Annotated in this window: 57 protein-coding genes and 1 pseudogene (2 of these 58 only partly in view); 30 read left to right on the forward strand and 28 right to left on the reverse strand. The window is 68.1% G+C overall.

Annotated features, from left to right (window positions below; translation table 11 throughout):
- From RZ1_RS09510 to RZ1_RS09520, 3 genes are all read left to right on the forward strand, one after another.
- A protein-coding gene (locus RZ1_RS09510) for a metallothionein (RefSeq protein WP_072811270.1) crosses the window boundary here: on the forward strand, nt 1-37 show its 3' portion. The gene continues 206 nt to the left of window position 1, outside the view; the window shows 37 of its 243 coding nt (coding positions 207-243); its start codon lies off the left edge, out of view; its stop codon occupies nt 35-37.
- A 7-nt stretch (nt 38-44) separates the two neighbouring features.
- Entirely contained in the window at nt 45-410 is a 366-nt protein-coding gene (locus RZ1_RS09515; RefSeq protein WP_072811393.1) for a hypothetical protein, read from the forward strand.
- A gap of 90 nt (nt 411-500) precedes the next feature.
- Complete coding sequence (locus RZ1_RS09520) at nt 501-2639, forward strand: catalase (RefSeq protein WP_072811271.1); 2139 nt, start codon at nt 501-503, stop codon at nt 2637-2639.
- 20 nt (nt 2640-2659) lie between these two features.
- Here the strand turns inward: RZ1_RS09520 and RZ1_RS09525 are convergent, their stop codons facing one another.
- From RZ1_RS09525 to RZ1_RS09550, 6 genes are all read right to left on the reverse strand, one after another.
- Complete coding sequence (locus RZ1_RS09525; RefSeq protein ID WP_072811394.1) at nt 2660-3670, reverse strand: Ppx/GppA phosphatase family protein; 1011 nt, start codon at nt 3668-3670, stop codon at nt 2660-2662.
- A gap of 53 nt (nt 3671-3723) precedes the next feature.
- Nucleotides 3724-5202: an aminotransferase class I/II-fold pyridoxal phosphate-dependent enzyme gene (locus RZ1_RS09530; protein WP_072811273.1), complete on the reverse strand. Its 1479-nt coding sequence runs from the start codon at nt 5200-5202 to the stop codon at nt 3724-3726.
- Nucleotides 5203-5402: 200 nt separating this feature from the next.
- Complete coding sequence (locus RZ1_RS09535) at nt 5403-5720, reverse strand: PRC-barrel domain-containing protein (protein ID WP_072811274.1); 318 nt, start codon at nt 5718-5720, stop codon at nt 5403-5405.
- On the reverse strand, nt 5707-6111 hold the full coding sequence (locus RZ1_RS09540) for a hypothetical protein (protein ID WP_072811276.1): 405 nt from the start codon (nt 6109-6111) through the stop codon (nt 5707-5709). Before RZ1_RS09540 ends, RZ1_RS09535 begins: the two co-directional genes overlap by 14 nt.
- Nucleotides 6108-7337, reverse strand: a complete 1230-nt coding sequence (locus RZ1_RS09545) for an NRAMP family divalent metal transporter (protein WP_072811278.1) — start codon at nt 7335-7337, stop codon at nt 6108-6110. Before RZ1_RS09545 ends, RZ1_RS09540 begins: the two co-directional genes overlap by 4 nt.
- The gene (locus RZ1_RS09550; protein WP_139281802.1) at nt 7334-7735 is read right to left on the reverse strand and encodes a hypothetical protein; all 402 of its coding nucleotides are present in this window, start codon (nt 7733-7735) and stop codon (nt 7334-7336) included. Before RZ1_RS09550 ends, RZ1_RS09545 begins: the two co-directional genes overlap by 4 nt.
- Before the next feature lie 188 nt (nt 7736-7923).
- Here RZ1_RS09550 and RZ1_RS09555 point away from each other — a divergent pair, with 188 nt between their 5' ends.
- On the forward strand, nt 7924-8649 hold the full coding sequence (locus RZ1_RS09555) for a PAS and ANTAR domain-containing protein (protein ID WP_083583600.1): 726 nt from the start codon (nt 7924-7926) through the stop codon (nt 8647-8649).
- 38 nt (nt 8650-8687) lie between these two features.
- On the opposite strand, the gene RZ1_RS09560 is transcribed toward RZ1_RS09555, so the two are convergent.
- The 3 genes from RZ1_RS09560 to RZ1_RS09570 form a co-directional block, all read right to left on the reverse strand.
- A complete protein-coding gene (locus tag RZ1_RS09560) occupies nt 8688-9263 on the reverse strand; it encodes a hemerythrin domain-containing protein (RefSeq protein WP_072811282.1) in 576 nt (191 codons plus the stop codon).
- Nucleotides 9264-9373: 110 nt separating this feature from the next.
- Complete coding sequence (locus RZ1_RS09565) at nt 9374-9802, reverse strand: hypothetical protein (protein WP_072811284.1); 429 nt, start codon at nt 9800-9802, stop codon at nt 9374-9376.
- A 118-nt stretch (nt 9803-9920) separates the two neighbouring features.
- Nucleotides 9921-10799: an alpha/beta fold hydrolase gene (locus RZ1_RS09570; RefSeq protein ID WP_072811286.1), complete on the reverse strand. Its 879-nt coding sequence runs from the start codon at nt 10797-10799 to the stop codon at nt 9921-9923.
- 114 nt (nt 10800-10913) lie between these two features.
- Here RZ1_RS09570 and RZ1_RS09575 point away from each other — a divergent pair, with 114 nt between their 5' ends.
- Both RZ1_RS09575 and RZ1_RS09580 read left to right on the forward strand, forming a co-directional pair.
- The gene (locus tag RZ1_RS09575) at nt 10914-11360 is read left to right on the forward strand and encodes a MarR family winged helix-turn-helix transcriptional regulator (protein ID WP_072811287.1); all 447 of its coding nucleotides are present in this window, start codon (nt 10914-10916) and stop codon (nt 11358-11360) included.
- Nucleotides 11361-11385: 25 nt separating this feature from the next.
- Nucleotides 11386-11751: a DUF2834 domain-containing protein gene (locus tag RZ1_RS09580; RefSeq protein WP_083583602.1), complete on the forward strand. Its 366-nt coding sequence runs from the start codon at nt 11386-11388 to the stop codon at nt 11749-11751.
- Between the two features lie 8 nt (nt 11752-11759).
- On the opposite strand, the gene RZ1_RS09585 is transcribed toward RZ1_RS09580, so the two are convergent.
- On the reverse strand, nt 11760-12176 hold the full coding sequence (locus RZ1_RS09585) for an STAS domain-containing protein (protein WP_083583603.1): 417 nt from the start codon (nt 12174-12176) through the stop codon (nt 11760-11762).
- A gap of 153 nt (nt 12177-12329) precedes the next feature.
- Entirely contained in the window at nt 12330-13052 is a 723-nt protein-coding gene (locus RZ1_RS09590) for a GAF and ANTAR domain-containing protein (protein ID WP_072811398.1), read from the reverse strand.
- Between the two features lie 126 nt (nt 13053-13178).
- Between RZ1_RS09590 and RZ1_RS09595 the strand changes: the two genes are divergently transcribed.
- A complete protein-coding gene (locus RZ1_RS09595) occupies nt 13179-13607 on the forward strand; it encodes an ATP-binding protein (RefSeq protein ID WP_072811289.1) in 429 nt (142 codons plus the stop codon).
- Nucleotides 13604-14389, forward strand: coding sequence for a SigB/SigF/SigG family RNA polymerase sigma factor (locus RZ1_RS09600; protein ID WP_072811291.1), 786 nt, complete (start codon nt 13604-13606; stop codon nt 14387-14389). The genes RZ1_RS09595 and RZ1_RS09600 overlap by 4 nt, the downstream gene beginning before the upstream one ends.
- 22 nt (nt 14390-14411) lie before the next feature.
- On the opposite strand, the gene RZ1_RS09605 is transcribed toward RZ1_RS09600, so the two are convergent.
- The 4 genes from RZ1_RS09605 to aceA all read right to left on the reverse strand — a co-directional run bounded on the left by RZ1_RS09605 (nt 14412) and on the right by aceA (nt 20312).
- Nucleotides 14412-15452: an NAD(P)-dependent alcohol dehydrogenase gene (locus RZ1_RS09605; RefSeq protein WP_072811292.1), complete on the reverse strand. Its 1041-nt coding sequence runs from the start codon at nt 15450-15452 to the stop codon at nt 14412-14414.
- A gap of 79 nt (nt 15453-15531) precedes the next feature.
- Entirely contained in the window at nt 15532-17820 is a 2289-nt protein-coding gene (gene metE / locus RZ1_RS09610; RefSeq protein ID WP_072811399.1) for a 5-methyltetrahydropteroyltriglutamate--homocysteine S-methyltransferase, read from the reverse strand.
- A 111-nt stretch (nt 17821-17931) separates the two neighbouring features.
- Nucleotides 17932-18828 carry a 3-hydroxybutyryl-CoA dehydrogenase gene (locus RZ1_RS09615; protein WP_072811294.1) on the reverse strand — a complete coding sequence of 299 codons (897 nt, stop codon included), beginning with the start codon at nt 18826-18828 and terminating at the stop codon, nt 17932-17934.
- A gap of 194 nt (nt 18829-19022) precedes the next feature.
- Nucleotides 19023-20312 (reverse strand): isocitrate lyase, encoded by a 1290-nt coding sequence (gene aceA / locus RZ1_RS09620; RefSeq protein ID WP_072811296.1) that lies wholly within the window; start codon nt 20310-20312, stop codon nt 19023-19025.
- Between the two features lie 559 nt (nt 20313-20871).
- Between aceA and RZ1_RS09625 the strand changes: the two genes are divergently transcribed.
- The 10 genes from RZ1_RS09625 to RZ1_RS31650 all read left to right on the forward strand — a co-directional run bounded on the left by RZ1_RS09625 (nt 20872) and on the right by RZ1_RS31650 (nt 30227).
- The gene (locus tag RZ1_RS09625; RefSeq protein ID WP_238071609.1) at nt 20872-22029 is read left to right on the forward strand and encodes a globin domain-containing protein; all 1158 of its coding nucleotides are present in this window, start codon (nt 20872-20874) and stop codon (nt 22027-22029) included.
- A gap of 53 nt (nt 22030-22082) precedes the next feature.
- Nucleotides 22083-23495 (forward strand): acetate metabolism transcriptional regulator RamB, encoded by a 1413-nt coding sequence (ramB, locus tag RZ1_RS09630; protein ID WP_072811298.1) that lies wholly within the window; start codon nt 22083-22085, stop codon nt 23493-23495.
- Nucleotides 23496-23821: 326 nt separating this feature from the next.
- Nucleotides 23822-25090, forward strand: coding sequence for an urea ABC transporter substrate-binding protein (urtA, locus tag RZ1_RS09635; protein ID WP_072811299.1), 1269 nt, complete (start codon nt 23822-23824; stop codon nt 25088-25090).
- Nucleotides 25091-25126: 36 nt separating this feature from the next.
- Nucleotides 25127-26011 (forward strand): urea ABC transporter permease subunit UrtB, encoded by an 885-nt coding sequence (urtB, locus tag RZ1_RS09640; protein ID WP_072811301.1) that lies wholly within the window; start codon nt 25127-25129, stop codon nt 26009-26011.
- Nucleotides 26011-27135: an urea ABC transporter permease subunit UrtC gene (gene urtC / locus RZ1_RS09645; protein ID WP_072811303.1), complete on the forward strand. Its 1125-nt coding sequence runs from the start codon at nt 26011-26013 to the stop codon at nt 27133-27135. Before urtB ends, urtC begins: the two co-directional genes overlap by 1 nt.
- Nucleotides 27132-27914: an urea ABC transporter ATP-binding protein UrtD gene (gene urtD, locus RZ1_RS09650; protein ID WP_072811305.1), complete on the forward strand. Its 783-nt coding sequence runs from the start codon at nt 27132-27134 to the stop codon at nt 27912-27914. Before urtC ends, urtD begins: the two co-directional genes overlap by 4 nt.
- Nucleotides 27914-28606 (forward strand): urea ABC transporter ATP-binding subunit UrtE, encoded by a 693-nt coding sequence (gene urtE / locus RZ1_RS09655; RefSeq protein WP_072811307.1) that lies wholly within the window; start codon nt 27914-27916, stop codon nt 28604-28606. The genes urtD and urtE overlap by 1 nt, the downstream gene beginning before the upstream one ends.
- Nucleotides 28606-29292, forward strand: coding sequence for a GntR family transcriptional regulator (locus RZ1_RS09660; RefSeq protein WP_072811309.1), 687 nt, complete (start codon nt 28606-28608; stop codon nt 29290-29292). Before urtE ends, RZ1_RS09660 begins: the two co-directional genes overlap by 1 nt.
- 5 nt (nt 29293-29297) lie before the next feature.
- Complete coding sequence (locus tag RZ1_RS09665) at nt 29298-29837, forward strand: carboxymuconolactone decarboxylase family protein (protein ID WP_072811311.1); 540 nt, start codon at nt 29298-29300, stop codon at nt 29835-29837.
- Between the two features lie 240 nt (nt 29838-30077).
- Nucleotides 30078-30227: a hypothetical protein gene (locus tag RZ1_RS31650; protein ID WP_371306066.1), complete on the forward strand. Its 150-nt coding sequence runs from the start codon at nt 30078-30080 to the stop codon at nt 30225-30227.
- A 59-nt stretch (nt 30228-30286) separates the two neighbouring features.
- On the opposite strand, the gene RZ1_RS09670 is transcribed toward RZ1_RS31650, so the two are convergent.
- On the reverse strand, nt 30287-31180 hold the full coding sequence (locus RZ1_RS09670) for a PDDEXK family nuclease (protein WP_072811313.1): 894 nt from the start codon (nt 31178-31180) through the stop codon (nt 30287-30289).
- Nucleotides 31181-31361: 181 nt separating this feature from the next.
- Nucleotides 31362-31718: a cupin domain-containing protein gene (locus RZ1_RS09675; RefSeq protein ID WP_072811315.1), complete on the reverse strand. Its 357-nt coding sequence runs from the start codon at nt 31716-31718 to the stop codon at nt 31362-31364.
- 189 nt (nt 31719-31907) lie between these two features.
- On the opposite strand from RZ1_RS09675, the gene RZ1_RS09680 reads away from it, so the two are divergent.
- On the forward strand, nt 31908-32540 hold the full coding sequence (locus RZ1_RS09680) for a helix-turn-helix transcriptional regulator (RefSeq protein WP_072811316.1): 633 nt from the start codon (nt 31908-31910) through the stop codon (nt 32538-32540).
- A gap of 140 nt (nt 32541-32680) precedes the next feature.
- Here the strand turns inward: RZ1_RS09680 and lpdA are convergent, their stop codons facing one another.
- The 3 genes and pseudogenes from lpdA to RZ1_RS31225 all read right to left on the reverse strand — a co-directional run.
- Nucleotides 32681-34084, reverse strand: coding sequence for a dihydrolipoyl dehydrogenase (lpdA, locus tag RZ1_RS09685; RefSeq protein WP_072811401.1), 1404 nt, complete (start codon nt 34082-34084; stop codon nt 32681-32683).
- Nucleotides 34085-34658: 574 nt separating this feature from the next.
- Nucleotides 34659-35510 (reverse strand): SDR family oxidoreductase, encoded by an 852-nt coding sequence (locus RZ1_RS09690; RefSeq protein ID WP_072811402.1) that lies wholly within the window; start codon nt 35508-35510, stop codon nt 34659-34661.
- A 216-nt stretch (nt 35511-35726) separates the two neighbouring features.
- Nucleotides 35727-35879, reverse strand: a pseudogene (locus RZ1_RS31225) (acyl-CoA synthetase); the annotation flags it as partial.
- 359 nt (nt 35880-36238) lie between these two features.
- Here RZ1_RS31225 and RZ1_RS09700 point away from each other — a divergent pair.
- Nucleotides 36239-39538: an ATP-binding protein gene (locus RZ1_RS09700; protein WP_072811318.1), complete on the forward strand. Its 3300-nt coding sequence runs from the start codon at nt 36239-36241 to the stop codon at nt 39536-39538.
- Here the strand turns inward: RZ1_RS09700 and RZ1_RS09705 are convergent.
- Nucleotides 39456-40148, reverse strand: a complete 693-nt coding sequence (locus tag RZ1_RS09705) for a hypothetical protein (protein ID WP_072811320.1) — start codon at nt 40146-40148, stop codon at nt 39456-39458. The genes RZ1_RS09700 and RZ1_RS09705 overlap by 83 nt on opposite strands.
- A gap of 115 nt (nt 40149-40263) precedes the next feature.
- On the opposite strand from RZ1_RS09705, the gene RZ1_RS09710 reads away from it, so the two are divergent.
- The 4 genes from RZ1_RS09710 (at nt 40264) to RZ1_RS09725 (ending at nt 43549) form a co-directional block, all read left to right on the forward strand.
- Nucleotides 40264-40932, forward strand: coding sequence for a hemerythrin domain-containing protein (locus RZ1_RS09710; protein ID WP_072811403.1), 669 nt, complete (start codon nt 40264-40266; stop codon nt 40930-40932).
- Between the two features lie 76 nt (nt 40933-41008).
- Nucleotides 41009-41299, forward strand: a complete 291-nt coding sequence (locus tag RZ1_RS09715; protein WP_072811322.1) for a hypothetical protein — start codon at nt 41009-41011, stop codon at nt 41297-41299.
- A 55-nt stretch (nt 41300-41354) separates the two neighbouring features.
- Entirely contained in the window at nt 41355-41882 is a 528-nt protein-coding gene (locus RZ1_RS09720) for a hypothetical protein (RefSeq protein WP_072811324.1), read from the forward strand.
- Nucleotides 41883-42103: 221 nt separating this feature from the next.
- Nucleotides 42104-43549, forward strand: a complete 1446-nt coding sequence (locus tag RZ1_RS09725; protein WP_072811325.1) for a PepSY-associated TM helix domain-containing protein — start codon at nt 42104-42106, stop codon at nt 43547-43549.
- 22 nt (nt 43550-43571) lie between these two features.
- Here the strand turns inward: RZ1_RS09725 and RZ1_RS09730 are convergent, their stop codons facing one another.
- Complete coding sequence (locus tag RZ1_RS09730) at nt 43572-44855, reverse strand: wax ester/triacylglycerol synthase domain-containing protein (protein WP_072811327.1); 1284 nt, start codon at nt 44853-44855, stop codon at nt 43572-43574.
- Between the two features lie 36 nt (nt 44856-44891).
- Between RZ1_RS09730 and RZ1_RS09735 the strand changes: the two genes are divergently transcribed.
- Complete coding sequence (locus RZ1_RS09735; protein ID WP_072811329.1) at nt 44892-46934, forward strand: prolyl oligopeptidase family serine peptidase; 2043 nt, start codon at nt 44892-44894, stop codon at nt 46932-46934.
- Nucleotides 46935-47081: 147 nt separating this feature from the next.
- Here RZ1_RS09735 and RZ1_RS09740 read toward each other — a convergent pair whose 3' ends face one another.
- Complete coding sequence (locus tag RZ1_RS09740) at nt 47082-47939, reverse strand: alpha/beta hydrolase family protein (protein ID WP_072811331.1); 858 nt, start codon at nt 47937-47939, stop codon at nt 47082-47084.
- Nucleotides 47940-47943: 4 nt separating this feature from the next.
- Complete coding sequence (locus tag RZ1_RS09745; protein ID WP_083583614.1) at nt 47944-49038, reverse strand: patatin-like phospholipase family protein; 1095 nt, start codon at nt 49036-49038, stop codon at nt 47944-47946.
- A gap of 197 nt (nt 49039-49235) precedes the next feature.
- On the opposite strand from RZ1_RS09745, the gene RZ1_RS09750 reads away from it, so the two are divergent.
- Nucleotides 49236-49565 carry a PASTA domain-containing protein gene (locus RZ1_RS09750; RefSeq protein WP_072811332.1) on the forward strand — a complete coding sequence of 110 codons (330 nt, stop codon included), beginning with the start codon at nt 49236-49238 and terminating at the stop codon, nt 49563-49565.
- A gap of 20 nt (nt 49566-49585) precedes the next feature.
- On the opposite strand, the gene RZ1_RS09755 is transcribed toward RZ1_RS09750, so the two are convergent.
- Together RZ1_RS09755 and RZ1_RS09760 are read right to left on the reverse strand one after the other, a co-directional pair.
- Nucleotides 49586-50302: an alpha/beta hydrolase gene (locus RZ1_RS09755; protein ID WP_083583616.1), complete on the reverse strand. Its 717-nt coding sequence runs from the start codon at nt 50300-50302 to the stop codon at nt 49586-49588.
- Nucleotides 50200-51063, reverse strand: a complete 864-nt coding sequence (locus RZ1_RS09760; protein WP_072811334.1) for a nitroreductase family protein — start codon at nt 51061-51063, stop codon at nt 50200-50202. Before RZ1_RS09760 ends, RZ1_RS09755 begins: the two co-directional genes overlap by 103 nt.
- Nucleotides 51064-51180: 117 nt before the next feature.
- Between RZ1_RS09760 and RZ1_RS09765 the strand changes: the two genes are divergently transcribed.
- The 3 genes from RZ1_RS09765 (at nt 51181) to RZ1_RS09775 (ending at nt 52953) form a co-directional block, all read left to right on the forward strand.
- On the forward strand, nt 51181-51564 hold the full coding sequence (locus RZ1_RS09765) for a phage holin family protein (RefSeq protein ID WP_072811336.1): 384 nt from the start codon (nt 51181-51183) through the stop codon (nt 51562-51564).
- A gap of 81 nt (nt 51565-51645) precedes the next feature.
- On the forward strand, nt 51646-51849 hold the full coding sequence (locus RZ1_RS09770; protein WP_072811338.1) for a PspC domain-containing protein: 204 nt from the start codon (nt 51646-51648) through the stop codon (nt 51847-51849).
- 102 nt (nt 51850-51951) lie between these two features.
- Nucleotides 51952-52953: a bile acid:sodium symporter family protein gene (locus RZ1_RS09775; RefSeq protein ID WP_072811339.1), complete on the forward strand. Its 1002-nt coding sequence runs from the start codon at nt 51952-51954 to the stop codon at nt 52951-52953.
- 13 nt (nt 52954-52966) lie between these two features.
- Here the strand turns inward: RZ1_RS09775 and RZ1_RS09780 are convergent, their stop codons facing one another.
- Nucleotides 52967-53680 carry a MerR family transcriptional regulator gene (locus tag RZ1_RS09780; protein WP_072811341.1) on the reverse strand — a complete coding sequence of 238 codons (714 nt, stop codon included), beginning with the start codon at nt 53678-53680 and terminating at the stop codon, nt 52967-52969.
- Between the two features lie 117 nt (nt 53681-53797).
- On the opposite strand from RZ1_RS09780, the gene RZ1_RS09785 reads away from it, so the two are divergent.
- Nucleotides 53798-55015, forward strand: coding sequence for an erythromycin esterase family protein (locus RZ1_RS09785; RefSeq protein WP_072811405.1), 1218 nt, complete (start codon nt 53798-53800; stop codon nt 55013-55015).
- A 4-nt stretch (nt 55016-55019) separates the two neighbouring features.
- Here the strand turns inward: RZ1_RS09785 and RZ1_RS09790 are convergent, their stop codons facing one another.
- Nucleotides 55020-55922 carry the 3' portion of an alpha/beta hydrolase gene (locus tag RZ1_RS09790; protein WP_072811343.1) on the reverse strand. It continues 132 nt past the right edge of the window, so the window shows 903 of its 1035 coding nt (coding positions 133-1035); the start codon falls outside the window, past its right edge; its stop codon occupies nt 55020-55022.

The following is a 55922-nucleotide window of genomic DNA, read 5'->3' on the forward strand; positions in this document are numbered from 1 at the left end:
TCGGCCCGAAGTCGTCGACCGCGCCGAGCACCGCTGAGGACCCCATGACCCAGGACGTCGAGAAGCGCTGGCGCGACCCAGCGACCTTCCGGTCGGCGATGTGGTACGCGGCGATCGTCGTCGCCATTGCACTGCTGGTGATGGCGGTCGCGGTGGTGTGGGGGCTTGCCGTCTCCGACGACCGCTGCGTCGAGGAGTCGTTCGCGGTGTGCACCGCGCCGGCGAAGCAGATCCTCGCGTTCGGGCCGCCCCTGGTCCTGTTGATCGGCGGGCTCGGGGCCCTGCTCCGCGCCTACCGCACGTGGCGGCGTCACGGCACGTGGCCGATCTGGCAGGGCGTCGGATGGGCTCTGCTCGTGGGGATGATCGTGTTCCTGATGTTCTCGTTCGGGGTCCTCGTCGGCAGTTGACCTGCGTCCGGGTTTGCCGGTCGAGTCTGGGGGTAGCCACGGTGTGAGCACTGCTGGCAACACCGTCGCACCCCCGGAACGGAGCGCAGCATGACGAAGAGCGATCCCGGCGGCTCCGCCCGCGAGCCCGAGAATCGTGACCCGAAGGACAAGCAGCTCGACGGATTCCGCGTCGACCGCAACTCCGGATATCTCACCACGCAACAGGGGGTACGGGTCGACCACGACGACGACTCTCTCACCGCCGGGACCCGGGGGCCGACCCTTCTGGAGGACTTCCACGCTCGGGAGAAAATCACCCACTTCGACCACGAACGCATTCCGGAAAGGGTCGTGCATGCGCGCGGCGCCGGTGCCTACGGCTTCTTCGAGCCGTACGACGATTCGCTCGCCCAGGTGACTGCCGCCCGGTTTCTCACCACCCCGGGATTGCGTACCCCGGTGTTCGTGCGGTTCTCGACCGTCGCGGGGTCCCGAGGCTCCGCGGACACGGTCCGCGACGTCCGAGGTTTCGCGACGAAGTTCTACACCGATCAGGGCAACTACGATCTGGTCGGAAACAACTTTCCGGTCTTTTTCATCCAGGACGGCATCAAGTTCCCGGACTTCGTGCACGCGGTGAAACCCGAGCCGGACAACGAAATTCCGCAGGCTCAATCCGCCCACGACACCTTCTGGGATTTCGTGTCGCTGCAGCCGGAGACACTGCACACGGTGATGTGGCTGATGTCGGACCGGGCACTGCCGCGCAGCTATCGGATGATGCAGGGCTTCGGCGTCCACACGTTCCGGTTCGTCGATGCGCACGGCATCGGAACATTCGTCAAGTTCCACTGGACTCCGAAGCTGGGAACGCACTCACTGGTCTGGGACGAATGCCAGAAGATCGCCGGTAGGGACCCGGACTTCAACCGCCGCGACCTGTGGGACGCCATCGAGGCCGGGCAGTATCCCGAATGGGAACTCGGTGTGCAGCTGGTGGCAGAGTCCGACGAATTCGCTTTCGACTTCGATCTTCTCGACGCCACGAAGATCATCCCCGAAGAGCAGGTGCCCGTGCAGCCGGTCGGGCGGATGGTGCTCGACCGGAACCCGGACAACTTCTTCGCCGAGACCGAGCAGGTCGCGTTCCACACCGCGAACCTGGTGCCGGGCATCGACTTCACGAACGATCCGCTGCTGCAGGCCCGCAACTTCTCCTATCTGGATACCCAGTTGATCCGGCTGGGCGGACCGAATTTCTCGCAGCTGCCGGTCAACCGGCCTGTCACCGAGGTGCACACCCATCAGCACGACGGCTACAGCCAGCCCACGATCCAGCGCGGAAAGGCGTCGTACCACAAGAATTCGCTCGGCAGCGGATGTCCGGCCCTGGCCGACGAGGAAGTCTTCACGCACTACGCGAAGCATGTGGACGGACACGTCGTGCGGGCCCGTAGCGACAGTTTCACCGACCACTACAGCCAGCCGCGCCTGTTCTGGCGCAGCATGTCCGACGTCGAAGCCGAGCACATCGTCGCGGCCTTCGGCTTCGAACTCGGGAAGGTCACCAACGTCGACATTCGCGAACGTGTCGTCGCCCAACTCGATCTCGTCGATCACCGCCTGGCGTCGCGGGTCGCGGCGCAACTCGGCCTCGACATCCCACCCGAGTCACCGGTCGTCGACATCGCGCCGCCCTCCCCGGCACTGTCGCAGCTGAACACCGCAATGGACAGCATTCTCAGCAGGCGGGTCGCGGTACTCGCCGCGGACGGTGTCGACGTCACCGGCGTCGAACGGCTCGTCGAGGCGCTCTCCGAACGCGGCGCGATCGTCGAGGTGCTCGCGCCCAAGGGCGGTGGCGTACTCACCGGCGGTTCCGGCGGCGAGATCGCCGTCGACCGCGCGATCACCACGATGGCCTCCGTGCTCTACGACGCGGTGGTCGTCCCGTGCGGCCCCGACTCGATCGCAACCCTCCGGGACGACGGCTACGCGCTGCACTTCCTGGCCGAGGCGTACAAGCACGCCAAGCCGATCGCCGCGTTCGGCGCGGGTCTGGACCTGCTGCCCGCCGCCGGTCTGCACTGTCCGGTCGCCGAGGGACCCGACATCCTCGCCCATGCCGGCGTGGTGACCTCGACCGCCGCCGAGGCATCGCTGTCGGACGAGTTCTTCGATGTCTTCGCCGACATCATGGCGCGGCATCGGGCCTGGGAGCGCGACGTCGACGCCGTGGTGGCGTGACACGCGATCCCCGCTGCGTGTCAGATCTGCTTCGGCAGCGTGGTCACCGTCGCGCCGTCCTCCGAGCGCGCCGGCAACGTCTGCAGGGGCAGCGCATCACGGTCGTCGGCGAGGGATGACAAGTGCCGCAACACAATTCCCTCCCGCAGCGCCCACGGACTGATTTCTAGGCTGTCCAAGTCCAGTGCCGTCATCGCACAATCTGCCACGATCGCACCGGCGAGCACCTGCCGGGCGCGGGATTCGGAGACACCCGACAGCCGGCTCCGATGCTGGGCGGGCATTCCCGCGAGCTTCTCGATGACACGATGCAGATCGTCGCGCCGCAGGGTGCGGGCCACGAACGGTCCCTTGCGCTGAGCCGGGGAACCGGTGAGCCTCGCCAACTGCTTGAACGTTTTCGACGCTCCGACGGTGACGTGCGGATCGCCCTCCCACTTCAGGCGGTCCGACGCGTCGCCGAGGGTGTCCCGCACATCCCGGCGCATCCGCTTGAGTTCCTTCGACGTGGGTGGGTCGCTTTCGAGATAGCGGCGCGTCAGCCGATTGGCACCGAGCGGGAGAGACAGCGCGATATCCGGATCGGTGTTTCGTCCGAGCGCCAGCTCCATGGAACCGCCGCCGATGTCGAGAACCAGCAACCGGCCGGCGGACCAGCCGTACCACGCGTGCACCGCCAGATAGGTCAACCGTGCCTCCTGGTCGCCCGAGAGATATTCGGGGCGGATACCGGATGCCTGCACGATCCGGTCGAGCACGAGATCCCGGTTCTCGGCGTCGCGGATCGCCGCGGTCACGAACGGGAAGAGCCGATCCACCCCGTAGCGATACGCCGCGTCGACTGCGGTCGCGACCGCGTTGGCCGCGCGGTCTGCGCCCGCAACGCTCAGGGATCCGTCGGGCTGAACCTCGTCGGCCAGCCGTGTCGGCACCCGGATCGCGTGCACGGGCAGTGGTGGCGCACCGACGGCTGCCTCGACGATCTGCAGCTGCGCCGAGTTGGAACCGATGTCGAGAAGACCGAGCCTCACCCCCACGGGATACCCGTTCGGGGTGGTGACCACACTCGATTCGCGCGATCGTTCTACTGCGCGACCACGCGAAACGTGTCGAGTTTCGGATCGGTGGCGTCGGGCACCGCCATTCCGGCGGCGAGCCCGCTGCGCAGGTACTCGACGACGGCATCGTCGAGCACCTCGCCGGGCACGGCCACCGGGATACCCGGCGGATAGGGCGTCAACTGCTCGGCCGCGAGTCGTCCGGGCGCCTGTGCGGCGGGTACGTCCTCCACCTTCTCGGCGAAGAACGCCTCCCGCGGCGACATACGGGATTCGAGCTGCAGCTTGTCGGGAGAGGGCAGGCGGATCGGTGGGGGCGGATCGAGCCCATCCACGGCGGCCACGCACGCTTCGAACGCCCGGACCAGCCGATCGGCGGTGTCGGGTCCGTCGGCCATCGACATCGTGGCCATGATGCGGCGGTGGTCGGAAAGGCCCATGTCGACCCGCTGGTGTTCACGGATCCAGTCCGCGAATTGGTATCCGGAGGCCCCGGTCTCGCTGACGTCGACGAGGATCTGCATGCGGTCCAGATCGTGCGATGCTTCCTTGCCGAGCAACTCGTCCTCGAGGACCCGCAACCCCGGTATCCGCGAAAGCCGTTCGCGTAGTTGCCTGCTCAACCCCAGCGCATCGCCGAGCAATCTCTCGCCGCGCTCGACCATCTGGCGGCGCCACGCGTCGATTCCGCAATAGACGAGCACGTTCGGGCTGGTCGTCATCAGCAGGTCCGCGCACGTCGACAGATACGCGAAGTCGACGAGATCGCCCTGGGTGTGGAAGACCGAGCCTTGCTCGAACCCGGCTCCCATCTTGTGCACGCTGACAACGCAGACGTCGGCGCCGGCGTTCATCGCCCACGTGGGCAGATCGTCGTGGAACGGCAGATGCGCACCCCACGCCTCGTCTACGATGAGCGGCTTACCCCGCTCGTGACAGACCTCGGCAATACCCTCGATGTCCGCGCACGTCCCGTACGGGCTGGGCGAGACGATCAGCGCTCCCGCCGCGTCGGGATACTTCTCCCAGCCGTCGCGAATCTGCTCCGGCGACGGCGGGTGCGACATGTGGCGCTCGGCGTCCCACTGCGGGGTGACCCACCGCGGCTGGATTCCACCGAAGATCAGCCCTCCCACGACGGACTTGTGGCTGTCGCGGCTGAGCAGCAGGCCACCGGAGCTGGGCCCGGCCACCGCGGTCATCGCCGCCTTCACCGACAGGGAGCTGCCGCATGTCGAGAAGAACGTGTGTTCGGCGCCGACGGCGTCGGCCATCAGGTCCTCCGCGTCGGACAGGTACTGGTTGCGCGCGAGCCGGTCGTCGAGTCCACCGGTCGACAGCACGTCCGACCGATAGGCGTCACCGAGCACATCCAGGGCACGGGGGTCGGCGCCGCGGCCCTGGCGATGCCCCGGTGGGCTGAATCCGTAGCGGTCCTGCCGACGGTAGTCCGCGAGCGCGTCGAGCAGCGGCGCCCTCCCCTGATCCTTCCGATCTCCGCTCATGTCGCACCGGGTACCCACCGGCGGCGGGTTCGATTCGTCGCCACCGGGTATCCCTCCGCCATGGAATTGATCGCAATCCTCATCCTGATCGGCGTCGTCGTCTTCGTGATCGCCAAGAGGTCGGGGCCACGCCAGCAGGGATGAAGCCCGCCCCGCAGGGATCCCGCAGCGATGCAGCACAGAATCACGGCAGCACAGAGTCACGGCAGCGCGGGCGCGAACTTGCGGTACCCGTCGCGCACTTCGACCCGCCCGTCCCCGATGCGTCGCACATCGGCCCATCGGACCAGGAACGCACCCCGGTGCCGCCATCGCAGATAGCGTGCGATCAGCGCGGGAGCGTCGACCGAACGCCGTTCGTAACCGAGGAACGAGCCACCGGACCTAGGGCTGACCAGCAGCGCCACCAGGGTCAGGCTCATGCCCTCGTCGTAGCTGAACCGGACGTCGACGACCGTGCCGAGACGGTGGCCCCCGCCGTCTCGGGCTTGCGCACCGATGATCTCACTCAGCCGCACGACGACCTCCGGGGATGCGTCCGATGAGGCGGTCGCGGGTCCACCGTTCGACCCACAGGTGGTCGAGATCCTCGCCGCGCACGTTCAGGTGCACCGCAACGTCGATGCGATCGACGTCGGTCCAGTCGATGCGGTCCAGCCGCGAGTCCGGTGGCCTGCCACCGAAGATGCGGGTCGGCAGCGCGTTGCCGCTCAGGATGGCCTCCACCCGGGGCGGCGCCGACCCGGCCGGGATCTCCCGGCCCGCTTCGACGCCGTCGAGTTCCAGATCGTCGACGGTCGTGACCGGAAGGCCGTCGACGTCGACGAGGAGCCGGTCCAGCAAGTGCAGCCGCGCGTCGAGGACTCGGCCGTCGGCCGGCAGCGGAGGTAGTGCGTCGGATTCGGTCATGCACCCGCTCCCGTCATGATCAGCAGGGGTACCGCAGCGGCCGCGACCACGAGGATCACGGGCACGTAAGCCAGTGCGAATGCGTTGACGATCCGGCCGTTGACGTGCTCGCCCATGTACTCGGGGTCGTTCGCGACGATGAGGATCGGAATGTAGGTCAAGGGCAGCGCCACGGCCGAGAACACCACCGAAACCTCGGTCACCAGAACGGGATCGACACCGGTGGCGAGGACCGCGAGTCCGACGAGCAGCGACACGATCATCACGAGATGGAAGCGGGCGGCGTTCGCAGGCGCCCGGAACTTGCCCCACCGCCAGCCGAAGAACTGCGCGAGCGTGTAACCACTGGAAAGCGTCGTCTCGAGGGCGGCGCCGAAGGTCGCGGCGACGATCCCGACGATCGCGAACGCCAGCGCCAGCCGACCGCCGGCCTCCGCCACGGGCAGCGCGATCTGGGAGAGGGATTCGACGGCGATACTCTGCGGAAGCAGCACCACCGCGGCGCATGCGGCCACGGACAACGACAGGACCCCGCCGAGCGGGAAGCCGACGAGCACATTGAGCCGGGACTTACCCAGATCGTCGACGGTCCACTTCTCCTCCACCGCGCCCGACGAGAAGAAGAACACCTCGTACGGCGTCATCGCCGCACCGAACAACGCGACCGCATAGAACCAGTACACCGACGTCGATTCCGATGCGGGGACGGCCGGGGCGAGGATCTGTTCGCCGAGTTCGCCCCAGTCGGGCCCTAGCAGGAACAACACGACCGCGAACACGATCAGGCACAGGCCGGCCAGTCCGGTGGCATTCTCCATGACGGTGAAACGCACCCGCCAGATCACGAGCCACACCGCGAACCCCGCAACGGGCAGCCACATCATCGGCCCGATCCCGGACGCGAGTTGCAGCGCCAGCGCGATGCCGCCGACCTCGGCGGTGAGCGTCATGAGATTGATGAGGAACGACGCTGCGAGGTTCGCCAGCGCAGAGCGAGCGCCGAGACGCTCACGGACGATCTCGAACGTCGCGCGCCCACTGACCGCGGCGACCCGTCCGGCCATGTTGGCGTACAGGCAGATTCCCCCGACGCCGAGCACGACGACCCAGGCCAGACTCAGGCCGAACCGAGACCCGACAACGGCGTTGGTGACCAGATCCCCGATGTCGAGGAATCCGCCGATGGCGGTGAGAACGCCGAGTGCGACGGCGAACAGCTTCGTCACCGGGCACCTTCTCCGAACGCCGACAGGGTGTCGGTGAGCCGGCCGAGTTCCTGGTCCAGGGATGCCGCGTCCGGCGAACCCGGCACGCCGGCGACGTGCCCGCGGGCCTCGCCGAGCACGGATGCCGCGTCGTCGAGGTAACCGAGAAGCACGTCCTGATGTCCGGATTCGTCCTGCGACGACGTCTCGGCCGTAGCCGCGGCGCTGTAGGAGGTGAGCACCGACTCGAGGGCCTCGTCGAGCACCACCTCGGCGTGGTTTCCGGTGGTGCGGTGCGCGGCCACCAGCGACAGACCGAGTCGCGCCGACGCGGTCGCCGAGGCCGCATCCGCGGCCGCCCTCGACAGGTCGCCTTCCGTTCCGCCCGGCAGACCCGAGCAGCCGCAGGACAGAGACACGGCGACCAGTCCTGCGACCACGCCTCGACGCCAACGCAACACCGGGAACCTCCTGAGCTGCACCGCCGCATGTGGTGGGTACCGGAGTACCCGCGCCCGGGGTTTTCAATCCGTGTGGTCGGTTTTGTGCCCGGTCACGGGCGGGGGCACTGCGCTCGCGGAAAGGTTCCGCCCGGCATAATCGTGAAATGACCGATTCCACCCCCGACGCCCGCGCGGCCGAGCACCCGTGCCCGGACAGGCCACCGCGTCCGGACAGGCCACAGCGGGTGGGCAGCTTCCGGTTCATCGTCGCCACCGACGAGTGGGAGTGGTCCGACGCAGTGGCCAGAATGCACGGATACGAGCCCGGCACCGTACACCCGACAACAGAACTGGTTCTGTCCCACAAGCATCCGGACGACCTGGCGCAGATCACCGAGGTGTTGAACTCCCAGCGCACGACCGGCAGACCGTTCAGCAGCCGGCACCGGATCATCGATACCGACGGAAACGTCAAGCAGGTCGTCGTGGTCGGCGACCAGCTGCTCGACGCGGCCGGCACGGTCATCGGGACGTCCGGGTTCTACGTCGACCTCACCGACAGCTACGCGGACGACATCCGCGAGAACGTCGACGAAGCACTGTCCACTCTCGCCGAGTCACGCGCGATCATCGAGCAGGCCAAGGGGGTGCTGATGCTCGTGTACGGGATTTCCGCCGATCACGCATTCGAGATACTCACCTGGCGGTCGCAGGAGACCAACATCAAGCTCCGGGCGCTCGCTCAGCGGATCGTGGACATCGTTGCCGAGGGATCGGGACCCAGAATTTCCGACTCCGCGCGCAACGAGTTCGACCACTTCCTGATGACCGTGCACCGGACGGTGCCGCACCCGGATCACTCGGTGACCCGCACCGAATCCGGCTCCTAGGGCTCACGCCGGACAAGCGGATTCGGCACGGCCCGTTCTCACCGTTCGGTTCCGCGCCGGGTCACCGCGTCACGCATGCGATCGAGCAGGCCGGTGACCGGGCCGAGCAGCTTGTCGCCCGGCGGTTCGTCCGGGGCGGACGGGTGCGGCCGCGTCGGAGCGATCTTTTTCGTCGATTCCACCTTCCTGCCGAGGTCGACCAACTCCTCCTCGGTGAAAACGCTGCGCATGTGCGGGAACATTTCGCTCTCTTCCTCGGCGACATGTTCGCGGATCTCGTGCATCAGCAATGCGAGCTGGGCTTCGAACTCCGGCTCGTCCGGCTTCAGCCCCTCGAGCCGCTTCATCGTCCGCTCGGCTTCGGCGTGCTCCTCCTTGGCGTGTTCGGCCTCGCTCTCGCTGACCTTCTTCTTGACGGCCGGATACACGTCGGCCTCCTCCGCGACCGAGTGCCGCACCAGCTCGATCGTCACCTGATCGGTGAGATCCTTGCGCCGCTGCCGCGCCTCGTGGGTTTCGATGCCGTGGAGTGCCTCGAGTTCGGCGAACATCCGTTCCACTTCGCGGTGATCGTGGGTGAGGACCTCGATCACGTCGCGCTGGCTCGCTGTCATCGCGCTACCTTCCCTTCGAACTGCTCCTGTGGCGGGTAACCCCTTCTGCTTCAGCGGAAACCGTCCCGAGATTGCGGTGCGGCCCCGGCATTCGCAGCGGCCGGCACCTTCTACGCGTAGTGCCGGCCTTCCCGGCCGGTGCCGCCCTCGTCCGCCCGCACGTCCCGCTGCGGTTCCGTGTCGACCGACGACGGAGCCTGGGCGTCGGGATCGAGGCGGTCGGCGCGCTCACGCTGTTCGTCCAGCGCACTGCGGGTCGATTCGGCTTCCTCCCGCTGCACCTTCGCACGGTTCTCCAGGCGGACCGCCTCGGCCTGCTTCTCGGAGGCCTCCGCGGCGGCCCGGCGGGCCTTGGCGGCGGTCTCGTCGGCGATGGCCGCGCGCTGTTCGGCGGCCGGTGCGCGTTCGGCGATCTGTGCACGAAGGTGAGCCGCTTCGGTGCGGCGATGCTGTGTCCGGCGCCTGGTCAGCAGCCATACCAGCAGCAGTACGACGATGACGACGACGACTGCCAGCACTATCCAGCCCAACGTATCCATATCGAATCCTCCGATCGGATCGGGTTTTCCCGGGCATACCCGCCGACTCGAATCCGGAAACCACGGGCCGTCGAACCGGCCGCCGGCGGAACGGTCGACCGCGCGTCCGTCCCACTGATCAGCGAGCGCCGAATCCGTCGAGGAGCGCGGTGTTCACCGCGGCGGCCGGGTACAGGGGCAGCGTGTGGTGCGTGGCATCGTCGAGCACAACCGTTCGCGCGGCCGGAAGTACCCGCCGGACCGCTTCTTCGACGTGAGTGCTGTCGTGCACCTTGCTGCCGCGAGCGAGGATCACCGTGGTGGCGACGTCGAAGTCTTCGAACGCCTTCGCGGGCGGTCGTTTCGGGACGATCGTCTTCGATGCCGGGAAGGCCGCACCGAGCGCGAGCACTTCCAGCCACTCCTCGTCCAGCTCGCGTCCTCCGGTTTCCCACGTGACGAGGGCTCGTTCACGCTGTTCACTCGGGCGCAGCAGGACCGGCAGTGCGCGCCACAGATAACCCGGCTTCATCCCCGCGAAACACGAATTCGGCTCGAGCAGAACGAGATCGACCACCCGGTCGGGCACGCGCAGGGCGGCGGCGAGCGCGATCATCGCACCGTACGAGTGCCCGGCGAGCCCGAAGGTGCCCAGCCCGAGTCCGTCGACGACGCCGACGAACCACGCGAGCAGATCGTCGACGGTGCGCGGCGGGCGCGAGCCGACGACACTGCGTCCGGCATCTCCGAGAATGTCGACGGCGTAGATGCGGTGCCGCGCGCCGAGTGCCGCGACATTGGCGAACCACACCGTCGATGTCGCACCCCCGCCGGGCAGCAGCACGACGGGCGGCGCCTCCGGCGGCCCGTACGCGTTGATCCGGGTGCTGCCGTGCTCGGATTCGAGGTCGAACGAGGTGGTGCCGTCGGGCCATCGGGACAGGACGGTGTCGTAGGCACGGTAGAACGCGGCGCCTGCCGCGGTGTTCGCGAATTCGTCGATCGTCGGTTGGGACATGGCAACCTCCGCTTGTGAATTATCTCGATGATCGAGATAATAGGCTGACGAGGCAACTACGTCGAGCCGGAGGAGCAGAAGGTGGCAGCCAGGGAGGACAGCCGAACTCCGGCGATGGTGCACGGCCTGCGGGAACTCGTGGTGCAGCTGAACCTGTTCGGGTCCGAATTCGCACGCACGCACGGGCTTCACACCACCGATGTGCGAGCGCTCATCGCGCTGCTCGACGCCGCCCGTGCCGGCCGTATCGCGACACCTGGATGGCTGGGACAGCAACTCGGCCTGAACTCCGCGTCGACCACCGCGCTCGTCGACCGGCTCGAGAAGGACGGCCTGGTGTCGCGGGAGCGCGACGCGCGGGACCGACGACGCGTGAAACTTCAGGTCACCGAGTCCGCCGAACAACTCGGCTGGAGCTTCTTCGGACCCCTCATCGGACAGGCCGTCGGCGTTCTCGACTCGTTCTCCCCCGACGAACTCGCCACGATCGACGAGTTCCTCGCGAGAATGCGGGCCGTGGTCGAGAATGTCCGCGAGACCGGGGCCGGACCCGTCCCCTAGCCGTCACCGTCGGAGGTCAGCACCCGTGCAGGAGAAACATCTCGCGTTCTTGTTCGCTGCGCTGACAGCGGTCGGTGTCGTCGTTCCGTACGCCGCGCTGGTTCCGTTCCTGTTCGAACACGGCGTTGACACCACCCGGATCGTGGACGAGATCACCGCGACCCGGCTGGGCGCCTTCGCGTGGCTCGACGTACTGATCTCCGCCCTCGTACTGCTGCTTGCCGCCTTCGGCACCGGTTGGATCAGCACCGGCCGCGCCCTGGGGGTCACGCTGGCCACGTGCCTGGTGGGCGTGTCGGCGGGACTTCCGCTGTTCTTCTTCGTCGTCGGAAACCGGATGTCCGACCCGACAGATCACCCTCGCCGACCGATGTCCGGCCGGCGAGGGTGACCCTCCGTTCACGCTGAACGCCGAAGCGCTCCCATCGCACTCTCGAGCGATGTATGCAGTTGCAGACGGGTCTCCCCCGCGGCGAGCAACAGCCGTTGCACCGGGCGGTTCCCGACGAGCACCCACCGTGCGTCGCACTGGTGCGCTCTCGCGTCGAGACCCTCGAACACCGAAAGCCCTGCGGATCCGATGAATTCGACTTCGGACAGGTCGAGCACCATCCGAGCGGACGGACGCAGCCGCGCGCTGGCGTAGCGCCGCAGCGCCGGGGCGTTGAGCAGGTCGATCTCGCCCTGCACCTCGACCCTCATCATGTCACCGCTGATCCGCTCGGTCTTGAAGCGCGCACCGGCGGATGTTTCGTCGGGCACGCCCGCGCGGGCAGCCCAACGTGTCGCGGCACGGAAATTGGGTACAGCAGTCATGGCACTCCCATCGAGTCGATGGGAAGAATCGCAGAAAGGGGCAGCCGTCCACGGATGCCCGCTCGCGCGATGCTTCCTGGTCCAGGCTGTGTGCTCAACCTTCAAACAGGCTACTTCAGTCGGCAGCACCACTCAACGAAAGGCCGCGAGATATCACAATTCGGACTCGCCGGCGGTTCGTCTCAGCGTTTCAACCACCTGTTTCGCCACGCCCGACAGCCGGAGGTTCATCCGCTGGGATGCCTCCCTGAGCAATGTGAACGCCTCTTCCTCGGACGTCTCGTGCAGTGCCATGAGCAGTCCAATCGCCTTCCCGATCTCCCGGTTGCTGTCGAGACCCAGACGCAGGGTGGCCGCTTGCTCCCGGTGTGCCCTCGCGGTCAGCGCCACCGAAATGAACGCAGCAAGGACCGCACCCGAGTCGAGCGACTCCTCGGTCAACGCGTCCGGGGTGTCGGAGAAGATGTTGAGGGCCGCGACATCCGCACCCTCCACGAGCAGGCGGAATCCCGCTGCTCCCCGAACCGGCGTGTAGTCGAGAATCCACTTGGTCAGCGCGGGCCAGCGGGTTCGGACGGTCAGGTCCGCATCGAGTTCCGCGATGTCGTGGTGCAGCACGTCCATGCACGGGCCTTCGCCGAGTTCACGTTCGGCAGCGTCGATTCGGCGGGCCATGTCGTCACCGGCCGCGATGGTGCGGATCGACGTCCCACGCCGGAGCATCAGACTCGCCCGATCGCAACCGGGGACGAGCAGCGGAGCGGCAATGCACAGCGCGGCACACATCTCCTCGTAGCTCTCGGTGCCGTACACGATCCCCGCGAGCCTCGTGAAGACGGCCGCGGCCTCCTGGCGCTGTGCATCCTGGTTGCTCATCCGAATCACCTTTCGCGGTAGCGATTGATTCACCACCTTCCTGGGTATTCTGCGCTCGAACGGGAGATGCCGGCTCACGTCGACCCCGGGCACCGACCGAGAATCCGACTGGAAAGGCCAGGACCCATGGCGACGACCGCTTCGATCGACTCAGATCGCGCACACACGCATCCCATCGTGGAGTTGCGCGTCCGCGCCGACCCGGGCCAACTCCCGGTGCTGCGAGCCGTCGCCGCCGCGATCGCGCTCCAGCACGACTGCGATCTCGATACCGTCGCCGATGTGAAGCTCGCCGTGGACGAAGCCGCCACGCGCCTGATCATGAGTGCGGTCGACGGAACCGACGTGACGTGCCGCTTCCAGACGATCGCGCCGACCCTGCGCATCAGTGTCTCCGCCACGACCCGGCCCTCCCCCACCAGTTCGGCCCGCACGTTCGGCTGGCACGTCCTCAACTCCCTCGCCGATTCGGTGGACGTGCGCCTCGACGACACCGCGTCCGGCAGCGTCACCACCATCGACCTGTCGGTCACCGAAGGGAGCGCCCCTCGGTGAGCGGACACAGGCGCGACCCCGACGAGTACGCCGACGTCCTCGAGCTGTTCACCGAGATCGGGTCCCACAGTGCGGACGACCCGGCCCGTGCGGAACTGCGCGAGAAGATCGTCGAGCGATGCCTGCCGCTCGCCGAACACATCGCGCGTCGTTTCGACGGGCGCGGGGAAGCGTTCGACGATCTGGTGCAGGTAGCACGGCTCGGCCTGGTCAACGCCGTGGACCGGTTCGATCCGGAACGCGGCTCGGACTTCGTGTCGTTCGCCGTCCCCACGATCATGGGCGAGGTACGACGGCACTTCCGCGACACCGGGTGGGCGGTGCGGGTTCCGCGCCGGATGAAGGAACTCCACATCGCCCTGAACAAGGCGACCGGCGAACTGTCGCAGCGGCTCGGTCGTGCACCCACCGTCGGGGAGCTGGCCGCCGAGCTGGACCTGGACCGCGAGGAGGTCGCCGAGGGCCTGGTCGCCGGGAACGCCTACCAGACCGTGTCGGTCGATCGCAGCGCGCAGACCGATTCCGGCGGGAACGGCGTCACCCTCGCCGACACGCTCGGCGAGTACGACGCCGCGCTGTCCGAAGTCGAGAACCACGAGACATTGCGCCCTCTGCTGGAGGCGCTGCCCGAACGCGAACGCACGGTGGTGCTGCTGCGGTTCTTCGGGAACATGACGCAGACGCAGATCGCCGAGCGGGTCGGCGTTTCCCAGATGCACGTCTCACGGCTGCTCACCAAGACCCTGGCCCAGTTGCGTGAGCAACTCGGCGACCAGTTCTGAACCCTGGGCCGCGTATCGTGTCTCAGATCGTGGCCGCGTCGATGACGAAGCGGTAGCGCACGTCGCTCGCGACCACCCGATCGTATGCGTCGTTGATCTGCTCGGCGGAGATCAGTTCGATCTCGGCGCCGATGCCGTGCTCGGCACAGAAATCCAGCATCTCCTGGGTTTCGCCGATGCCGCCGACGCTGGATCCGGCCACCGCGCGATTGTTGGCCCCGAGGCTGAACGCGCGCAGGGTCAACGGGTGTTCCGGCAGGCCCAGTTCGACGAGGACGCCGTTCAGCCGCAGCAGCGACAGGTACCGGTCCATGTCGAGGTTCACCGACACGGTGTTGAGGATCAGGTCGAAGCGGTTGCGCAGCTCCTTGAAGACGCTCGGGTCGCTGGTCGCCCGGTAGTCGACGGCGCCGAACCGCAGGCCGTCGCCCTTCTTCGACAGGGAATGGCCGAGCACCGTGACCTCGGCTCCGAGCGCGGCGGCGATCTTGACGCCGACGTGCCCGAGGCCGCCCATCCCGATGATCGCGACACGAGTGCCCGGTCCGGCACCGTAGCGACGGAGCGGGGAGTACAGGGTGATCCCGGCGCACAGCAGCGGGGCGGCCGCCGCGGGATCCACACCGGCCGGCACCCTCAGCACGAAATGCTCGGTGACGACGATGTGCGTCGAGTATCCGCCCTGGGTGACCTCGCCGTCGGAGCCGATCGCGTTGTACGTGCCGGTGACGCGGTTCTCGCAGTGTTGTTCGGCTCCTGCCCTGCAGGCGTCGCATTCACGGCAGGACGCGACGAAGCAGCCCACGCCGACACGGTCACCCACCGCGTGCTTCGTGACGTCGGAGCCGACGGCTTCGACGATGCCGACGATCTCGTGTCCCGGGACGAGGGGATAGCGTGTGCGGCCCCACTCGTTGCGGGCGGTGTGGATGTCGGAGTGGCAGATTCCGGCGTACTCGATCCGGATGAGCACATCCAGCGGGCCCGGTTCCCGGCGCTCGATGGTGGTCTTGGTGAGGGGTGCGTCTGCGGCGGGCGCAGCGTAGGCGGCGACGGTCGTCATCTTTCATGCCTACACCCGAAGCGACGGTGCGCACCCGCGGGGGCTGTCCACGGGTGCGCACCGATCGGGCGGGATGCTGCTACTGCTGGGCGGCGACGCGGCGCCGCAACCGGCGTGCCGCCGCGACGAGGTTGCGCAGCGACGGTTCGAGCTGCCAGTGATGGCGGGTCTTGAGCCCGCCGTCCGGGTTGGCCCACAACCGGTCCGGGTCCACCGACTCGGCGGCCTCGGTGAGCAGTTCGTCCAGCTCGTCGATGTCCGGGATCCGCGCCGAGCGGCTCTCGTACACGCCGGGACCGACGCCGTGTGTGAGCGCGTGGTCCTTGATCGCCTCGAGCACCCAGCGGATGGACCGGGTCGCGACGATCGCGGTGACGTCCGCGTCGAGCCGTTCGATCGCCTCGACCACCGACTGCTGCCCGGAGTACGTCAGGTGCGTGTGGATCTGCGTCTCCGGCTTCGCACCGCCGGTCGCGAGCCGGAACGCGTCGACGGCCCAGTCCAGGTACTCCGCGCGGCCGTCCTGCCGGAGCGGCAGCAGTTCCCGGATCGCCGGCTCGTCGACCTGGATGATCGCGATACCCGCCCGCTCGAGATCGGCGATCTCGTCGCGGATGGCCAGCGCGAGCTGGTCGGCGGTTTCGTGCAGCGGCTGATCCTGGCGCATGTACGACCGGGCGAGCATCGTCACCGGGCCGGTGAGCATGCCCTTGACCGGCTTGTCGGTGAGCGACTGCGCAAACGCGATCCACTCGACGGTCATCGGCTTCGGCCGCACGATGTCGCCGTAGAGGATCGGCGGACGCGTGCACCGGGAGCCGTAGGCCTGCACCCAGCCGAAGTGCGTGGTGGCGAAGCCCTCCAGCAGCTCGGCGAAGTACTGGATCATGTCGTTGCGCTCGTGCTCACCGTGCACGAGCACATCGAGGCCGATATCCTCCTGCAGCCGGATGGTGGACTCGATCTCTTCGCGGATCCGTTTGACGTAGTCGTCGTACGAGATCCGGCCTTCGCCGAGGTCGTGGCGGACCTTGCGGATCTCGTCGGTCTGCGGGAACGACCCGAGAGTGGTCGCGGGGACCGGCGGCAGGTTCAGCCGTTCCTGCTGCGCAGCGCGACGCTGCTCGTACGGCGCGCGCATGCGGTGTTCGGGCTTCAGCGCATTGATCCGCGCGCGGACGGTGTGCTTCTGCTTGAAGTGCACCGATGTCGGCGGCACGCGCCACTTCTCCTCGGCGCCGGTGGTCAGTGCCTTGGCGAGCGAGACCACCTCGCCGACCTTCTGCTTCGCGAAGGCGAGGCGGTCGGCGACGTCACCGGGGATGTCGTATTCGACGAGCAGGTCGTAGGGCACGTGCAGCAACGAGCACGACGTCGACACGACCAGGTCCGGAGCGACCGCGGCGATCGAGTCGAGGTATTCGAGGACGCGGCGGCGGTCGGCGCGCCACACGTTGCGGCCGTCGACCACACCGGCGTAGATGCGTTTGCGCTTGAGGCCGGGCACAGCGGCCAGTTCGTCGGCGCTGATCCGGCCGTTGATCAGGTCCAGGCCGATCGCCTCGATCTTCGACGCCGCGAGGATCGGCAGGGCAGCACCGAGATGTCCGTACGGGCCGGTGACGAGCAGGCGCGGGCGCAGCGGCGCCTGGGCCAGCACATCGTAGGCGCGCTTCAGTGCAGCGAGTTCGTCCTCGCTGCGGTCCTCGGTGAACGACGGCTCGTCGAGCTGGACGCACGTGGCGCCGGCCTTGGCGAGCTGCTCGAAGAGCTTTTCGTACTCGGGGAGCAGAGCGTCGAGCAGGTCGAGCGTGGAGAACTCGTCCTGCTGCGAGGTCGGCGAGACCTTCGACAGCAGCAGCAGCGACACCGGACCGAGCACGACCGGGCGCAGCTCGATGCCCTTCGCCTTGGCACGTTCGAACTCGTCGAGCACGGCGGCCGAGTTCAACGCGAACGTGGTGTCCTCGTCGAGTTCGGGCTGCCGGTAGTGGTAGTTACTGCCGAACCAGCGGACCAGTTCCAGCGGCGGGAAGTCTTCCCGGCCGCGGCACAGCGTGAAGTAGAAGTCGAGCGGGTCGAGCTCGCCGACCAGGGGACGGAACCGCTCGGGGACCGCGCCGAACAACAGGGCGTTGTCCAGGACGTGGTCGTAGTAGGAGAACGTGTTGCCGGGGACCTGCGTCAGTCCGGTCGCCGCGAGTTCGCTCCAGGTGTCCTCCTGGATTTCACGGGCGACGGCGACGAGTTCGTCGCGCGTGCTGGTGCCGTGCCAGTAGGACTCGAGGGCACGCTTGAGTTCGCGGCGGGTTCCGATACGCGGGTACCCGAGGATGCTGGATCCGTAGCCGGTGGCGTTGCTGGCCATCTCGGAATCGACCTTTCCCTCATGCACCTCGCGCCCGTGCACCGACGAGCAGTGCGCAGGGCACTGCTGTCGGGCACGGGCGCCGAAGTGCGGTGTGGTGCTACCTACTACTTAGCTGGCCTTCTTGGAGGCCCGACCGTTTTCGGCGTACTCGTAGAAGCCGGCACCCGACTTCTTGCCGACGAGGCCGGCCTCGACCATGCGGAGCAGCAGCGGCGGCGCCGAGTACAGCGGCTCCTTGAACTCGTCGTACATCGAGTCGGCGATGGCCTTGACGGTGTCGAGACCGACCAGATCGGTCAGGGCGAGCGGACCCATCGGGTGGGCACAGCCGAGCACCATCGTCTTGTCGATATCGTCCTTGGTCGCGAAACCGGATTCGACCATCCGGATCGCCGACAGCAGGTACGGCACGAGCAGCGCGTTCGCGATGAAGCCGGCGCGGTCCGAGGAGCGGACGACCTGCTTTCCGAGCACGTCGGCGGCGAAGGCCTCGGCCCGCTGGGCGACGGTGGAGCTGGTCTTCAGCGTGGTGACCAGCTCGACGAGCGGAAGCACCGGCACCGGGTTGAAGAAGTGCAGGCCGATGACGCGCTCGGGGGCGCTGGTGGCGATGCCCAGCTTCATGATCGGGATCGACGAGGTGTTCGAGGCGAGCACCGCGTTCGGATCCGTGACGATCTTGTCGAGTTCGGCGAAGATCTCGCTCTTGACCTTCTCGTCCTCGACGACAGCCTCCACGACGAGCTGGCGGTCCGCGAAATCACCGAGGTCCGAGGTGAACCGGAGACGCCACGCGGCCTGCTCCCGTTCCCGTTCGGTGATCTTTCCGCTGCTCACACCACGGTCGAGGGACCGGAGGATGCGGGCTCGTCCTGCAGCCGCGAGCTCGCGGGTCTGCTCGAACACCAGTACGTCGACATGAGCGCGCGCGCACACCTCGGCGATACCTGCGCCCATGATCCCGGCGCCGATCACGCCGACGCGCTGAATCTTTTCGCTGGTCACGTCAGCTCCTTCTCGTCTTGTGGGTTGGTCGTGGAGTTCTTCTGCACGGTGTGCTCTGCAACCGTGTGGTCTTGCACGACGATCCGGCGGGGATCATCCACCGACCGGATCGTCGCAAGGGTCTAGCTGGGTGAAGTCACCGCGGCGGAGTCCGGGACGGATCCCGCCGCGGTGTGTGACTTCGGGGCCTGTTCCTAGTGGAACTGGCCCTCCTCGGTGGAGCCCTTCAGGGCGGCCGTGGAGGTGTTCGGGTCGACCGTGGTGGCGATCGAGTCGAAGTAGCCGGCACCGACCTCACGCTGGTGCTTGATGGCGGTGAAGCCCCGCTCCTCGGCAGCCTTGAACTCGCGCTCCTGCAGCTCGACGAACGCGGTCATGCCGTTGCGGGCGTAGCCGTGAGCCAGATCGAACATGCCGTAGTTGAGCGAGTGGAAGCCGGCCAGCGTGATGAACTGGAACTTGAAGCCCATCGCGCCGAGCTCACGCTGGAACTTCGCGATGGTCGCGTCGTCCAGGTGAGCCTTCCAGTTGAAGGACGGCGAGCAGTTGTAGGCGAGGAGCTGGTCCGGGAACTCGCCACGGACGGCCTCGGCGAACTTCTTGGCGACCTCGAGGTCCGGAACGCCGGTCTCCATCCAGATCAGGTCGGAGTAGGGGGCGTAGGCCTTGGCACGCGCGATGCAGGGCTCGATGCCGTTCTTGACGCCGTAGAAGCCCTCGGCCGTACGGGTGCCGTCGAGGAATTCGCGGTCGCGCTCGTCGACGTCGGAGGTCAGCAGCGTGGCGGCCTCGGCGTCGGTGCGGGCGATGACGACGGTGGGGACGTCCGCGACGTCGGCCGCGAGGCGGGCCGAGGTCAGGGTGCGGATGTGCTGCTGGGTCGGGATGAGCACCTTGCCACCGAGGTGGCCGCACTTCTTCTCCGACGCGAGCTGGTCCTCCCAGTGCGAACCGGCGACACCGGCAGCGATCATGGCCTTCTGCAGCTCGTAGACGTTGAGCGCGCCGCCGAAGCCGGCCTCACCGTCGGCGACGATCGGAGCGAGCCAGTTGTCGACCGAGGTGTCGCCCTCGACCTTGGCGATCTCGTCGGCGCGGAGCAGCGCGTTGTTGATGCGGCGGACGACCTGCGGCACCGAGTTCGCCGGGTACAGCGACTGGTCCGGGTAGGTGTGGCCGGAAAGGTTCGCGTCACCGGCGACCTGCCAGCCGGACAGGTAGATGGCCTTGAGGCCGGCGCGGACCTGCTGCACGGCCTGGTTGCCGGTCAGGGCGCCCAGCGAGTTGATGTAGTCCTCGTTGTTGACGAGATCCCAGAGGATCTCCGAGCCACGGCGAGCGAGGGTGGCCTCCTCGACGACGGTGCCCTGCAGCTTCACGACCTGCTCGGCCGTGTAGTTGCGGGTGACGCCCTTCCAGCGGGGGTTGGTGTCCCAGTCCTTCTGGATTTCTTCAGCGGTCCGCGGGGTGCCGGTGGTCGACATCAAAGCTCCACTCTCTAGATTCGAATCCGCTCCGGGTGTTCAGCAGTACGTGCGTACGACTTCACACCCTTCACGTGCCGTTCGGATGTACACCAAGACAATGACACAGCCGAAAAAGGCCCGTCTACCTGTTGCTAATGCCAACCTTGGCTATTTTTCGAGGGGGCCTTGCAAAGATTGCAAATCAATGGCCGCTCCAACGAGTCTCAACTCGGACGATTCGATTACCGGCCGGTAGCCCTACCTCGGGTTTCGCAGTGCCACGACCGGCGACCGCATCCTCCCCCCGACCGGCGCCCACCGGCCGTCGCACCCCGAAGCCGACGCGAATGTGGGCGGACTCACACCGCCCCCGCCGCCGAGCAGGGCCTTCCGTCACACCTAGATCAAGACGATTTCTGCAGCCGGACGTAACATGACTCACGGCGACCGGATCGGGGCTGGACTCGTCGCGCATTTGTGCTGCGCAGCTGCTCGCGTCTCGCCCACCCACACGAGCAGAGGAGCGGTCATCCTTTCCCCCACATCACACGCCGTCATCGCGGCCACGCTGCCCGCCGTGGAAGCCCACATCGGCCGGATCTCCGAACGGTTCTACGAGCGCCTCTTCACGGCGGCACCGCACCTGTGCACGGACCTCTTCAATCGCACGAACCAGCGCAACCGGGAACAGCAGAAGGCACTCGCGAGTTCCATCGCAGCCTTCGCCAAGCTCCTCATCACCGAGCAGCCCGAGGACATCGACGCGATCATGGCCCGGATCGCCCACAAACACGCGTCGATCGGCATCCAGGCCGGGCACTACGAAATGATCCGCTTCCATCTGTTCGCCGCGATCGGCGAAGTGCTCGGCGACGCAGTGACCCCCGCGGTCGCGGCAGCCTGGCACCAGGTCTACACGCTCATGGCGAATTCTCTCATCAGCCAGGAAGCCGCCCTCTACGACTCGGCCGGCGTCCCCCACGGTCACGTCTGGCGACTGGTGATCGTCTCCGAGGTCGAATACGACGGCGCCCGGGTCGCGACGTTCGTGTTGCGATCACTCGACGGCCGCCCGCTCCCCGGTTTTCAACCGGGACAGTACATTTCGCTCTGTGTGCGACTTCCGGACGGCACCCGCCAGATCCGCCAGTACACCCTGGTACGGGGCCGGGTCCCCGGCGAGTGGGCCGTCACGATCAAGCAGGTCCCGGGCGGTCTGGTCTCCCCGTTCTTGGTCGACGCCGTCCGGCCCGGCACCGAACTGATCGTGTCGCATCCCTTCGGAAGCCTCCGCATCGAAGGCGGCCACACTCCGTTGGTGCTGATCTCGGCCGGTATCGGTATCACCAGCACACTGACCACCCTGCAGAACCTCGCCGAGACCGCCCCGTTGCGTCGCGTCGTCGCACTGCACGTGGACCACTCCCCCTACGACCATGCCCGGCGCGCGGACATCGCCGAACTCGTCTCCCGCTTGCCCAATTCCCAAATGCAGGTGCGGTACAACGACTTCGAAGAGTTCCATGTACTCGGCCGATCCCCGGTCGACGATCTCGACATTCCTCCGAGCGCCAAGATCTACGTGTACGGACCGGTCATGTTCATGCGGGCGGTCAGGGACGGCCTCGTCGCGCGCGGTGTGCCGTTCGAGTCGATCCACTACGAGGCATTCGCGCCGGGGTCGTGGCTCGGCGTCGACCGGCCCCTGCAGGTCGCCTCGGGCCGTCTCGATTAACACGTTGCGAACGCTTCGTTGCAAAGCCCTGTAGCTGGTCGTACGCTGGGCGAATGGCCAAGACCTTCGTGGGAGCCCGCCTACGCCAGTTGCGTACCGAGCGGGGCCTCAGCCAAGCCGCACTCGCAAAGAACCTCGAGATCTCCGCCAGCTACCTCAATCAGATCGAACACGACGTCCGCCCCCTCACCGTGCCCGTGCTCCTGCGGATCAGCGAGGTCTTCGGAGTCGACACCACCTTCTTCTCCTCTCAGGACGACACGCGCCTGATCGCCGAGATGCGGGAGGTTGCGCTCGACCAGGAAATGGGCATCGAAGCCGACGCCCAGGAGATCGCCGAGATGGTGGCCGCGCACCCCGGGCTGGCCCGCGCGATGGTGAACATGCACCGCCGGTTCCGCAACACCACCGCCCAGCTCGCCGCCGCGACGGAGGACCGGTACAGCGACGGCAGCGGCAGCGGCGCCATTACGATGCCCCACGAGGAGGTGCGCGACTACTTCTACCAGCGGCAGAACTACATGCACGACCTCGACACCGCAGCCGAGGAACTCGCGAACCGCATCCGGTTCCATCGCGGGGACGTGGGCGGAGAGATCGCCAAGCGGATGGCGACCGTGCACGACGTGCAGATCATCAAGCGCATCGATCTCGGCGAGAACGTGCTGCACCGCTACGATCCGGAGACTCGCATCCTCGAGATCGCCCCCCAGCTGTCCGGCGGGCAACAGGTGTTCAAACTCGCCACCGAGCTCGCCTACCTCGAGTGCGGTGACCTCATCGACAAGATGGTCGAGGACGCCATCTTCACCTCCGACGCTTCACGTGCCCTCGCACGCCACGGTCTCGCAAACTACTTCGCGGCGGCGATGATCCTGCCCTACACGCAGTTCCACGAGATCGCCGAGGACTTCCGCTACGACGTCGAACGGCTGTCCGCGTTCTACGGTGTCAGCTACGAGACGATCGCCCACCGGCTCTCCACCCTCCAGCGGCCGAAACTGCGAGGGGTTCCGTTCTCGTTCGTCCGCGTCGACCGGGCCGGCAACATGTCCAAGCGTCAGTCCGCCACGGGATTCCACTTCTCCACCAGCGGTGGCACCTGCCCGCTGTGGAACGTCTACGAGACGTTCGCGTACCCGGGCAAGATCATGACGCAGATCGCGCAGATGCCCGACGGCCGCCGCTACCTGTGGGTCGCGCGGACCGTCGAACGACGCGCCGCCCGCTACGGGCAGCCGTCGAAGACGTTCGCGATCGGACTCGGTTGCGAGCTGCGCCACGCGCATCGGCTCGTGTACGCCGACGGGCTCGACCTCGACGACTCCAACCCCGGCACCCCGATCGGCGCGGGCTGCCGCATCTGCGAACGCGTCAACTGCCCGCAGCGCGCGTTCCCCCCGCTCGGCAAGGAACTGGACATCAACGAGCACCGCAGCTCGGTCTCGCCCTACCTCATCCGCTGATTCGCGCGGCGCACAACCCCGCGTCGCACAACCGCGCGCCGCCCGGCTGTCGGGTACCGCCCCTGTCCACCGAGCGAGTGGTACACCCAGTCGATTGAAGGAGACGAGGGATACATTCGCTCGGGCGCCCGGGCAGGGTCCGGACGCGCCGACGGGTCCGGCTCCGGCCTGTTCACCCAACGGAAACATCGAACATCCAATTGTCACAAGCAGATACACCTGCGCAACACCATCCCTTTACTGTTTGGCCGACGGATACAGCGTTGTATACGCACCCGGATACACCGGGAACCGAGGCTTCTCATCTTCGAACAAGGGGTATCTCCATGCCAGTTGCCAGGTCCACGTTCGCAAAGCGCGCCGTCGCCGTTCCGGTAGCCCTCGCCGCCACCGGCCTGCTGCTCACCGCCTGTGGCAGCAAGGCCGGTGACACCACGACCGGCGCCGCCGGCGAATCGTGCGTCGACACCTCCGGCGACACGATCAAGGTCGGCTCGCTGAACTCCCTGTCCGGGACGATGGCGATTTCCGAAGTCACCGTGCGTGATTCGATTGCGCTGGCCGTCGAGGAGATCAATGCCTCCGGTGGTGTTCTCGGCAAGCAGATCCAGATCGTCGCCGAAGACGGCGCTTCCGAGCCGACGGTGTTCGCCGAAAAGGCGGAGAAGCTCATCAGCTCCGACTGTGTCGCTGCGGTATTCGGCGGCTGGACGTCGTCGAGCCGCAAGGCGATGCTTCCGGTGTTCGAGGACAACGACGCACTGCTGTACTACCCGGTGCAGTACGAGGGCCTGGAATCGTCACCGAACATCTTCTACACGGGCGCCACGACCAACCAGCAGATCGTCCCGGCACTGGACTTCCTGAAGGAGAAGGGCGTCAAGTCTCTCTACCTGGTCGGCAGCGACTACGTATTCCCGCAGACGGCGAACCGCATCATCCGTGCATACGCCGAGGCAAACGGCATCGAGATCAAGGGCGAGGACTACACCCCTCTCGGCTCGACCGACTTCTCGACGATCGTCAACAAGGTCCGCACCGCCGACGCAGACGCGGTGTTCAACACCCTCAACGGCGATTCGAACGTCGCGTTCTTCCGCGAGTACGCGAATGTCGGCCTCAAAGCCGCTGACATGCCAGTGGTTTCGGTGTCCATCGCCGAAGAAGAGGTCGTCGGCATCGGCGCTCAGAACATCGAGGGCCAGCTCGCCGCGTGGAACTACTACCAGACCGTGGACTCCCCCGAGAACCAGTCGTTCGTCGACGCGTACAAGGCGAAGTACGGTGCGAACAAGCCCACCTCGGATCCGATGGAAGCCGCCTACACGTCGGTATACCTGTGGAAGAACACCGTCGAGAAGGCGAACTCGTTCGCGGTGGCGGACATTCAGGATGCCGCCGACGGCGTCTCGGTCGACGCTCCGGAAGGCACCGTCACCATCGACGGCGACAACCACCACATCACCAAGACCGCTCGCATCGGTGAGATCCGCGGTGACGGACTGATCTACACCGTGTGGGATTCGGGCTCCCCGATCCAGCCGGACCCCTACCTCGAGAGCTACGACTGGGCCGCGAGCCTGTCCGGTAACTGAGTCGAGGCGACCAGGAAACCGGCGAGAGGAGGCGTAATGGATGTTGTTGTAGGACAGTTGTTCACCGGATTGAGTATCGGCTCGATCCTGTTGCTCGCGGCGCTGGGTCTGTCACTGACGTTCGGTCAGATGGGCGTGATCAACATGGCCCACGGCGAATTCATCATGGCCGGCTCGTACACCGCGTACGTGGTGCAGCAGGTGGTGTCCGCGGCCGGCGTCTCGCTGCTGATCTCCCTGCTCGTCGGCTTCCTGGTCGGCGGCGTCATGGGCGTGTTGCTCGAGGTCACGCTCATCCGCCGCATGTATCACCGGCCGCTCGACACACTGCTCGTGACGTTCGGTGTGGGCCTGCTGTTGCAGCAGGGAGCACGCGACATCTTCGGGGCTCCCGCCGTCAATGTGGCTGCTCCGCAGTGGCTGTCCGGCGGTGTCGAGATCCTGGGCGCGGTGGTCCCGAAGACCCGCCTGTTCATCCTGGTGCTGGCCGTCGTGTGCGTGGTCGTGCTGACCGTGGCGATGAAGTACACACCGATGGGCCGGCGCATCCGCGCCGTCGTGCAGAACCGCGATCTCGCCGAAACCGTCGGCATCTCGAGCCGGCGCACCGACATCACCACGTTCTTCCTCGGCTCCGGTCTCGCCGGTCTGGCCGGGGTCGCACTGACCCTCATCGGGTCGACGAGTCCGACGATCGGCCAGTCGTATCTGATCGACGCGTTCCTCGTCGTCGTCATCGGTGGGCTCGGCCGCATCGAGGGCGCCGTGATCGCGGCGGTCGCGCTGGGCCTGCTCAACTCGTTCATCGAATACTCCACCACCGCGTCGATCGCGAAGGTGATCGTGTTCGGAATCATCGTGGTCTTCCTGCAGATCCGACCGCAGGGTCTGTTCGCGGTCAAGACAAGGAGCCTGGTCTGATGTCCGTTCTCACCCGGCCCGGACCGGTGCGCACGTGGGCGGGTTTCGCGATCGCCGCGCTCGTGCTGTTCGGTCTCGCGCCCACCGTCCTGTCCGACTTCCGCCTGAATCTGCTCGCGAAGTTCCTGTGCTTCGCCATCGTGGCCGCCGGCATCGGCCTGGCCTGGGGACGCGGAGGCATGCTCACCCTCGGCCAGGGCGTGTTCTTCGGTCTCGGCGCCTACATGATGGCGATGCATCTGAAGATCGCCGACGCCGAGATCCGCGGCGACACCGTCCCGGACTTCATGCAGATCGCCGGTATCCGGGAGTTGCCCGCATACTGGATGCCGTTCACCTCGCCGCTGGTGACGCTGCTGGCGATCCTGCTCGTGCCCGCGCTGCTGGCGCTGCTGCTCGGTCTCGGCGTATTCAAACGCCGGGTCAAGGGCGCCTACTTCGCGATCCTGTCGCAGGCCCTCGCCGCGGCGTTCGCGATCCTGCTCATCGGTCAGCAGAGCACCGGAGGATCCAACGGCCTCAACCGGTTCCGCACGTTCTTCGGCTACGACCTGTCCGATCCGGTCAACAAGCGAATGCTGTTCTTCATCGTCGCGGCCATCCTGCTGCTCGTCGTCGCCGCGACCCGCCAGCTCATGCACTCGCGATATGGCGAACTGCTCGTCGCGGTCCGCGACCAGGAAGAACGAGTCCGCTTCCTCGGCTACGATCCGGCGACCGTCAAGGTCGTCGCCTACACCGTCGCCGCGTTCTTCGCCGGCATCGCGGGCGCCATGTTCGTTCCGATCGTCGGGATCATCTCGCCCGCGGACATCGGCATCGTGCCGTCCATCGCGTTCCTCATCGGTGTCGCGATCGGGGGCCGCACCACCCTGCTCGGACCGGTCCTCGGTGCGATCGGTGTCGCGTGGGCGCAAACGGCCCTGTCGGAGAACTTCCCGTCCGCGTGGACGTATGCGCAGGGCCTGCTGTTCATCGTCGTCGTCGGGTTCTTCCCCGCCGGCCTCGCCGGGCTCGCAGCGCTCCGACGCCGCAAGCGCACCGAAACCTACTCCTCCACAACAGAACCCGCCTCCGACCCTGACCCGACCGCCGAGAACACCGAGATGGAGCCGGCCCGATGACCGAACCCACCTTCGGCGGAAACGCCGGAATGTCCAGCCAGTACCTCGAAATCCGTGACCTGCGCGTCCAATTCGACGGTTTCACCGCTGTCGACGGTGTCGACCTGACCTTGCTGCAAGGCGACCTACGGTTCCTCATCGGCCCCAACGGCGCCGGGAAGACCACCCTGGTCGACGCCATCACCGGCCTCGTCCCCGCCACCGGGTCGGTCACCAAGTCCGGGGTCGAACTGCTCGGCAAGAAGGTCCACAAGATCGCCCGGCTCGGGGTGGGACGCACCTTCCAGACCGCGTCGGTGTTCGAGGAACTTACGGTCCTGCAGAACCTCGACATCGCCGCCGGAGCGGGTCGCAGCCCGTGGCAGTTGCTGCGGCGCCGCAAGGATGTACTGCCGCAGATCGAGGAAGCCCTCGAGACAACCGGGCTCGCACGGCACCGCGACACCCCCGCCGGAATCCTCGCGCACGGCCAGAAACAGTGGCTCGAAATCGGCATGCTGCTCGTGCAGAACGCCGACGTGCTACTGCTCGACGAGCCCGTCGCCGGCATGAGCCACGACGAGCGCGAGGAGACCGGGCAGTTGCTGCGCCGCATCGGCGCCGAGCGCACCGTCGTCGTCGTCGAACACGACATGGATTTCATGCGGGCGTTCGCGACGTCGGTGACGGTGCTGGCGCGCGGGAAGGTCATCGCCGAAGGCACCGTCGAAGAGGTGCAGAACGATCCGCAGGTCCAGCAGGTCTACCTGGGTACCGCAACCCTCGAGGAGGCGAACTGATGCTCGAACTCGTCGATGTGCGAACCGGTTACGGGCGCACCGAGATCATCCACGGTGCTACGATCACCGTCCCGTCCGACGGGGTCGTCGCGGTCATGGGCCACAACGGTGCCGGGAAGACGACGCTGCTGCGCGCGGCGGTCGGGCTGCTGCCGGTCACCTCCGGCAAGATCCTGCTCGACGGCGAGGACATCACCGGTCTGCGCCCGGCCGCTCGGGTGGCCCGCGGTCTCGCGTACGTGCCGCAGGGGCAGCAGTCCTTCGGGCAGCTCACCTGTGCCGAGAACCTGCAGGTGGTCGCGGACGGCCGGAAGAACGGCAAGGCGCTGATCGCCGAGATGCTGGAGCTGTTCCCGGCCCTGATCCCGCTGCTCGATCGCCGCGCGGGCCTGCTGTCCGGTGGGCAACGCCAGCAGCTCGCGATCGCCCGAGCACTGATCACCCGTCCGCGGATGCTCATCCTCGACGAGCCAACCGAGGGCATCCAGCCGTCCGTCGTCGCGGAGATCGAGAAGACCGTCGTGGACCTGAGCAGGCGTGGCGACCTCGGGGTGCTGCTCGTCGAGCAGCACATCGGTTTCGCACTCGACAACGCCCGCCACTACTACGTCCTGGAATCGGGACGCATCACCGCCACCGGTGAAGGAGGCACAGACGCCGCCCGGACCGTCCGATCCGCGATGGCGATCTGATGCTTGCCCCCGGCACCCGGCGGGAGCGGGTCTACCGGGCACTTCGCGCCGATCTGATGGCAGGCGTCGTCTCCCCCGACGACCGGCTCAGCGAGGAACGGCTCGCCGAGCTGTACGGGGTCTCTCGCACGCCCGTGCGGGAGGCCCTCGCCCGGCTCGTGTCCGAGGGACTGGTCGAACGCCGAGAGCACGGTCTGTTCCCGTACCGACCGCGCTTCGAGGATCTCGGTGACCTCTACGAACTGCGCGCCACGCTGGAACTGCGCGGCATCACACGGGCGATGTCCGGCGGGATCACCCACGACCGGGATGCACTGGGGGCCGAGCTCGACCGGTGGCGCCGGTTCCGCGACGATCCCCCGGCACCCGATTCCGGGTTCGTCGCGCTCGACGAGCAATACCACCTGGCGCTGCTCGCCGCGTCCGGAAACCTCGCTCTGTGCGGCGCGCTCGACGCGGTCAATGTGAAAGTGCGCACCGTCCGAATGTTCGACGAACTCACCCCGCAGCGGATCGTGCGCGCCGTCGACGACCACATCGCCGTCGCGGAGGCGGTGTTCGACGGCAGACTCGACGACGCCCACACCCGGCTGCGCGATCACATCGTCAACGCGTGCACGGCCGTCGTACAGCGCACCGAGGCGGCACGGACGATGGCCCGGCTCTCCCGGGCCGTGCGAGACTAGCGCGCATGACGCCCCGCATCACGCCCGGACGGTTCGGTCAGCTCGGCCCGGTCAACTGGATCGCCTGGCGCGTTCTGTCGCTGGCGGCGGGAACCTCGGACGCGCACCTGTTCAGCACACTGGGTCGCGCCGGCGGCCTGTTCCGCGGCTGGCTGCACTACTCCGGCAAGCTGATGCCCGGCGGCCGGCTGCCCCGCCACGAATCCGAGCTCGTCATCCTGCGTGTCGCACATCTGCGCGGCTGTGACTACGAGATGGACCACCACGTGCGGCTCGGACGCCGTGCGGGTGTGACGGCGGAGATCCTGCAGCGCGTCATCGAGGGGCCTGGTGCGGACGGGTGGAGCGCGCGTCACCGCGCGCTGCTCACCGCGGTCGACGAACTGGTCACGACCAAGGACCTCGGTGACGATACGTGGGCGGCGCTGGCCGACCACCTCGACGACCGTCGGATGATCGAATTCTGCCTGCTGGTCACACAATACGACGGCCTGGCCACCACGATCGGTACGCTGCGCATCGAACGGGACTTCACCGCGTCATAGTTGCCCACCGATCCGGAAACCCGCTCCGCCTGCAGAGTGCAGTGGATTCGCAATCACCGCGTCGATCGGCAGGTGACGGCAAAATCGAGTAGTCGACTACTCGTGCCTGCGACGACGCCGCGCGGAACGCTGGGGTCGTAGTTACCCCGCAGCGAGCGGAGCACACGATGACCCGCATATTCCTGAGCCATTCGAGCCGGGACAGCAGGCAGGCGATCGCGCTGAAACGTCACGCAGTCGTTGGCCGAGGGGCGGCAGGTTCTCGTGTTGGCGGGCACCGGCCGCGCCGCGGATCTGCTCGCCGCGACCGCGGTGTCCCTGCTGGTCACGGTCGTCGAGGCCGAACCCGAGGCAGTGCGGACGGCGCTCGAGGCCGCACTGCGGGGCTGACCGTGCATGCGCTCACGGTTTCGGAAGTCGCCCACGCTGTAGCGTGAGCGACTTCCGGCTCACCGCGTCGATTGCCGGGCGGCGGCCCGCTCGAATCGCTGTGCGACGACGTCGAACCGCGCCAAGTCGGCCCACGTCCAGCGGATGACTTCGAGGCCGAGATCGCGCAGGGCGTCCTCGCGGAGCTTCTCGGCGACCAGGTCGCGACGATCGACGTACTTACCGGCCCCGTCGAACTCGCCGACCACCCCGTGTTGCGCCCAGAAGAAGTCGAGACGGAAGCGCCGGCCGTCGCGCAACACGATCGGATGCTGGAGCACGGGACGTGGCAGTCCGCTCTCTGCGATCCGCACTCGCGACAGCGATTCCCCGGGACTTTCGCTGCGTGCGTCGAGGAACGGCACAACTGCTGCGGCCCGCGCGATCCCGTTGCGGTGGCGGGCCGACGCCGAAGTCGCGGACAGCAGATCCAGGATGTCCGGGTACTTCCGCAGTGCCGAGTCGCCGACGACCACTGCCTGATCCCGAGAAAGAGTCCGCGAGAGATCCACGACCGTGCGCGCCGGGGAGGTGACGGCGACACCGTCCGCCTCGACGACGTCGCCGTCCGCCCACGTGGTTGCGTGCACGTGCAGGTTGCTGGTGCGGCGTCCGTGCGAACCCGTGCGGGAGACATGCACCTGCTCGAGATCGATGTTCCAGACGTCCAGGTTCAGGAGCGTTGCCGCCGAGACATGGCTGATCACCGCGCCGGGCGGCAGCGTCGAGGCGACGTGTCGCGCCCGCACGCGGTGGCGTCCGGGGCCGTCCAGCCGGTCGTGATCGGCCCGCCGCAGGTACACGCCGCGGGCGAGAGGAACGAGGCCGCCGGTGCGCACCGCGGCACGAATGTGGTCGTCCGAGACGCCCGCCGCGAGCAGGTGTGGACGGGTCAGTGGTCGGGGTTCGGTCATGTGGCGACAATGCTCGATCCGATCCCGCGAAACCGTGCGGACCAGGCCCCGAACACTGATTCTGTGGATGAACCGTACGCCTGTGCACAATCGTCGGATCAGTTGATGCGCCGCGCGTTTCGGAATCCGCCCGCGCTACAGGATGGGCGGATTCCGAATCACCGCGTAAATCAGCCGTGCGTCACCGCAGGACGACGAGCGTCACCACGGAGTCCGCGTTCGCGACGAGGCGGTGCATGATTCCCGCCTCGACGTGCACAGCCGTGCCGGGCACCAGTTCGATCGACTTCCCGCCTACCTCGAAGGTCACGTGTCCCGCCGCCCCCGACACGAGAATCGGGAATCCCGCGCGGTGCTCCTCCATCGTCTGGCCGGCGGTAAAGCTCAGCCGGACGACGGTCGCACCGGGACCGGCCGCCAGTCGTTCGATGCGCGGGGTGTCACCACTCTGGGCGTTCAGATCCGCGAGCCCTTCGATTCGCGTCACTCCGGCGGTGCTGCTGTCCTGCTCGGTGGACGCCGACGGGTTCTGCGACATACTCGACTCTCCTTCGTAGTGACCGGACGCGACCCGAGGTTGCGGCGACCGCGATTCCCGAACCGATCGCCGCCGCCGTACCGTTGACCCGGTCGCGCTGTACCCGGCGACGACTATAAAGGAAAAAATTCACTTCAATACGGTGGGTCTCGGTCGAGATTCACCGCGAGCACGACAGAGGGACAGGAATTGGCACGACAGGTCAAGCAACGGGACCGTGTTCTCGCCCTGCTGGAAACGTCGGCCGACCCCCTGGACGCCCACCTGCTGGCCGACAATCTGGACCTGCACGTCACGACCATCCGGTTCCACCTCAACTCGCTGATCGAGGACGGTCTGGTCCGGACGCATCAGCTGCCGGTTCCGACGGTCGGCCGGCCGCGCCTCGGATACGCGGCCGTGAGGAAAGCGACCTATACGGACCTCGTCGCACTGCTCGCAGCCCGACTCGGCGGCACCGCCGACGAGCGGGAGCGCACGGCCTGCGAGGTCGGCCGCGACTGGGCCGGGATACTCGGATTCGACCCGGCCGGCACCACGGACGCCGTCGCCTTCGTCAGCGACGCCCTCTCCCGGATCGGATTCGAAACCAGATCCGCGACAAGCGCATTCGGCAATCACGAGCTCACGCTGTGCACGTGTCCGCTGGTCGAGGTCGCCCGCACCAATCCCGAGGTGGTACGCGGCATCCAGCGGGGGCTCATCCAGCGGATCCTCGACGACAACGCACCGGCCCTCGGCGCCCGGTACACCGCCGCCGTCTTCCCGGACCCGCAGGACGGGAACTGCTCGATCCGCCTGACGCTCCGCAAGTCCGGCTGAAGCCGCACGAACGACCGGATCGACGGCCGAGACGGATGAACGACCGAGACGGATGAACGACGACGGCCCGCGGTGACGGTGAAGTCTCCACGGGCCGAGGCCGGTACATCCGAGCGGGGATCGTCCCGCGCGGAGGTTTCTCAGAAATTGATCATGTGTCCCGCGAGGCCGTGGATGGCTTCCTGCAGCGCCTCCGACAGCGTCGGGTGCGTGTGGACGTTGCGGGCCAGCTCGTTGACGGTCAGATCCCACTTCTGGGCCAGTGTCAGCTCGGGCAGCAGCTCGGAGACGTCGGGGCCGATGAGGTGGCCGCCGAGCAGTTCGCCGTGCGTCTTGTCGGCAATGAGCTTGACGAATCCGTTCGGGTCGCCCAGACCGTGGGCCTTGCCGTTGGCGGTGAACGGGAAGGTCGCGACCTTCACGTCGTAGCCCTCGGCCTTGGCCTGCTCCTCGGTGAGACCGAACGACGCGACCTGCGGCTGGCAGAACGTCGCGCGCGGCATCATCCGGTAGTCGTCGAAGGTGAGGGTCTCGGCGCCGCCGATGGTCTCGGCCGCTACCACGCCCATCGCCTCGGCGACGTGCGCCAGCATGAGCTTGGCGGTGACGTCGCCGATCGCGTAGATGTGCGGCACGTTGGTGCGCATCACGTCGTCGATGGCGATGGCACCGCGGTCAGTGAGCGCGACCCCGGTGTTCTCGAGGCCGTAGCCCTCGACGCGCGGCGCGAAGCCGACGGACTGCAGCACCTTGTCGACGACGACGGTTTCGACGTTGCCGCTCTTGTTGTCCTTGATCGCGACGGTCACCTTGGTGCCGTCGTCGTCGATCGTCTGCACGGCCGCGCCGGTCTTGATGGTGACGCCGAGCTTCTTGTACGCCTTGGTGATCTCCTTGGAGACATCGGCGTCCTCGTTGGGCAGTGCGCGGTCGAGGAACTCGACGATGGTGACGTCCACGCCGTAGTTCTTCAGGACGTAGCCGAACTCCATACCGATGGCGCCGGCGCCGACGATGAGGATCGAGCCGGGCAGGTCGCGGGTGAGGATCTGCTCCTCGTAGGTCACGACGTTCTCACTGAGCGAGGTGCCGGGCAGCAGCTTGGTGACCGAACCGGTCGCGATGATGACGTTGTCGAAGGTCACCCGATCGGTGCCGCCGTTGGTGAGCGCCACGTCGATGGTCTTGGCGTCGACGAACGAGCCCTTACCGTCGTATTCGGTGATCTTGTTCTTCTTCATGAGGAAGTGCACGCCCTTGACGCGACCGTCGGCCACCTTGCGGCTGCGGTCGAAGGCGGCACCGAAGTCGAAGGAGACGTCCCCCGAGATACCGAACGTCTTGGCCTCTTTGTTGAAGAGATGCGCCAGTTCGGCATTGCGGAGAAGTGCCTTCGAGGGGATGCAGCCCACGTTCAGGCACACACCGCCCCAATACTTCTGCTCGATGATGGCGGTGCTCAATCCCAGCTGTGCCGCGCGGATAGCAGCGACGTACCCACCGGGACCGGCTCCGAGGACAACGACGTCATAGTGTGAGGTCACGGATATACAGGGTAGTCCCGCCGCTTTCCGCTGTCTGTCGATGGTCCGGTTACTCGTCGGTAGCCTCCGTTTCCCACGCTCATCGCTGCGCTCCGTACCGGCGCACGCCACGGGAACGGCCACGAGGAGGATCACCGCGACCCACCCGAATGCCGCGGCCACCGGGTGCCGCATCGGCCATGCCGCATCCGCTGCGGTACCGCCGCCCGAGCCGAACAACTCCCGCAACACCGCCGCGACCGCGCTCACGGGATTCCACTCCGCGACGGCCCGCACGACGGGAGGCATCGCCTCGGTGGGCGTGAACACGTTCGAGAACATGATCAGACCGAAGATCATCGAGGCTGCCTGCTGCAACATGCGTTCGTCGGCGATCGCCAGCCCGAGCAGGATCCCGAGCCGGCCGAGCACGAGACGGAACGCGGACAGCTGCACCATCCCGAGCGGCGCGGCGCACATGTCCGCGATGCTCGCGCACGGCAACTATCCGTACCTGACGGCCCTGTTCTCCGCGGATTGGCGCACCGGATATCGGTACGCCAACCGTCACACGGGACACTTTCGGGAGCGCGGGCTACTTCTTCTTCGCCTTGTTGAAACGGCGCATCGCCGCCAGGTAGGCCGGAACCTTCCGAATCGACACCGGACGCGGCCAATCGCTGCCGCGGAAGAAGGGCTCGGTACCGCCGTCGACGACGATGACGGATCCGCAGAGGAAGTCCGCGGCGGGCGAGAGCATGAACTCGACCCACGCGCCGATCTGCTCCGGCCGGCCGAAGCCACCGATCGGCACCGGGAAGTCCCGCACCCGATTGCCTTCCGGGCTGTCGAGCTGGGAGGTCAGCAGCGGCGTTTCGATAGCGCCCGGGGCAATGACGTTGAGGCGGATCCCCGCGCCCGCCCACTCCGGTGCGACAGCGGTGCGACGCACCCAGTGCGTCACGGCGAGCTTCGAGGCGGCGTAGGTGAACGTCGGGCCGGCGGGCTTGATGCGGGACGCCCGCTTGACGGCCTTCTCCACGTCGCCCGCGAGGAACGCCTTCACCGCCGACATCGGGGCGGCCGGAACCGTGGTCGTCGAGTTCGACCCGAACACCACGACCTTGCTGTTTCCGGAAGCGGCGAGAGTCGACCGCCAGCCCTCGAGCAGTTCGACGACACCGCGGAAGTTCACCTCGGCGATGACGCGTTCCTTCCCGGGGAGCGGGCCGAGCCCGGCGGCGAGGACGGCACCGTCGAGGTGACCCTCAGCCTTCTCGAGCGTCTTCGCGATCGCCGTGGCGCGACCTTCCGTCGTCGACAGGTCCGCGACGACGTCGCCTTCCGTCAGGTCGATCCCGATCACGGTGTGACCTGCGGCCCGCAGCCGATCCGCGCTCGCCTTCCCCATCCCGGAAGCCGCACCGGTCACCGCATAAACGCCCATTGCCATCCCCTCGTCGCGTTCGGTTCCAGGGGACGCTACCGCCCGGCCGCACCCTTCCGACAGCCAGTACGCAGGAGAGCTCGTCCGGGAAGTGGACGGCTCGCCTGCTGCGCGAGGCCGGCGCCCTCGTGGCGGGACAGCAACGCGCGCGAGGATCTTGCCGCTCGGCAGACGCGGCACTGCGCCGAACTCGACGGTGCGCGGCACCTCGAAATGCGCACGCTTCTCCCGCGCACAGCCGATCGGCTCGACCGCGAGGTCGTCGTTCGCATCGGCTCCTTCGACAGGAGTCACCACCGCATGCACCGCTGACCCATCTCGTCGTCGGGCTGTCCCGATCACCGCCACGTCGAGGACCGCCGGATGCATGATGCGCGCGTCCTCGATGTCCTGCTGGTGGATGTTCACCCCGCCGGACAGGACCAGGTCGGTGCGTCACGCCGACGGTGGGTCTGCCCACGGATCCGCGGTGCGCGAGCCATTCCGGCGTGGAGATCATCAAGAACCCGTTTCCCTTGCTCCCCGCATAGAATTCGAGGTTCTTGGGCCCGAGCCAGTCGACCATACGTTCTTTGGCTTCGACCGGACACGGTGCGGCCGCATGGATCACCCCGCTGAATTCCGGCGCGCCGGCGAGCCGATGCCGAACGACTCGCGACCGCACGACACGAGGTACGCGGGCCGCGAGGCTCGCGACAGGCCTGCACCACCGATAATCTGGGCCGACCATGACAGCGAACACACCTCCGGCCGCGCCCGTCCGCATCAGGGTGCTGGGCTCCACCGAGGTCACGGTCGGTGACCGCATCGTGCCCCTCGGGGGTCCGGGGGCGCGTGCGGTGCTCGGCCGGCTCCTCGTCGCCACGGGTCACGTCGTCTCGACCGATCTTCTGATCGAGGATCTGTGGTCCGGGGGTCCGCCGCCCAAAGCGTTGGCCGCACTTCAGGTTCACGTATCGAACCTGCGCCGCCTGCTCGAACCCGCACGCGCACCGCGGACACCCGCAACCGTCATCGTGAGCGCCCCACCGGGCTACGCGCTGCGATTGCCCACCGACGCGGTCGACGCGTGGCATTTCGACCGGCTCGTCACCGAAGGACTCACCGCTTCCGATCGCGCGTCGCGGATCGAGATCCTGTCGCGGGCGCTGGACCGATGGAAGGGCATCCCCTACCACGAACACCTCGACACCGACTGGGCCCGGGTCGAGAGCGCGCGCCTGACGCAGGTGCACGCCACCGCGCTCGAAGCGCGAGCCCACGCCTATCTCGACGAGGGCCGCGTCGAACTCGCGGCGGACCAGCTCGACCATCACGTGACCGAGCATCCCGGACGCGAATTCGCGGTCCGGCTGCTGGCGTCGGCTCAGTATCGCTGCGGCCGCCAGGCCGACGCGCTGGCCACGCTGCGCCGGACCCGCGCATACCTGCTCGACGAACTCGGAGTCGACCCCTCCCCCGAACTGCAGCGACTCGAACGCGACATCCTGCACCAGCGGCCGTCGCTGTCCCCCGGGCAAGCGGACATCTCCCTGCCGGTGGAGTCTCCTGCCACGCAACAGGACCCGGATCCGGGAGACGTCGTCGGCCGAGACGGTGAACTCACGCAGCTGCTCGACGCGGCGCATCGATCGGAGACGAGCGGGCTGCACGTGGTGTGGATCGCAGGCGACGCCGGGGAGGGAAAGAGCACCCTCGCCCGCTCGTTCCTGCACCGGACGACGGAGGAGGGCCGGCAGAGCGCATGGGGTGGCTGCCCCGAGGTCGACGGGGCACCGCCTGCCTGGCCGTGGACGGAGATCCTGCGCGGGCTCGGAATGCCGGAGCCGCCCGCATCGCCATTCGAGCTCAGCCGTGCTCTCGAACACCTGCTGTCCCGGCCCGGGCGGAGAACCGTCCTCGTCCTCGACGACGTACACCGGGCCGACGAACCGACGCTGCAGGTGCTCCGGCACGTCGCCGCCTCGGCTCGGAACTCGGCGACCCTCGTCGTGGCCACATACCGCCCCACCGAGGTCACAGACGACCTGCGCGCGACCTGGGCCGCGACCGCCGGGACACCCGGAACGCGGATCACCCTGCACGGCGTGGGCCGCGACGAAGCCCGCACGATCGCCCGTCGGGCCGGGTCGGCCGGCCTCGGCGAGGAGGCGCTGACCGAGCTCGTCGAACGGACGGGCGGCAACCCGCTCTTCCTCGAGGAGTACTGCCGCCTGATCGCCTCGGAAGGCGTCGGCACGCTCGGCACGCCGCAGGGTGTCGAGGCTCTGCGCACCACCGTCCCCGACGGAGTGCGAAACATCCTCGCGCGCCGCATCTCCCGCCTCCCCGACCGCACGGTCGTCGCGCTGCGGCGCGGTGCCGTGCTCGGTCGCGACTTCGACCTGTCCGTCCTCGGTGCCCTCAGCGACATGGACGACGAGAACGTGATCGACGCGCTCGAACCGGCCGTGGTCACCGGAATCCTCGTCGAGCCCGGTCCCGATCACCTCCGGTTCAGTCACGACCTCGTGCGCGAGACCCTCTACGACGCCCTACCCGGTATGCGGCGCAGACGAATTCACGCCGCGGCGCTCGAGATTCTCGCACGGCGAGATCCCGCCGACCCGACCGTCCTCGCGCACCATGCGATCGCAGCGGCCACGCCCGCCACCGCCGAACAGTGCGTGCAGTACGTGCTCGTGGGCGCGCGCACCGCCGAGAGGCAATCCTCCTTCAAGGACGCGTTCGCATTGTGGGCCGCGGCCCGGTCGCTGTGGGAAACGGCGGTCGAACCGAGCAGCCGTATCCTGCTGGAGATCCTCATCGGACAGGTGGGATCACAGGCCCGAACGGGCGACATCGCCGGGGCACGGAGCACCCGGCTCCGCGCGGTGAGGACGGCCCGCTCGCTCGGCGACCGTGACGCCCTCGTGCGCGCCCTCGTGTCGTGGACCGCCCCGGTCGTCTGGACGATCCTGGTCGACAACGACGCCGACACCGAGATCCTCGACGGAATCGCCACCGCCCTCTCGTATCCCGGGCTCACGACGACGAATCGCGCCCTGCTTCTGGTGGCCCGGGCGTTCGAACTCGACGGGCTGGACGACGCGGGATGCCTCGCGGCGGCCGTGGAGGCCCGCGCGGTCGCTGAGGAGTCCGGCGACCCGGCGACGACGATGCGGGCACTCAACGCCGTCGGTTATGTCGCGTTCGGTCCCGATCTGGCCGACGAGCGGCTCGGGAACGCCCGGCGGCTGCTGGAGATCGCACAGGAGGTCGGTGACGAAGGGTTCGTCTCGGTCGCCCACTTCCAGCGGTTCCTCGCCGCCACGGCCGTGACCGATTTCGACCACGCGTACGAGAGCGCTTCCCTGGCAACCACATACGCGGCTGGTCATCAGCTGGTTCAGATGCTGGGCGTCGTCGCCGTGTTCGATGCGATGGTGGAGTTGATGGCCGGCCGGGTCGAATCCGGCCTGCGCCGCTACAGCGAGATTTCGGCGACGATGCACGCCCAGGGAATGGTTGTGGCGCAATGGGTCGGCACCATCGGCCGCACCGGTGCCGCCGTGGTCTGCAACGACCTGGCGCCACTCGTCGAGGAACTCGAGGACATCGAGGCGGTGCGTCCGCATTCGGTCCGGTTCCCGTTGATACTGGCGCTTCTGGATCGCGGCGACCACGCCCGCGCCCGGCAGCTGTGGGAGGAGAGCCGACCGTATCCCCGCGACTACTACTGGCTTGCGATGACGACCTTCCGTGCCAGGGTGGCCGCGCGTCTCGCCGACGTGGATGCAGCTCGCGACCTGCACGCCGACCTCCTCCCGTTCGCCGGCCGGATCGCCGGTCTCGACTCGGGGTCCTTCTACGCCGGTCCCGTCGACACCGCGCTCGCCGAGACCGCCGATGCCATCGGAGATGCCGATGCGGCGACCCGGTGGCGGGACGCCGCATCGGAACTCGTCACACGGCTAGCGGATCGCCTGCGCGACGCGACCCCGACGGCGCCGCACTCGCAGGCCGACGCCCGTCCGCCCTCAGGATGAGCACCCCGATCGCCGCGAACGCGAGACCGCGCGGCAACTCGATCACCAGCCCGCTCACCCCGGGCAGTTCGGGCAGCGGCAGGAGGAGGACCACGCCGCCGGCCGTCATGATCGCGCCGATCCAGCGGGGGACGGCGCCCGTGCGGAGCAGGCTCACGCCGAACACGATCATGCTGAGCATGAAGGTCAGTCCGCTCGCGGTCTGCAGCACGGTGAACGCCGTCGAGGGGAACAGGGACCCGTCCGCGGGGACGAGGTGGGCGGTCTCCGGGTCCGCCGCGAGCTCGTAGGAGACGAAGGCCTCCACCGTCAGGTGGGTGAGCGTCACGAGCATCAACGAGGTGTAGAGCAGGACGAAGCCGATTAGTCCCGCCGGGCCTGCCTTCGCGGCGACCCACGCGTAGACACCCGGCAACGCTGCCAGCTGGATGATCGTGCCGGCCAGCAGCAGCATCTGTGCCCACGGACTGAATCCGGAGGTCAGCGACTCGACGGAATGGGCGTTGCCGTCGACGACGGGATGCAGCAGGCCACCGGTGAGGTTGAGCACGAACGCGACGACGACGCCGATCGCGCTGAGACGGAACAGAAGCGAGGGTGTGATGGTCATTGCCCGAGTGTGGGTACGAGCACTTGGCCATCGGTTCCCGGTCCGCGCCCGGGTGGCCCGCGCCGGCCAAGCGATCACCAAGCCGCAGCCAAGCACCGGCGAGCACGCTACCGGCATGGCACCTGTAACCACGGCCCCGCGCCTCACCACCGATGAAGAACTGTTCGGAATGCGACTCGCGCACCGCGTGATCCTCCACGACCTCGCCCGGATCTCTCGTCTCTCCGACGAGATGGTCGCGGACCCGTCGCGTTTCGATCGCGCCCGCTGCGCCGCGATCTCCGACTACGTCGCGCTGTTCGCCACGAGTCTCCACCATCACCACACCGTCGAGGATCTCGCGTTGTGGCCGTTGATCACGGAGTCGGCGGGCCCGCACGTCGATTTCACCGAACTCACGGGCGATCACGACGAACTCGACCCGATCCTCGACAACCTCGTCCGCCTGGCCCCGGAACTACCCGGAAAGACCGCACTCGCCGAGTTCGCGCAGACTGTCCGCCGGCTTCGGGAGCTGCTCGACGAGCACATCGACGACGAGGAACGAACCGTGTTTCCGCTGATCACCGGCTATGTGTCCGCCGATGCATGGCAGTCTTTCGAGAAGGAGGCGCAACGCGGCGGCCGAGCGGACTTCGACCTCACCCGCGCGTTCGCGGCCATGACCGCCGAGGAGACCGCGCGGGCACGCAAGCAGCTGCCGTTCCTCCTGCTCGTGCTGGTCTCCGTGCTCGCGCGCAAGCAGCGGCGGCGCGAGCGAGCGGTGTTCGGGGCCGAGGCATGATGTCGCCGTGCGTGTTCCCGGTCGATCCCAACCCGCGCGGCGCGAGGCCGCTCGGGTTTTCGACACGGGAGAACACATGGAGTTCAATGCGATGATCGAACTCGACGTGCCCGTCGCTCTTCTCAGCGACGAGGATGTCGACGACCTCCTGGAGCCGATCGTCCCGCATCACGGCTCCGTCGGCAGCAGCGACAATGCTCTGGTCCATCTCACGGTCACGGTCGACGCCGCGGACGCGGCCCACGCGACGCAGATCGTGCACGACCTGCTGCGCACCTCGTATGCGGACTACCGCGTCAACTACGTGGACGTGCTGCCCACCAGTGCATTCGATGCGATCTTCGGGTTCGGTGACTACTTCCACTGAGCGGCTGCACCGGCCGCGTGCGCGACACCCGCGGCACGGGCGCTACTCTCACCCGGTGCATTCACCCACCAACACCGTCGCGCAGGTGCGCGGCGGTTTCGTGGGTGCCGTGTCCGGCGCGGTCAGCATCGCCGCACACGGCATGGCCGGCGGCGGAGCACCGCCGGGTGACGGTGCCGTTCTGCTCCTGGCCGCATGCGTCGCGATCGGAGCGATCGTTTCCTCCCTACCCGCCGCGGCCCACCGCCGTGGTGCGCTCCTGGCCGCGCTGACCGCCGGGCAACTCGTCGGCCACCTGACTCTGACCATGGCAGGCGAGCACACGCACTGGCTGTCGATGTCGGCGCCCATGCTCGCGGCGCACCTCGCCGCGATCGCCGTCTCCGCAGTGCTCATCCGCGGCGCCGAACGCGGCTGCCATGCCGCGATCGCGGTCGTCACCCGCTTGGTGCTGGCGGTCCTGTCGTCGCCGCCCGCGGAGGCACCGCTGTGGACGTCCACCCCGGTCCATCGGGCGACGCTGTCGCCGTGGCTGCTGGCCGGCGCCACCGCGGGTGTCCGCGGGCCTCCCGTGTCTGCCTGACCGATCCCGCCTCGCCCCGTTCCCTGTCGGCGACCTCGGGTTCGGTGCATTCCTCCACGTCCGTATCCGTGGCACGCACGCGTGCCACGGTGTCGTCGACGTGTGCCGATCCGGTGCGGCGACCACTCGCGGTTCGCTGCGCCGGCCCACTTCACCGGTCGACGCCGGAGTGCCCGCACGAGCGCCGCGTCGATCCGGCATCTTCCGAATCGAGTACACGCATGCCCATTCCCGAACTCGAACGCGACAGGCCCGCCGGAACAGCCGCGGCGACGGCGGATCCGTCACCGCCGGCGCGGAGTCTCCGCCCGCTGATCCTGCGGCTGCACTTCTACGCCGGCATCCTGGTCGCGCCTTTCCTGCTGGTCGCCACGATCAGCGGCGGGCTCTACGCGATCGCCCCCGCACTCGAACAGGTCGTGTACCGCCAGTACCTGCACACCGACGCGACCGGGCCGGCGGTCCCCGTCGCCGAGCAGGTCGCCGCGGCACGAGCGGTACTGCCGGACCTGCCCGTGACCGCGGTCCGTCCGGCGTCCGCACCGGGCGAAACCACCCGGGTGCTGTTCACCGACCCGACCCTCGGCGAATCCGAGCGGCGCGCGGTGTTCGTCGACCCCACCGACGCGTCACCGCGCGGTGACCTCGTCGTCTACGGCAGCAGCAGCGCCCTGCCGATGCGGACCTGGATCTCGCAGCTGCACCGGCATCTGCACCTGGGTGATCCGGGACGCCTCTACAGCGAACTGGCTGCGTCGTGGCTGTGGGTGGTCGCCCTGGGCGGCGTCTACCTGTGGGTGCAGCGCTACCGCACCGCCCGACGCCGCAACCCGGACACCGCGCGACTGCTGACCGTCGACCGGGCTTCCCGTGGCCGCAACCGGACGCTCGGGTGGCACGGCGCCGCCGGCATGTGGATCGCGGTGGGATTGATCTTCCTGTCCGCGACCGGGTTGACCTGGTCGAAGTACGCGGGTGAGAACGTCGCGGCCCTGCGGACCGCGCTGAGCTGGACCACCCCGGCGCTCGACAAGACCCTCGACGGGGCGTCCGGGCCGGCCGGCGGGCACGACGGGCACGACGGCCATACTCCGTCGGTCCCCGATCCCGGCATCCTCGATCGCAACGTCGCGCGACTCGACACCGTCCTCGCGGTCGCCGCCGACAACGGGGTCACCGCACACGTGGAAGTCGGCATTCCGGCCGGCGACCGCACCGCGTTCACGGTCACCGAGACCCGGCAGCCGTGGCAGTTCACCACCGACGCGGTCGCCGTCGACGGCACGACCGGCACGGTGACCGACGTGAACCGGTTCGCCGATTGGCCCCTGGCCGCGAAACTCACCTGGTTGAGCATCACTCTGCACATGGGTCTGCTGTTCGGGGTGTTCAATCAGCTCGCGCTGCTCGCCCTCGCGATCGTGCTGGTGACGGTGATCGTGCGCGGCTACCTGCTGTGGTGGAAGCGTCGACCGACGCGCGGCACACGCGGCGTGGGACGGCCACCGGTCCGCGGCACGTGGCGTCGCATCCATCCCGTCGCTGTCGTCGCGGTGGCGGCGACGGCGGTCGCGGTGGGCTGGTTCGTCCCGCTGCTGGGCCTGAGCCTGCTCGGGTTCCTGCTGGTCGATGCGGCGGTCGCCGGGGCGCAGCGGCTGCGGGCGTAGTGCCGGGCCTGCTCCGGGCGCGCTACAGCCCGCCCAGCGACGCCCGGAGCAGCTCCACGTACCGGTCGAGTGCGGCATCGTCGAGGACGTCGGGGCTCGTGGTGACCGACACCGCGACGGTGTCGCCGAGGCCGTGCACGCCGTGGGTCAGCGCCATCACCGGCGACAGGCTCGGATATCCGGCGGTGAACCGCACCGCCGCGCCGCCGAGCACGAGGTCGGCGCTGCCCCGGTTCACGCTCGACACCACGGTGTTCCCGGTGACGGTGGGCGGAACGACGGACAGGTCGGTGCGGTCGGTGCCGAACCGCAGCAGCGGTGCGGGCACGTGGTCCTCGGTCCGCGACCGCACGGCCATCGCCGGGTGCGTGACGCGGCGGCGACGCAGGTCCAGTTCGGCGGCGATCGCGGCGGCCCGTTCGGCGGTGTCGCGGAGGTCCGGGCGGAGCGCCACGCCGACGCTGCGATAGGCGTTGCGTCCGGTGGCGGCCGGCACCGCGACCGGGACCTCCGCGCCGAGAGCGTCGCCCACCTCCAGGAACCTGGCGAGAGCCGGACCGATCGCGGTCAGCGCCGCGACCGTCACGGTGCCCGCGCGCCGCAGGTCGGCCGCATCGCACACGAGGGTCCGCACCGTACGGCGGGGACCGGGCGCGGTGTTCACCGCGACGAGCGGGCAACCCGGCGCCGGGGGCGGCACCGACGGCCCGGCCAGTTCCCGTTCGGCCCGGTTCGCGCGCACCCCGTCGGCGACGACCCCGACGATCTGCCCCGGCAGTTTCACCGCCGCGCGCACGAGCATGGCCGCCGGCGCCGGCGCGCGGGGCGGTTCGGTGCGCGGCGGCGAGTCCTTCTCGAAGAGGGCACGCGCCAGCGCGGACGCGCGCACCCCGTCGGCGACAGCGTGCGAGATCTGCAGCACCGCGATCAACGCGGGGCCGTCACCGCCGGGTGCGCCCGTCACGTCCGGGATCAGGTGCAGCCGCCACGACGAGACGCGGATGTCGAGGCTGCCCTCGACGAGGCGGCCGAGCAGGGTGGTCGCCGCCTCCCAATCGCCGCCGGGGTGTGTGGTGAATTGGTCGTCGCCGATGTCGCGGTCCGTCCAGTAGGGGTAGTCGAGCAGGCCGGGAACATCGACGGCCCGGGTGCGCAGGTCCCCGATCAGAGCGGCCCGGGCGGCAAGCTCGGCAAGCACCCGTTCGAGCTGCACGGACGGCGCGTCGAAGCAGTACACGAGGAACTGGTCGCTGGGCAGGCGGTCGCCGAGCCAGTCGCGGCGCGCGTCGGTTGGATGCATCTGCATGCCCGTCAGTGTGCCGGTCCGGGTAGAAATAGCGACATGACCTCTGCGACGAACTCCGAAGCCACGGCCTCCGATCCGACCGACCCGTACCTCTGGCTCGAGGACGTCACCGGCGAGCAGCAACTCGACTGGGTGCGTGCCCGCAACGCACGCACCGTCGACGAATTCACCCGCACCGACGAGTTCGAGACGTTGCAGTCCCGGATCCGCGAGGTTCTCGACACCGACGCGCGCATCCCCTACGGGCGGCGGCGCGCCGAATATCTCTACAACTACTGGCGGGACGCGCAGCATGTCCGCGGTCTGTGGCGCCGCACCACGATGGACCAGTACCTGCGCGACGACCCGGAGTGGGATGTGCTCGTCGACCTGGATGCGCTCGCCGACGAAGAGGGCGAGAACTGGGTGTGGTCGAGCGCGCAGGTGCTGCGTCCCGACCAGACGCGCGCGCTGATCGGCTTGTCACGCGGCGGCGCGGACGCGACGGCTATCCGCGAATTCGACCTGGTGACAAGGCGGTTCGTGTCGGGTCCGGACAGTTTCGAGCTGCCCGAGGCGAAGACGGACGTCGGGTGGATCGATGCCGATGCCATCTACGTGGGTACCGATTTCGGCGACGGTTCGCTCACCGATTCGGGATATCCGCGGCTCGCGAAGCGGTGGCGTCGCGGCACCCCGATCGCCGAGGCGGAGACCGTGTTCGAAGGCGAGAAGGCCGATGTGGCGGTGTCCGCGGCGTACGACCGCACCCCCGGATACGAGCGCACCTTCGTCGAACGGGCCCTGGACTTCTACACCGCGCACCGGTTCGAGTCGACCGACGACGGTGAGCTGGTGAAGCTCGAGGTGCCGGACGACGCCCGCGCCGGCGTCTACCGCGACCATCTGCTGGTGCGTACCCGGTCGCCGTGGCTGGGTCATCCGGCCGGTACGCTGCTGGCCACGAATTATCCGGCATTCCTGGCTGGTTCGCGTGACTTCACGGTGCTGTTCACCCCGGACGAGCACACCTCGCTCGAGCAGTACGCGTGGACCCGCAACCACCTGCTGGTCGTGACGTTGCGCGACGTGCAGACCGAGGTGCGGGTGCTCACGCCGGGACCGGACGGGTGGGAGGACCGCCCGCTCGACGGTGTTCCGCCGGCGACGTCCACGTCGATCATCGACGTCGATCCGCTCGAGAGCGACGACTTCTTCCTCAACTCCAGTGGTTTCACCGTCCCGGCGACGCTGCTGTCCGGGACGGCCGGCGGCCCGCTCAACGCGATCAAGCAGGCCCCGTCGTTCTTCGACGCCGAGAATATATCCGTCACACAGCATTTCGCGACATCAGACGACGGAACCCAGGTGCCGTACTTCGTGGTGGGCAGCAACATCGGCATCCCCTCGCCGACCCTGCTCTACGGCTACGGCGGATTCGAGAACTCGATGGTGCCCGCCTACGGCGGCGGCGTCGGCCGGGCCTGGCTCGAACGCGGCCACACCTACGTGATCGCGAACATCCGCGGCGGCGGCGAGTACGGCCCCACCTGGCACACCCAGGCGCTGAAGGAGAACCGGCACAAGGTGTTCGAGGACTTCGCGGCGGTCGCGAAGGACCTCGTCGCGCGGGGCATCACCACCGCGGAACAGCTCGGCATCCAAGGCGGCAGCAACGGCGGCCTGTTGATGGGCGTGATGCTCACCCGCTATCCGTCGCTGTTCGGGGCGATCGTGTGCCAGGTGCCGCTGCTGGACATGAGGCGCTATCACCTGCTGCTTGCGGGTGCGTCGTGGATGGCCGAGTACGGCGACCCCGACAATCCGGACGAGTGGGCCTTCCTGAAGAAGTACTCCCCCTATCAGAACGTCGACCCCGACGCGACGTACCCGCCGATCCTGATCACCACCTCGACTCGCGACGACCGGGTGCATCCCGGTCATGCCCGCAAGATGGTCGCCCGGCTCGAGGAGCAGGGCCACAGTGTGCGGTACTACGAGAACATCGAGGGCGGTCACGGTGGCGCGGCGGACAACGCGCAGGCCGCGTTCAAGTCCGCGCTGACGTTCACCTTCCTGGAGGAGGTTCTCGCGCGCTGACCGGGCTCGGACACCACATCCGCTCGGCGACCGGTTGTCCGCCCCGGCAATCGTCACGGCGGATGACTGGACGCCACACGGATGTGACCGACCGGCCGCGACACGCAGGCTCGCCCATATGGCGGCACCGGAGTCGGCGCCGCGACGTCAGCGATCGTGCAGCCACCCGGCGATCCGCTCGACGATCTCCGCGTTGTCGCGGATCCAGCCGTTGTGGCCGAGCGGACGGTTCAGGTGCCACGTGGTGATCTCGGCCGCGGGCAGCTTCTCGAGCAGGTGCCGGGCCGATGCCACCGGTGTCATGTCGTCATTCTCGACGGTGATCGACAGCACCGGTAGCGTCAGCCGCGCGAGGCGTTCCTCGTAGTCGATGTCGGCGCCGTACGGCTCGAATCGTCCGCCGCGCGCCAGGCGCGCCCAATCGGAGATGAGCACGCGGGACTGCCGCCCGAACCCGCCGACGTCGAGCTTGTCTCCCGGCCAGAAACCCGCGACGCTCGCCGTGATCGACATGGCCGCGGATCCGAGCAGGAGCCCGGGACCCCGCGACCCCGGAAAGTGCCGGTAGTAGGGAGTTCCCGCGGCGACGAGGATCAATCCGCCGAGCCGGCCCCTGATCCGCGACGCGTAGAGCACGCCGAGCTGACCGCCCATCGAATGGCCCAGCAGATACGGGGTCGAATCGGGGAAGCGCTCCCGCACGACCTCGAACATCGCGGGGAAATCCACGGACACCAGCTCGTGGTAGCCGTAGGTGCTGTCGGCATCCGGGCGCGGCCGGCTGTCGCCCTGCCCGCGCAGTTCGCAGATCGCTACGTCGAGGCCGTGCCCGGTCAGCGCCTCCGCGAACGGTTCGTAGTAGCCGCCCGGGATTCCGAGCCCCGGGACGACGACGACCACGATCCGGGCCGCGTCGCGGCGCGTCTCATGCTCGTGGTCCGGGCCGGGGAACAGACGGACCGGCGCGGTGGTACCGCCCGGCAGTTGGATCGGTACGGTTTCCACCGCTTCAGGGTAGGTCGTGAGGCGGGTCCCGGTCCGGTGGTTGGCCGGTGTCGCCGCCCTCCCCCTGCGTCGGCGCGGTGAACCCGGCAGTGTCGAGTGCCGCCGCGGTCAGCGACCATCCGAGTTCGATCATTTCGGCGGCCTTGTGGAAATCGAGGCTGCGGCACGCGGTGCGCGGTACCTCGACCAGGACGTCCGGCGGGTAGGCGGCGAGCTGATGCCGGGCCAGCGCCGACTGCATGATGTCGATCGACCGGCTCATCACCGCGACGCGACCGAGTTTCGGCGCGGCCACACCGCCGGATGCCACCGCGCCCTCGAGGACCGCGTCGACGGGCGTCTCGGCCGGGTCCTCCTCGTCGGCGGCATCGGATTGGGTCGAGTCCGAGTCGGCGGGGGTCTGCGCCGAGCCGAACCGGCCCACCACCGATCGCACGATGTCGCGTTCGAGCAGGAATCCGGCGCTGCGGCGGAACCGGCCGATCCATTCCTCGACCGGGCGCGGTTCGGCGCTGACGTTCACCGGTGACGCGAGCCCACCGCGCTCCTCGCCGGCAAGGCTGATCCCGATGGTCAGGTCCGATGCCAATGCCACGGTCGGCGCGACCGGCAGCGGCGCAAGAGTGCCACCGTCGGTGAGCACCCGCCCGTTGAGCACCGCCGGAGTGATGACGCCGGGAATCGCGATCGAGGCGCGGATGGCGACGTCGAGCGGGCCTCGTTGGAACCACACCGGCCGCCCCGCGACCAGATCGGTCGCGACCGCGGTGAACGGGAGCGGCAGGTCCTCGATCTGCACGTCACCGAGGATCTCGCGGACCCGGGCGAGTACCTTCTCGGCGCGGATGGCGCCGGGTGCGGTGACCGACACATCGAGCAACCGCACCACATCGAGCTGCGTCAGTGTCAGGGCCCAGTCGGTGTACTCGTCGAGTTTGCCCGCCGCGTACACGCCGCCGACCAGGGCGCCCATCGAGGATCCCGCGATACCCGCGATCTCGAAGCCGCGCTCGGTCACAGCCCGGATCGCTCCGATGTGCGCATATCCACGCGCGCCCCCACTGCCGAGTGCGAGAGCCACCCGTTTCGGTTCGGCCATGGCTTCGACGGTACCGCCCACACTCCCCGACGAACCCCGACCCGCAGATTCGGGGTGCAGATGGGTGGCTCCCCCGATGTGCCCGAGACGGTGGTGAAGCCACGATGAGATCGGCTCGAGATCACAACCCACATCTCGTTCACACCAACGTCTTTCCTGTCGTCACCGCCTGTTCTTCACCATCGAAGGGAATCACCGTGCACACCATCACTTCCGCCGCCGCCGCCGTCACAGCCGCCACCGCAGCCGCCCTGCTCCTCGGTGGCCCCGCCGCAGCTGCCGAGCCGGTGCCGTCCGTGGTCGGGATGAGCGAATCCACCGCCCGCGCAACCCTCACGGAGGAAGGCGTTCCGTACACGGTCCTCAACCGCTCCGGCAGCGCCTCGGCTTCGTGCACGGTCACCGAGCAGCGGGATCGCGGCTACCGCACCGAGACCGACATGGTCTACGACCACGACGACCACGAGTTCGACCGCGTCGAGACCCAGGTCTGGCGGGGCATCGGCCTCGTGGTGCTGTGCAACTGACCCGGATCCCGAGACGGTCGTCAGCGCAGAGCCTGGTCGAAGACCGGCCACGACCGGTGCAAGTCGTCCTGCCAATAGGTCCACGAGTGGGTCCAGGTGGGGCGAAGCTCGACGTGGGCCGGAATTCCGAGCTCGTCCAGTCGCGCGGCGAAACGCCTCGTGCATTCACCGGTCGCAGCCTCGATGACTCCACCGGTACCGGCCTGCCGTACGAGCACCAGCGGATCGCCCGCGACCTCACGCCCATCCAACGTGTCGTCGTACCCGGGAAGCCCTGTACCGCTGGAAATGTAGAGTTCGATGCCGCGCAGCCGCTCGGCGTTCAGGTAGGGATCGTGTGCGGCCCACGCCGGATCTCCGACGGGGCCCCACATGTTCGTCACGTCGCCCCGCCCTCGGTCCTCGACCACCATTTCGACGAAGCGCCTGCTCACCGGGTCGCTCGTGGACGGACACCCACTGTACGAACCGACCGCGCCGTACAGTCCGGGGCTTTCCACCGCAAGATTGAGGACCGAGGTGGCCGAGGCCGATACGCCGGCGATCGCGTTGCGCCCGGACGTACCGAGGGCGGCGTCGACGAGGGGCGAAACGAACGCGGGTGAGCAGCGCCCGCATTCGTGCGTACGGGCGGTCAGTTCAGATCGAAACCACGTCGTTCGAGCGCCTCCCTCAACCCTTCCCGGACCCCGAGCGCTCCCCGCGTCGCGAACCGGCCGACGACCCGGTCGGTCCAGCTGTCCGGCAGGCCCTGCTCGCGGTAGAACGCGGAGATGCGGGCCTCGTACTCGGCGATGCCCGCCTCCTGCGCCGCCAGGTCGTACTGTTCGCGGTGCAGCACCACATCGACGCCCAGGCGCGGCTTGACCTCGGCGGATTCGGCGGGATCCGGGTGCCCGACGACGAGCCCGACCACCGCGAAACTGTGCGCCGGAAGGTTCAGCTCCTCGGCGAGCCGGGTCGGATGGTTCCGGATCGCGCCGATGTACACGGTACCCAGACCCAGGGACTCCGCGGCGAGTGCGGCGTTCTGCGCGGCGAGCGTCGCGTCGACCACGCCGAGCAGCGCCGATTCGACGAAGCCCGCGTTGACGAGGTCGCGGTCGCGCTGCTCGGCGATGCGACCGGCGCGCGCGAGGTCGGCGACCCACACCAGCAGCAGAGGTGCGTTGCGGACCGCGTCCTGGTCACCGGCAAGAGAGGCGATCCGGCCGAGCCGATCCCGGTCGGTCACCGCCACGACGCTCCACAACTGCAGGTTGCTCGAGCTCGCCGCGGACGACGCGGCCGCCACGATCGCTCGCAGCTGATCGTCGGACAGTGTGTCCGGCAGGAACTTTCGCACCGACCGGTGTGCAAGCTGGGTGGCGAGCACCTCGTTCCACGCCGGATTCTCGGACTGCACGGGATTGTCGGACGTCACGGGATTCTCGGCTTCGGTGGCGCCGTAGCGGAGGCCGAGTGCGGCGCGGCGGCTGTCGACGACGGTGTCGGTCATGAGTGTCCCTTCTACAACGAGCCCTGACCCTCATCGTGCCGAGCCGCCTCGACACGGCCCAGCCTTTGCCTCACCGCGATTCCAGACGATTCGGGCTTCCTCGTTTACGCTGACCGCATGATGCGACTCCTCGCGACTGCGGTCGTCTCCCTGATCGCCAACGCGATCGCCCTGATCGTCGCGGCCTGGGTGCTCTCCGGCATGTCCCTCACCGCCGTCGCGTTCCTCATCGCCGTGGTGATCTTCACGGTCGTCGCGGTCGTCATCGACCCGTTGATCCGCCAGGTCTCGGTGACGAAGGCGCCCGTCCTGCTGGGTAGCAGCGCCCTCGTCTCGACGCTGGTGGCGCTGATCGTCACCGCGCTCGTCAGCGACGGCCTGCAGATCACCGGTATCGGGACCTGGATCCTGGCGACGGTGATCGTCTGGGCGGTATCGGTCGTCGCCCGCCTGCTGTTGCCGATGGTGATCTTCAAGAAGACACTCGCCGCGCGCAAGTAGATACCCTGAGGCGAAAGATCAGGGTCGGAATCCGGGCGTCACCGGATGTGCCCGAGACCTGCTCGGCGGCAGTCTGAGTGCATGACATCCGATAGCAATTCCACGCCCCGTCCGTTCGCCCGTTCCCGCTCGCAGCGCATGCTCGGCGGCGTGTGCGGCGGTCTCGCCGAGTACTTCGACATCGACGTCAACCTGGTCCGTGCAGGTGTCGTCGTCGCCGCCTTCGTCACCGGCGGTGGCGCCGCGCTGGTCTACCTCGCCTTGTGGATGCTGCTACCCGAGTGAAGGAACTTCCGTCGGCCTCGCGGGTCCGCGACGGCGGCGGGTACGCCACCCGGTGCGCGGGGCCCCGCGCACCGGATCAGGCGCTTCCCCTACCGTCGAATCATGCTCTCGAAGATTCCCCTGCTGAACCGACTCGACCCTTTCCTGGTCGGCATCCTCGCGACGGTCGCCGTCGCCGCGGTGCTGCCCGCCGGAGGTGTCGTGCTCACCGGGTTCACATGGGCATCCAAGATCGCGATCGGCCTGCTGTTCTTCCTCTACGGCGCGCGCCTGTCCACCCGTGAAGCGGTCGACGGCCTCAAGCACTGGCGGCTGCACGCGACGATCCTCGCCACCACGTTCGTGATCTTCCCGCTGCTCGGCCTGGCCGCGAAGGTGCTGGTGCCGTGGCTGCTGACGGACCCGCTGTACATCGGGGTGCTGTACCTGTGCCTGCTGCCGTCGACGGTGCAGTCGTCGATCGCACTGGTGTCCGTCGCGCGCGGCAGCGTTCCCGGTGCGATCGTCAGCGCGTCCGCGTCGAGCCTTCTCGGCATCTTCGTCACGCCGGTCCTGGTCGCCCTGACCATGGCGACACAGGGTGTGACGTTCAGCGCCTCGGCGGTGCTCGACATCGTGCTCATGCTGCTCGTGCCGTTCGCGGTCGGTCAGGTGCTGCGCCGCTGGATCGGCACGTGGGTGACGCAGCACGGCAAGGCCCTCAAACTGGTCGACCGCGGCGCCATCCTGCTCGTGGTGTACGTGGCGTTCAGCCGCGGCATGAACGAGGGCATCTGGTCGAGCCTGTCGATCGCCCGGCTGCTGGCGCTGATTCTCGTGTGCATCACCTTGCTCTCGCTCGTCCTCGCGCTCACGTGGTTCGGCTCGCGCCGCCTCGGTTTCAGCTACGAGGACCGGACCGCGATCCTGTTCTGCGGGTCGACGAAGTCGCTGGCGACGGGGCTGCCGATGGCGACGGTTCTGTTCCCCGGTCAGCCGATCGGCCTGATCGTGCTCCCGCTCATGCTCTTCCATCAGATCCAGTTGCTGGTGTGCGCGGCGATCGCGGCACGGCTGGGGAAGAATGCTCCCGAGCCGGTGACGGCATCGACGGGAACGTCCTGAACGACCCCGGATCTCACCGCCCGGACGCGGCCGGACCCGCCCCGCCGAGCAGGCTGAGGTAGGCGTCGAGCTGGGCCGCGCCGGAGAGCAGATGGCGACTGCGCGCGTTGAGCCGGTCCTGCCACGCATCGAGAAACGCGCGCAGCTCGTCGGTTCCGCCCGTCTCGCGCAGCGAGTCGAGGAATCGCACGATCCGGGTCAGCGGGTACCCGCCGCGCCGTAATTGACGCGCGATCTCGGCGTCCCGCACGCTGTCCGGACCGTAGGTGCGGTATCCGGTGGCGCGGTCGCGTCCGGGCCGCAGGATGCCTTCGGCTTCCCAGGAACGCAACGTCGCCCGGTGCACGCCGAGCCGGTGCGCGAGTTCGCCGACGGACAGCAGCCCGCCGCTCGGAGCCGGGGTCGCGGTGGACAGGGCAGCGAGCGCCGACGCGACCTCGGCGCGCGCGCCGCGTTCGGCGAGCAGGTCGACGTGCGCGGCGTCGATGAGACGGTACGCCGATTCGGTGTCGCCCCGGTTGACCGAGCGCATGATCTCCATCGCGGGCCGATGCCCGTGGCCGGCCCGCAACGCGAGAAAGGCCCGCAGGGCGTGCGCGTGCAGCCGCGTGTACTGCCGGTAACCGGTGTCGCTGCGTTCGGCCGGCGGGAGGATCCCCGCATCGTCGTAGTTGCGGATCGCCTGCGCGGACAATCCATGCTCGCGAGCCAGGTCGACGGGTCGCAGCGCACACCTCCCTTTGAGACTTCGAACCAGGAACCACAGGTCGTTCCCGCAGAAGCCTCACACGATTCTTCAACGATACCGTCGAGGGGGTAGGTGATTCCGTCGAGAGGAGTGCTCATGCCGACCACCGCATCACTGCACGACATCGCCCGCCCACTGGGCGATCCCGAGAGCCTCGGCCGTGCGGTCGACGAGCTGCTCGCCGCGCGACCCGAGCCGCCGGCCGTCCTCGCCGTCGGCGAGCCGACCCACGGCATCGAAGCTTTTCCGTTGCTGCGCAACGACATCCTGTGTCATCTCGTCGATCGCGGATTCCGGTCGATCGTGCTCGAGACCGATGTGTTCGCCGCGGCGGTCGTCGACGACTACGTATGCGGGGCGGGGACGGAGATCGACACTGTTCTCGCGACCGGGTTCAGCCACGGTTTCGGCGCCGTGCCGGGCAACCGCGAACTCGTCGGATGGCTGCGCGCGCACAATGCCGGTCGCGCGCCGGCCGATCGGGTTCGCTTCCACGGCTTCGACGCGCCGCTGGAGTTCTCCGGTGCGCCGAGCCCGCGGCGCGCGCTGTCCGAGGTCGTCGAGTACCTGCCCGCGACGCTGCGGCCCGCGACGGCCCGCGATCTCGACATGCTGCCCGGCGACGACGCGGACTGGTCGAACGAGGCAGCGATGTTCGATCCTGCTGCTTCGCTGGGTAATTCGGATCGAGCTCGGGCGCTGCGCGTCGTCGCCGACGATCTCGCCTGCGCGTTGCACCGTGCGGGACCTCTCCTGCGGTCCACCGACCCGGACGGATACGACGGTGCCGTCGCGCATGCGCGCACCGCGCTGGGTCTGCTGCGCTATCACGCGGCGATGGCGACCGCCGGACCCGATCGGATCGGGAATCTGCTCGGTGTGCGCGCCGAGATGATGGCGGCGAACCTGCTCGCGATCGCCGCGCAGGAACAGCGGCGCGGACCGAGCCTGCTGTTCGCGCACAACGCGCACCTGCAGCGGGCCGGGTCCGGAATGCGGGTCGGAGCGGAGAACGCGACCTGGTGCAGCGCCGGGGCCCTGGCGGGACTCGAACTCGGTGAGCGCTACGTGTTCGTGGCGACCGACGCCGCACCCCACAGCGAACCGGGCACCCTCCAGCACGCGCTCGCCGAGGCGACCGTCCGGCGCGCGCTGTTCCCCGCATCCGAACTCCGCGGTGCGCTCCCGCAGGGTGTCGGTGCGGGCGATCCGATCGTGCCCGGTCACATCCCGCTGGCACCGGCCGTCCTGGACGGTGCCGACGCGGTCGTGTTCGTCGCCGACACCGACGGAACGCGGCACCCATACTGGTAGCCGCCTACCGGGTCAGGGCGGCCTCGATCATCGGCCACGACTGGTGGAGGTCGTCCTGCCAGTAGCCCCACGAGTGGGTGCCGACCGGACGGAACACCGCCTGCACCGGGATGTCGAGCTCACCGAGCCGGTTCACGAACCGGTGCGTGCACTCGTCGGTCGCGGCCTCGATGACACCGCCGACCAGGATCTGGTTGGCGAGCACCTCCACATCGCCGTTCACCTGCGCCTGATCGAGTCGTTCGTGCTGGCCGGGCAGCCCGGTCGCGCTCGACACGTACAGGTCGGTGCCACGCAGCCTCTCGGCGTTGACGATGGCGTCGTTCGCGACCCAGTCCGGGTCGTCGGCCGGACCCCACATGTTCTCGACGTTGCCGTCGCCGCGTGACTCGACGACGGTCGTCACATAGGCCCGGCCGAGGTCGTCGCTGGTGGACGCGCACCCGCTGTAGGAGCCGACGGCACGGTACAGCCCGGGGCGTGCGATCGCGAGATTGAGCACCGACGTGGCCGACGACGAGATCCCGGCGATGGCGTTGGCACCGGACGTCGCGAACGTGCCGTCCACGACCGGGGGCAGTTCCCGGGTGAGGAAGGTCGTCCACTTGTTGCGGCCGAGAACCGGATCGTCCTGCTGCCAGTCGGTGTAGTACGAGAAGGCGCCGTCGATCGGCGTGATCACGTAGGCGTCCTTGTCCGCGAAGAAGGACTCGACGTCGGTCATCTGCTCCCAGGTGTTCCTGTCCTCACCGCCGCCGGCGCCGTTGAGCAGGTACAGGACGGGCTGCGGCGTGGTCGTATCGGCCGGAAGCAGGATGTCGAGCGGGATCGTGCGACCCATGGACGGCGAGTAGACGTGGGCGACGACCTTGCGGTCGGTGATCCGATCGATCCGATCGATGTAGGC

The sequence above is a fragment of the Rhodococcus zopfii NBRC 100606 = JCM 9919 genome (assembly GCF_001895025.1).
Taxonomy (GTDB): Bacteria; Actinomycetota; Actinomycetes; order Mycobacteriales; family Mycobacteriaceae; genus Rhodococcus; species Rhodococcus zopfii.

What these genes read in the sequence shown, in the direction of transcription:
- RZ1_RS09515 (WP_072811393.1), top strand. Translation starts at nt 45, where the DNA reads ATGACCCAGGACGTCGAGAAGCGCTGGCGCGACCCAGCGACCTTCCGG.
- RZ1_RS09520 (WP_072811271.1), top strand. Translation starts at nt 501, where the DNA reads ATGACGAAGAGCGATCCCGGCGGCTCCGCCCGCGAGCCCGAGAATCGT.
- RZ1_RS09530 (WP_072811273.1), bottom strand. Translation starts at nt 5,202, where the DNA reads ATGAGCGGAGATCGGAAGGATCAGGGGAGGGCGCCGCTGCTCGACGCG.
- RZ1_RS09540 (WP_072811276.1), bottom strand. Translation starts at nt 6,111, where the DNA reads ATGACCGAATCCGACGCACTACCTCCGCTGCCGGCCGACGGCCGAGTC.
- RZ1_RS09555 (WP_083583600.1), top strand. Translation starts at nt 7,924, where the DNA reads ATGACCGATTCCACCCCCGACGCCCGCGCGGCCGAGCACCCGTGCCCG.
- RZ1_RS09560 (WP_072811282.1), bottom strand. Translation starts at nt 9,263, where the DNA reads ATGACAGCGAGCCAGCGCGACGTGATCGAGGTCCTCACCCACGATCAC.
- RZ1_RS09565 (WP_072811284.1), bottom strand. Translation starts at nt 9,802, where the DNA reads ATGGATACGTTGGGCTGGATAGTGCTGGCAGTCGTCGTCGTCATCGTC.
- RZ1_RS09570 (WP_072811286.1), bottom strand. Translation starts at nt 10,799, where the DNA reads ATGTCCCAACCGACGATCGACGAATTCGCGAACACCGCGGCAGGCGCC.
- RZ1_RS09575 (WP_072811287.1), top strand. Translation starts at nt 10,914, where the DNA reads ATGGTGCACGGCCTGCGGGAACTCGTGGTGCAGCTGAACCTGTTCGGG.
- RZ1_RS09585 (WP_083583603.1), bottom strand. Translation starts at nt 12,176, where the DNA reads ATGACTGCTGTACCCAATTTCCGTGCCGCGACACGTTGGGCTGCCCGC.
- RZ1_RS09590 (WP_072811398.1), bottom strand. Translation starts at nt 13,052, where the DNA reads ATGAGCAACCAGGATGCACAGCGCCAGGAGGCCGCGGCCGTCTTCACG.
- RZ1_RS09595 (WP_072811289.1), top strand. Translation starts at nt 13,179, where the DNA reads ATGGCGACGACCGCTTCGATCGACTCAGATCGCGCACACACGCATCCC.
- RZ1_RS09605 (WP_072811292.1), bottom strand. Translation starts at nt 15,452, where the DNA reads ATGACGACCGTCGCCGCCTACGCTGCGCCCGCCGCAGACGCACCCCTC.
- metE (WP_072811399.1), bottom strand. Translation starts at nt 17,820, where the DNA reads ATGGCCAGCAACGCCACCGGCTACGGATCCAGCATCCTCGGGTACCCG.
- aceA (WP_072811296.1), bottom strand. Translation starts at nt 20,312, where the DNA reads ATGTCGACCACCGGCACCCCGCGGACCGCTGAAGAAATCCAGAAGGAC.
- ramB (WP_072811298.1), top strand. Translation starts at nt 22,083, where the DNA reads ATGGCCAAGACCTTCGTGGGAGCCCGCCTACGCCAGTTGCGTACCGAG.
- urtA (WP_072811299.1), top strand. Translation starts at nt 23,822, where the DNA reads ATGCCAGTTGCCAGGTCCACGTTCGCAAAGCGCGCCGTCGCCGTTCCG.
- urtB (WP_072811301.1), top strand. Translation starts at nt 25,127, where the DNA reads ATGGATGTTGTTGTAGGACAGTTGTTCACCGGATTGAGTATCGGCTCG.
- urtC (WP_072811303.1), top strand. Translation starts at nt 26,011, where the DNA reads ATGTCCGTTCTCACCCGGCCCGGACCGGTGCGCACGTGGGCGGGTTTC.
- urtD (WP_072811305.1), top strand. Translation starts at nt 27,132, where the DNA reads ATGACCGAACCCACCTTCGGCGGAAACGCCGGAATGTCCAGCCAGTAC.
- urtE (WP_072811307.1), top strand. Translation starts at nt 27,914, where the DNA reads ATGCTCGAACTCGTCGATGTGCGAACCGGTTACGGGCGCACCGAGATC.
- RZ1_RS09660 (WP_072811309.1), top strand. Translation starts at nt 28,606, where the DNA reads ATGCTTGCCCCCGGCACCCGGCGGGAGCGGGTCTACCGGGCACTTCGC.
- RZ1_RS09665 (WP_072811311.1), top strand. Translation starts at nt 29,298, where the DNA reads ATGACGCCCCGCATCACGCCCGGACGGTTCGGTCAGCTCGGCCCGGTC.
- RZ1_RS09670 (WP_072811313.1), bottom strand. Translation starts at nt 31,180, where the DNA reads ATGACCGAACCCCGACCACTGACCCGTCCACACCTGCTCGCGGCGGGC.
- RZ1_RS09675 (WP_072811315.1), bottom strand. Translation starts at nt 31,718, where the DNA reads ATGTCGCAGAACCCGTCGGCGTCCACCGAGCAGGACAGCAGCACCGCC.
- RZ1_RS09690 (WP_072811402.1), bottom strand. Translation starts at nt 35,510, where the DNA reads ATGGGCGTTTATGCGGTGACCGGTGCGGCTTCCGGGATGGGGAAGGCG.
- RZ1_RS09700 (WP_072811318.1), top strand. Translation starts at nt 36,239, where the DNA reads ATGACAGCGAACACACCTCCGGCCGCGCCCGTCCGCATCAGGGTGCTG.
- RZ1_RS09705 (WP_072811320.1), bottom strand. Translation starts at nt 40,148, where the DNA reads ATGACCATCACACCCTCGCTTCTGTTCCGTCTCAGCGCGATCGGCGTC.
- RZ1_RS09710 (WP_072811403.1), top strand. Translation starts at nt 40,264, where the DNA reads ATGGCACCTGTAACCACGGCCCCGCGCCTCACCACCGATGAAGAACTG.
- RZ1_RS09715 (WP_072811322.1), top strand. Translation starts at nt 41,009, where the DNA reads ATGGAGTTCAATGCGATGATCGAACTCGACGTGCCCGTCGCTCTTCTC.
- RZ1_RS09725 (WP_072811325.1), top strand. Translation starts at nt 42,104, where the DNA reads ATGCCCATTCCCGAACTCGAACGCGACAGGCCCGCCGGAACAGCCGCG.
- RZ1_RS09730 (WP_072811327.1), bottom strand. Translation starts at nt 44,855, where the DNA reads ATGCAGATGCATCCAACCGACGCGCGCCGCGACTGGCTCGGCGACCGC.
- RZ1_RS09735 (WP_072811329.1), top strand. Translation starts at nt 44,892, where the DNA reads ATGACCTCTGCGACGAACTCCGAAGCCACGGCCTCCGATCCGACCGAC.
- RZ1_RS09745 (WP_083583614.1), bottom strand. Translation starts at nt 49,038, where the DNA reads ATGGCCGAACCGAAACGGGTGGCTCTCGCACTCGGCAGTGGGGGCGCG.
- RZ1_RS09760 (WP_072811334.1), bottom strand. Translation starts at nt 51,063, where the DNA reads ATGACCGACACCGTCGTCGACAGCCGCCGCGCCGCACTCGGCCTCCGC.
- RZ1_RS09765 (WP_072811336.1), top strand. Translation starts at nt 51,181, where the DNA reads ATGATGCGACTCCTCGCGACTGCGGTCGTCTCCCTGATCGCCAACGCG.
- RZ1_RS09770 (WP_072811338.1), top strand. Translation starts at nt 51,646, where the DNA reads ATGACATCCGATAGCAATTCCACGCCCCGTCCGTTCGCCCGTTCCCGC.
- RZ1_RS09775 (WP_072811339.1), top strand. Translation starts at nt 51,952, where the DNA reads ATGCTCTCGAAGATTCCCCTGCTGAACCGACTCGACCCTTTCCTGGTC.
- RZ1_RS09785 (WP_072811405.1), top strand. Translation starts at nt 53,798, where the DNA reads ATGCCGACCACCGCATCACTGCACGACATCGCCCGCCCACTGGGCGAT.